The organism is Burkholderia sp. Ac-20345 (genome assembly GCF_017104825.1).
Lineage (GTDB): Bacteria > Pseudomonadota > Gammaproteobacteria > Burkholderiales > Burkholderiaceae > Burkholderia > Burkholderia lata_B.
The window spans coordinates 1-55,397 of sequence record NZ_JAAGPO010000020.1 but is presented as its reverse complement, the minus strand read 5'-3'; the positions used below and the strand labels follow the sequence as shown (position 1 = coordinate 55,397).

Genomic DNA, 55,397 nt, shown 5'->3' with positions numbered 1-55,397 from the left:
TAGCCGACGCCCTGCACGACCGCGACCTGTCCGTCGCGCCACAGCGGCATCAGCGGCGCGAGCGACGGATGCAGCCCCGTGTGCGCGTCGAGTTGCAGCACCTGCTCGCGCTTGATGCCGATGCTGCGCCGGAACTGGTAGTACAGCGGGTCCGCGTACGGCACCACCGTGTTGAGGCCGTCGTTGCCGCCCTTCAGCTCGACGAGGATCAGCACGTTCGCATACCCGGCCGCCGGCTGCCGTCCCGTCGCGGCCGCGGCCATCGCGGGCGCCTGCCACATCGACACGCCAGCCGCGGCTGCAGCGCCTGTCAGCGTCAGAAAATCACGTCGGTTCATCGTGCATCCTTTGGTTCGCCGCCCGGTATCTTTGCCGCACCGGCTCCCCGCTTCATCGTCGTTCGAATCATTTCAGTTGATAGGCCGGATCCATCAGCAGCGCCTCGAGATACGCGCTGCCGGTCGAATCCGTGTCGATCGCCGCGACCGGCGAAAGTTGCAGCACCGCGTGCTGCAACTGAAGCTCGGTCGACAGCCCCGCGATCGCCTGCGGCCGCGCGCGATATTGCGCAAGCCAGCGTTCGAGGTCGAAACGCAGACCGGCGCGCGCGGGCTTGGCGGGCGTGCCGCGCATGCCGACAGCGGACGCCGTATCGGCCACCGGCATCACGTGCGCGCGGCCATTCGGCGGCGGCGCCATGGCATGCGCCGGCGGATGCATGCCGGCCGTCTCCGTCGCGCGGAACAGTTGCTCGACGAACTGCTTGCGCGCGAGCAGCGTCGTGCTGTTGATCCACAGCCCACCGCCCGGCCAGCCCTTCACGTTCGGCGGGTAGAACAGGTTCTGCCCGAGCGTGCGCACGGTGTTCGCAAGCATCTGCGGATCGCCGTATGAAACGTCGAACAGCCGCACCGACCCGACGACGAATTCCGCCGGCGACTTGACGAGCACGCCGCGGTTGCGCGGATCCCAGAAGGCATCGGTCGACCACAGCGCGGCGAGCGCCGCGCGAATGTCGTAGCCGCTCGAACGAAACCGCTCGGCCACCGCATCGAGCGCACCGGGATCGGGCGTATCCGACACGAACTCGCGCCACAGCTTGCCCGCGATGAAGCGCGCGGTGCCGGGCCGCTTCAGCAGGATGTCGAGAAAGCCGTCGCCATCGAACGGCCCCGTTTCGCCAAGGATCGTCTTGTCGCCCGCGTCGTGCAAATCCGGCCGAACCTCGAAGCGATAAGTATCGGGATCGACCGTCCAGCCCGTCATCGCGCGCGCAGCTTCGGTCACGTCGTTTTGCGTGTAATGCCCTTCGCCGAGCGTGAACAGTTCCATCACCTCGCGCGCGAAATTCTCGTTCGGGCGCCCCTTGCGATTGCTCGCCCCGTCGAGGTACTGCAGCATCGCCGGATCCTTCGCGACCGCGTGCAGCAGCACGCCGAAGTTGCCGAGCGCCTCGCGGCGAAACAGCGCGTTCTGCGCGGCCATCGTCTGCGGGTAAGGCACCTTGTCCTGCCCTGACGTGAAGTGCCCGTGCCAGAACAGCGTCATGCGCTCGGTGAGCGGCGACGGCGTGACGATCATCTCGTTGACCCACGCCGCGCGCAGCGCATCGTACCGAACGTTGCGCTCGCGCTGCTCGTCGCGCCGCATGTCGGGGGTCAGCGCCTGGCGCTGCGCGCGCGTCGGCGGCAGCTCGGCGATCCAGTCGGGCCATGTCGTGACGGGGTCGCGACGAACATTGCCAAGCGTGTCGGCCACGACCTGCGCGCGCGTCATGCCGACGATGCGAGCAACATCGGCAGGCGCGGGAGAAAAACCGGTACGGCTCAGGAAAAACAATGCATCGTCGGCATCGAGCGGCGACTGCATCGCGGGCGACGGCGCCGGTGCGGCAGCGTTCGCTTTCATCGTCATGGACTCCCGGAGCGCACCGGCGGTGCGGATGCCGGTACAACGGCATTCGGCGGGTGAAAGTTGACGGAAAAAGTGCTACGAATTTTTTCTGCGCGGAGATTTCCACGCAGCGCGAAAGACGGCGAGCGTCAGCGCTTGTACAACTCGCGAACGGCGTCTTCGATGTGCTGGCGCAGCAGGTGCCGCTCCTCGGGCGTCATGTGCCCGTCGCGGCGGTGCTGCTCGAGATCGGGAGGCACGGCGGAACGAACCGGCATCTCGGCGGCACGATCGGGCTGCGCCTTGCTGCGCGGCAGCTTGCGCGACGGTGCGCCCTGTTCGGGGCGCTGCGCATACGCGAAGTTCGACGCATACGGACCGGCAAGCGCGATCGTCAGCATCAGTGCAATCCGGAAAGATCGCATGACCGTCCTCGCTTCTTTGGTCGATTTGTTCCCTTCGTCACGCGGCAACCGGCTACCTCTGGTACTTGAAAAACCCTGCGGAATTCGGGTGTGCAAAGATGAAAGATGGAGTGCAGGGGAGTATCTACCGAATTTCGGCTTCGAGTAAAGGAATCTCTATAGCCTGCCTTTACTCTGCGCGACACTACGGGTAAATTTTGTAACCGACTGTAACGCACGAAAATACGCGGCCGTGCGTCAATTCCCATTCGCGATAAGATGCCGATCATGGAAACGAAAAACCCCTCCAAGATTCTCGTCGTCGACGACGACCCGCGCCTGCGCGATCTGCTGCGCCGCTATCTCGGCGAGCAGGGTTTCAATGTCTACGTCGCCGAAAACGCGACAGCCATGAACAAGCTCTGGGTACGCGAGCGTTTCGACCTGCTCGTGCTCGACCTGATGCTCCCGGGCGAGGACGGCCTGTCGATCTGCCGCCGCCTGCGCGGCAGCAACGACCGCACGCCGATCATCATGCTCACCGCGAAGGGCGAGGATGTGGATCGCATCGTCGGCCTCGAGATGGGCGCCGACGATTACCTGCCGAAGCCGTTCAACCCGCGCGAACTCGTGGCACGCATTCACGCGGTGCTGCGCCGCCAGGCGCCGGCCGAACTGCCGGGCGCGCCGTCGGAAACCACCGAGGTGTTCGAGTTCGGCGAGTTCTCGCTGAACCTCGCGACGCGCACGCTGACGAAGTCCGGCCAGGAAATTCCGCTCACCACCGGCGAATTCTCGGTGCTGAAGGTGTTCGCGCGCCATCCGCGCCAGCCGCTGTCGCGCGAGAAGCTGATGGAACTCGCGCGCGGCCGTGAATACGAAGTGTTCGACCGCAGCCTCGACGTGCAGATCTCGCGCCTGCGCAAGCTGATCGAACCGGATCCGGGCAGCCCGCGCTTCATCCAGACCGTCTGGGGCCTCGGCTACGTGTTCATCCCGGACGGCGCCGCCTGATCTTTTCCTTTCCGGTTTCGCCCGCCCACGGCCCGTCCCATGCGTATTGACCGGCGCCTCCTGCAGCTCGCGTTCGGCGGGCTGTTCTGGCGCACCTTCCTGCTGATCGCGCTGCTGATCTCGGTCAGTCTCGCCGCGTGGTTCCAGAGCTTTCGCGTGATCGAGCGCGAGCCGCGTGCGCAGCGCGTCGCGCTGCAGCTCGTCGCGATCGTGAAGCTCACGCGCACCGCCCTGCTCTATTCCGATCCCGATCTGCGGCGCGCGCTGCTGCAGGATCTCGAGAGCAACGAGGGCGTGCGCGTTTACCCGCGCGAGAAAACCGACAAGTTCAAGCTGCAGCCCGATGAATCGCTGAACCGCCTGATCGAACACGACATCCGCAGCCGCCTCGGCGACGATACCGTGATCGCGCAGTCGGTCAACGACATTCCCGGCGTGTGGATCAGCTTCAAGATCGACGACGACGATTACTGGGTCGCGCTCGACCGCGACCAGCTCGACAGCGTCACGGGCCTGCAGTGGGCCGGCTGGGGGCTATTCGCGCTCGCGTTGTCGCTATTCGGCTCCGCGTTCATCACCAGCCTCGTGAACCGGCCGTTCTCGCGGCTCGCACTCGCCGCGCGCCAGGTCGGTTCGGGCCAGGCGCCCGAGCCGCTGCCCGAGCGCGGGATGGGTGTCGCGGCCGATACCAATCGCAGTTTCAACCAGATGGTGCGCGACCTCGAACAGCTCGAGGCCGACCGCGCGCTGATGCTCGCGGGCATCTCGCACGACCTGCGCACACCGCTCGCGCGGCTGCGGCTCGAAACCGAGATGAGCCCGTCCGACCAGGCGACCAAGGACGCGATGGTCGACGACATCGAACAGATGGACCGCATCATCGCGGCCTTCATCGACTACGCGCGCCCGTCGCAACGCAAACCGGAGCCCGTCGACCTGTCGTCGATCGCGCAGGAAGTCGCCGCGCGCGTGTCAGGCGAGGACGGTGTCGAGATCCGCACGCGGCTCGCGCCGAGCGCGGTGATCGAAGCCGACGAGACCGACATGCGCCGCGTGATCGGCAACCTCGTCGAGAACGCGCGCAAGTATGGCCAGAGCAAGCAGGACGGCGTGTCGCGCATCACGCTCGAGACGCGCGTATCGCACGCGCGCGTCGAGCTGTCGGTGAGCGACGAAGGCCCCGGCATCCCCGAGGATCAACTGCCGCTCGTGATGCGGCCGTTCTACCGCGTCGACACCGCACGCACCAAGGCGGACGGCACGGGCCTCGGGATGGCGATCGTGCTGCGCCTCGTCGGCCGCTATCGCGGCGCACTGCGCCTGCGCAACCGCAACCCCGAGGCGGGCCTCGAAGTCACGCTCGAATTCCCCGGCGCCGGCAAGGCGCGTGCGACTGCGTGACGCGCTCGCGCGCGCTTCTTGCACTGCACACTATCGATCCGGTTGAAAAAAACTATGAAGATCGTTAGTTAAAATCTATTGAAGCACTTTACTAATAGTGTTATAGTTTTACCCATGCTGTCACATCATCGTTGCAGCACCGAGGTAGCTTGACTCAGTCTTCTTCCCAACTCATACAGGAGTATCCGCATGAAAACCGTGGGCGATAAACTCGAAGCTTTCACCGTCGTAGCCGCGAAGCCGGGCTTCAACAATCACGAGGAAAACGGCCAGTCGGCATTCGAGACCGTCACCGAAGCGTCGTTCCCGGGCAAGTGGAAGATCATCTACTTCTATCCGAAGGATTTCACGTTCGTGTGCCCGACGGAAATCGTCGAATTCGCGAAGCTCACGAAGCAGTTCGAAGAGCGCGATGCCATCCTGCTGGGCGGCAGCTCGGACAACGAATTCGTCAAGCTCGCATGGCGCCGTGAGCACAAGGACCTGAACAAGCTGAACCACTACTCGTTCGGCGACGTCAAGGGCGAGCTGATCGACCAGCTCGGCGTGCGCGACAAGGAAGCCGGCGTGGCCCTGCGTGCAACGTTCATCGTCGATCCGGACAACACGATCCAGCACGTTTCGGTGAACAACCTGAACGTCGGCCGCAGCCCGGAAGAAGTCCTGCGGATTCTGGACGGCCTGCAAACGGACGAACTGTGCCCGTGCAACCGTGCAGTCGGCGGCGCAACGCTGTAAGCGCATCGATGCACGAAGCCCGCGGCGCACGTCCTGCCTGCGGGCTTTTTTAACGGCCAACCCATAGGAGATATCAATGGAATTCATCGATTCGATTAAGGCGCGTATTCCCGACTACGCGAAGGACATTCGCCTGAACCTCGACGGCACGATCTCGCGCTCGTCGCTCGAAGGCACCGACGCGGTCGGCGTCGCGCTGGCGGCGGCGATCGCGGCGAAGAGCACGGTGCTCATCAAGACGATCCGCGAAGCCGGCGTCCTGTCGCCCGAAGAGACGAACGCCGTGCTGACGGCGGCCGCGCTGATGGGGATGAACAACACCTGGTATCCGTATGTCGAGATGGCCGACGACGCCGACCTGAAGACGCAACGCGCCGAGCTGCGGATGGGCGCGTATGCGACGCACGGCGGCGTCGACAAGCGCAAGTTCGAGATGTACGCGCTCGCCGCGTCGATCGTCGGCAAGTGCCACTTCTGCGTGAAGTCGCACTATGCGCTGCTGAAGAACGAGCAAGGGATGACCGTCACGCAGCTGCGCGACGTCGGCCGCATTGCATCGGTGATCAACGCCGCCGCGCAAGTCATCGCCGCAGAAGGCGAATAAGCGGTACGCCACTCGGCCGGCCGCCGCGCCAGCCCAGTGGTCGCTCCAGACGAAAATGCCACGCATCTGCGTGGCATTTTTCATTTCCGCGGCGCGGCGCGCCGGGCAACCCGCGCGCCGCCGCCGGGCGTCAGCCGCCCTGCTTCACCAGCAGCGCGGCGGCCTGCGCCTCGATCCCCTCGCCGCGGCCGAGATAGCCGAGCTTCTCGTTGGTCTTCGCCTTCACGTTCACGCGATCGAGCGGCAGCCCGAGATCGGCCGCGATGTTCGCGCGCATCCCGTCGATATGCGGTGCCAGCTTCGGCGCCTGGGCGATCACGGTGCTGTCGACGTTCTGGATCGTGAAGCCGGCCGCCTTGATGCGGACGGCGCACTCGCGCAGCAGCACGCGGCTGTCGGCGCCCTTGAATGCCGCGTCCGTGTCGGAGAAATGGCGGCCGATGTCGCCGAGCGCCGCCGCGCCGAACAGCGCGTCGGTGATCGCGTGCAGCAGCACGTCGGCGTCCGAGTGGCCGAGCAGGCCGCGTTCGTACGGAATCGTCACGCCGCCGATGATGAGGGGGCGCCCCTCGACGAGCTGGTGCACGTCGTAGCCTTGTCCGATTCTGAAATCCATGCGTATTCCGATTGTGAGGGGGTGAAAGTCAGGAAGCGTTCGTGGAACGCGCGAGAATCGCTTCCGCGAGCGCGAAATCTTCCGGGTACGTGACCTTGAAATTGCGCAGGCTGCCCTGCACGACGCGCGGCGTATGGCCGGCCCATTCGATCGCGCTCGCTTCGTCGGTCAGGTCATGCCCTTCGCGCTGCGCGCGCAGGATCGCCTCGCGCAGCATGCCGATGCGGAACATCTGCGGCGTCTGCGCCTGCCACAGCGCGTCGCGCGACTCGGTGCGCGCGATCGCGTCGCCGCCGGCCGGCACGCGCTTGAGCGTATCGGCCACCGGCAGCGCGACGATGCCGCCGACCGGATCGTCCTTCAGCGTCGCGACCAGCGTGCGGATCAGCTCCGGCGTGATGCCCGGGCGCGCGGCGTCGTGCACCAGCACCCAGTCGTGGTCGGTCGCGCCGAATTCGGCCAGCTCGAGCAAACCGTTCAGCACCGACGCCTGGCGCGAGCCGCCGCCGCAGCGGCGCACCGCGAAGCGCAGGCCCGCGAAGCGGCGCGCGTCGAAGTGGGAATCGTCGGGCGCGAGGACGACGAGCGTCTGCGCGAATTCGCTGCACGCGTCGAACGCGGCGAGCGTGTAGTGCAGCAGCGCGCGGCCGGCCAGCGTGCGGTATTGCTTCGGCACGGCCGAACCGGAGCGGCTGCCCGTGCCGGCACAGGGAATCAGGGCGAAAAGTCGGGGAGTCACGAAATGGAACGCCGGAAAGATGAAATCGAGAAGCGGATTTTATAATAGGTCTTTCGTCTCGACCGGCGCACCGCGATGCGCCCGTGCACGCCACCCCTGTCGTCCCTATGCCAGATAACGCTTCCACCCCGTCCGCCTCGCCCGTTGCCCGCGTCAAGCCCGGCCAGCGCTTCGCCTTCGACGGCGCGCATGGTTCCGCCGACGCGCTCGCCATCGCCCGTTATCTCGCCGACAACCGCGGGGAGGTGCCGCTCCTCGCGGTGATCTGTGCGAACGCGGTCGACGCGCAGCGGCTCTCGCAGGAAATCCGCTATTTCTCGCCCGACGCGCGCGTGCGCCTGCTGCCGGACTGGGAAACGCTGCCTTACGACACGTTCTCGCCGCACCAGGATCTCGTATCCGAGCGTCTCGCGACGCTGCACGACCTCGGCGAGGGCCGCTGCGACATCCTGCTCGTGCCCGCGACCACCGCGCTGTACCGGATGCCGCCCGCGTCGTTCATGGCCGCGTACACGTTCGCATTCGCCCAGGGCGAGCGGCTCGACGAGGCGAAACTGAAGGCGCAGCTCACGCTGGCCGGCTACGAGCACGTGAGCCAGGTCGTGCGGCCCGGCGAATACTGCGTGCGCGGCTCGCTGATCGACCTGTACCCGATGGGCTCGCCGCTGCCGTACCGGATCGACCTGTTCGACGACCAGGTCGACTCGATCCGCGCGTTCGACCCCGACACGCAGCGCAGCCTCTACCCGGTGCGCGACGTGCGCCTCCTGCCCGGCCGCGAGTTCCCGTTCGACGAAGCCGCGCGCACGGCCTTCCGCAGCCGCTGGCGCGAGACCTTCGAAGGCGACCCGAGCCGCGCGCCGATCTACAAGGACATCGGCAACGGCGTGCCGTCGGCCGGCATCGAGTATTACCTGCCGCTGTTCTTCGACGAAACCGCCACGCTGTTCCACTACCTGCCGCAGGATGCGCACCTCGTGTTCACCGGCGATCTCGAGGCATCGATCCGGCGCTTCACGGCCGATACGAAGCAGCGCCATGCGTTCCTCGCGCACGATCGCGAGCGGCCGATCCTCGAACCGCAGCGCCTGTTCCTGTCCGACGAGGATTTCTTCGCGTTCGCGAAGCCGTTCGCGCGTGTCGTGCTGCCCGCGCAGCCGGCCGGCGGCTGGGCGACGGCGCTGCCCGAGCTCACCGTCGATCGCCATGCCGACGATCCGCTCGCGTCGCTGCGCACGTTCGTCGAATCGTCAGGCAAGCGCGTGCTGCTGACCGTCGAATCGGCCGGCCGGCGCGAGACGATCCTGCAACTGCTCGCCGAACACCATCTGCGCCCCGCGTCGAACGACCACTTCGCGGGCTGGCTCGAGAGCGACGAACGCTTCGCGCTCGGCGTCGCGCCGCTCGCGAACGGCTTCGCGGTGCCGGGCGAAGGCTATGCGGTCGTCACCGAGACCGAGCTGTACGGCGCGCTCGGCCGCCGCGCGGGCCGCCGCCGTCAGGAACAGGCCAGCAACGTCGACGCGATGGTGCGCGACCTGTCGGAGCTGAAGGTCGGCGACCCGGTCGTCCACGCGCAGCACGGCATCGGCCGCTACATGGGCCTCGTGTCGATGGATCTCGGTGAAGGCGAAACCGAATTCCTGCATCTCGAATACTCGGGCGACAGCAAGCTCTACGTGCCCGTCGCGCAATTGCACGTGATCTCGCGCTACAGCGGCGCCGATCCCGACAGCGCGCCGCTGCACGCGCTCGGCTCCGGCCAGTGGGAGCGCGCGAAGCGCAAGGCCGCGCAGCAGATCCGCGATACGGCCGCCGAGCTGCTGAACCTGTACGCGCGCCGCGCGGCCCGCGAAGGCCACGCGTTCTCGCTCGATCCGCGCGACTACGTGAAGTTCGCCGAAAGCTTCGGCTTCGAGGAAACGCCCGACCAGGCGGCCGCCATCGCGGCCGTGATCGGCGACATGACGAGCGGCAAGCCGATGGACCGCCTCGTGTGCGGCGACGTCGGCTTCGGCAAGACCGAGGTCGCGCTGCGCGCCGCGTTCATCGCGGTGCTGGGCGGCAAGCAGGTCGCGCTGCTGTCGCCGACCACGCTGCTCGCCGAGCAGCACACGCAGACATTCGCCGACCGCTTCGCCGACTGGCCGGTGCGGATCGTCGAGCTGTCGCGCTTCAAGACCGCGAAGGAAGTCAACGCGGCGATCGCGCAGATCAACGAAGGCAGCGTCGACATCGTGATCGGCACGCACAAGCTGCTGTCGTCGGACGTGCAGTTCAAGCGCCTCGGCCTCGTGATCATCGACGAGGAACACCGCTTCGGCGTGCGCCAGAAGGAAGCGCTGAAGGCGCTGCGCGCGGAAGTCGACGTGCTGACGCTCACCGCGACGCCGATCCCGCGTACGCTCGGGATGGCGCTCGAAGGGCTGCGCGATTTCTCGGTCATTGCAACCGCGCCGCAGAAGCGGCTCGCGATCAAGACCTTCGTGCGCCGCGAGGAAGAAAGCGTGATCCGCGAGGCGATGCTGCGCGAGCTGAAGCGCGGCGGCCAGGTGTACTTCCTGCACAACGAGGTCGAGACGATCGAGAACCGCAAGACGATGCTCGAGGCGCTCGTGCCGGAAGCACGCATCGTGATCGCGCACGGCCAGATGCACGAACGCGAGCTCGAACGGGTGATGCGCGATTTCGTCGCGCAGCGCGCGAACGTGCTGCTGTGCACGACCATCATCGAGACCGGCATCGACGTGCCGAGCGCGAACACGATCATCATGCATCGCTCGGACAAGTTCGGCCTCGCGCAGCTTCACCAGCTGCGCGGCCGCGTCGGCCGTTCGCATCACCAGGCGTATGCGTACCTGCTGGTCCACGATCCGCAGGCGCTGACCAAGCAGGCCCAGCGCCGGCTCGAAGCGATCCAGCAGATGGAGGAGCTCGGTTCGGGCTTCTATCTCGCGATGCACGACCTCGAGATCCGCGGCACCGGCGAAGTGCTCGGCGACAAGCAGTCGGGCGAAATCCACGAGATCGGCTTCCAGCTCTATACGGACATGCTGAACGACGCGGTGAAGGCCCTGAAGAACGGCAAGGAGCCCGACCTCACCGCCCCGCTCGCCGCGACGACGGAAATCAACCTGCATGCGCCGGCGATCCTGCCGGCCGACTACTGCGCGGACGTGCAGGAGCGGCTGTCGTTGTACAAGCGTCTCGCGAACTGCGAACACGGCGACGCGATCGACGGCATCCAGGAAGAGCTGATCGACCGCTTCGGCAAGCTGCCGCCGCAGGCGCACGCGCTCGTCGAGACGCACCGGCTGCGGATCGCCGCGAAGCCGCTCGGCATCGTGAAGATCGACGCGAGCGAGGTGGCGATCGGGCTGCAGTTCGAGCCGAATCCGCCGATCGACCCGATGCGGATCATCGAGATGGTGCAGAAGCACCGGCACATCAAGCTCGCGGGCCAGGACAAGCTGCGCATCGAGACGCGCTCGCCCGATCTCGCGATCCGCGTGTCGACGATCAAGGAAACGCTGCGCGCGCTCGGCCCCAAGCAGGGAGCGGCAACCGCGGCGCGCTGACGCAATACTGACGGGTGCGGCGTTGCTGCACCGCATCGCGTCCGGCGAAGGCGGGCCGACGCGTTTTTGAGTATGATTTTCCCATTCATCAGACGGAGTTTTGCCATGTCCACTCTCGACGCGACGGCGCCGTCCGCCGCCGACCAAGGCGATGCGTCGCTCGTCAGCCTGCCCTGGATCAAGCAACTGGTGTCGATGGACACGACGAGCCGCGTGCCGAACCTCGGCCTGATCGAAACGGTGCGCGACGCGCTCGCCGCGAAGGGCATTGCATCGACGATCACGCACGATCCGCGCGAAGGCTGGGCGAACCTGTTCGCGACCGTGCCCGCTCATGACGGCTCGACGAACGGCGGCATCGTGCTGTCGGGGCATACCGACGTCGTGCCGGTCGACGGCCAGCAATGGGACAGCAATCCGTTCGCGCCGGAAATCCGCGACGGCCGCCTGTACGGCCGCGGCACCTGCGACATGAAGGGCTTCATCGGCGCGGCGCTCGCGCTGCTGCCCGAAATGCAGGCGACCAAGCTCGCGAAGCCGATCCATTTCGCACTGTCCTACGACGAGGAAATCGGCTGCGCGGGCGCGCCGCTGATGATCGCCGACCTCGTCAAGCGCGGCGTGCAGCCGTCCGGCTGCATCGTCGGCGAGCCGACCAGCATGCGGCCGATCATCGCGCACAAGGGCATCAACGCATACCGCTGCTGCGTGCGCGGCCACGCGGCGCATTCGTCGCTGACGCCGAAGGGGCTGAACGCGATCGAGTATGCGGCGCGCCTCATCTGCCACATCCGCGACATCGCCGACCGCTTCCGTGCCGAAGGCCCGTTCGACGCGCTGTACGACGTGCCGTTCACGACCGCGCAGACGAGCACGATCCAGGGCGGCAACGCGATCAACACAGTGCCGGCCGAATGCCGGTTCGACTTCGAGTTCCGCAACCTGCCGACGCTCGACCCCGAGCAGATCTTCACGCGCATCGAAGCGTATGCACGCGACACGCTGCTGCCGCAGATGCTCCGCGAGCATCCGAATGCCGCGATCGAATTCTCGAAGATCGCCGCGGCGCCCGGCCTCGACGCCACCGAACAGGCCGCGATCACGCAGCTCGTGCGTGCGCTGACGGCCGACCAGGACAAGCGCAAGGTCGCCTACGGCACCGAGGCCGGCCTGTTCGAACGCGCGGGCATCCCGAGCGTCGTATGCGGGCCCGGCAACATCGAGCAGGCCCACAAGCCGAACGAATATGTCGAGCTCGCGCAGCTCGCCGGCTGCGAGCAGTTCCTGCGCAAGTTCATCCGCAGCATGTCGGTCGACGCGCACTGACTGCCTCCCGTCACGCCGGCCCGCGTGTGCGGGCCGGCCCACTCCGCCACCCGCCCCCCGCCACGTCATGTCGACTGAACAACACGGCACCGCCCATACGACGATCGACGGCGAGCCGATCCCGACGCTCGACGAAATCGCCGCGCAGCATTTCGCGTTGTCGCCGTGGGTCGCACGCACGCCCGTGTTCGAACGCGCCGACCTGCCGTCCCTCGAGGGCACGCACGTCAACTTCAAGTTCGAGTTGCTGCAGGTCAGCGGCAGCTTCAAGGCGCGCGGCGCCTTCACGCACCTGCTCGCGCTCGACGAGGCGCGCAGGAATGCCGGCGTCACCTGCGTGTCGGCGGGCAATCACGCGGCGGCCGTCGCGTATGCGGCAATGCGGCTCGGCAGCAGCGCCAAGGTCGTGATGTTCCACACCGCGAGCCCGTCGCGCATCGCACAGTGCAAGCAGTACCGCGCGGAAGTCGTGCTGGCGGGCAGCGCGTCGCAGGCGTTCGATCTGGTCCGGCGGATCGAGGCCGAGGAAGGCCGCTTCTTCATCCATCCGTTCAACGGCTACCACACGATCCTCGGCACCGCGACGCTCGGCTACGAATGGGCGACGCAGACCCCCGACCTCGACGCGGTGATCGTGCCGATCGGCGGCGGCGGGCTCGCGGCCGGCATGGCGACCGCGCTGCGGCTCGCGAATCCGCGCGTGCACGTGTACGGCGTCGAGCCGGAAGGCGCCGACGCGATGAGCCGCAGCTTCGCGGCGAATCACACGATCAAGATGAGCGCGATGCAGACGATCGCCGATTCGCTGATGGCGCCGCATACCGAGGAATACAGCTACCAGCTGTGCCGGCGCCACGTCGACCGCATCGTCACCGTGTCCGACGACGCGCTGCGTGCCGCGATGCTGTTCCTGTTCTCGCAACTGAAACTGTCGGTCGAACCGGCGTGCGCGGCCGCGCTCGCCGCGCTGCTCGGCCCGCTGCGCGAAACGCTGCAGGGCAAGCGCGTCGGCGTGCTGCTGTCCGGCACCAATACGGATCCCGGCACGCTCGGCATGCATCTCGCGCACGCGAAATTGCAGCCCTGACCCCGCATCGGGCACACGAGGACAAACCTAGGGTTATCCCCAGATTATGTTGACAGCCCTGTTGATAACCCGCCGGACAAGCACGCAAGTGGTTGAGCGCGCAGCGTTTTGCACGCGCGGAGGTCGATCGTCACGAAATGGGCAGATGCGGCCGCCAGCCGCGTGCGCCACGGCCTGGCAGCGCCGCGCGGCGCCAGTGATCGGCGCCGTCGCGATCGCGCTGCTCGCCGGTTGCGCGGCACCGCCCTCGCCCGTCGTCGGCGCGCCGTCGGCCTGCACGCAGCCCGGCGAGAGCCGCATGCTGCAGGCCGACCTGCTGTTCGGGCGCGACATGACCGGGCGCGGCCCCGTCACCGATGCGGAACGCGCGGCGTTCCTCGCCGACACGGTCACGCCGCGGTTCCCCGACGGCCTCACCTACTGGGACACGCACGGCCAGTGGCGCGACCGGGCAAGCGGCGGGATCACCCGCGAAGACAGCTTCGTGATCCGTATCATCGGCGACGATACGCCCGACACGCGCGCCAGGCTCACCGCGATCCGGCAAGCGTACATCCAGCGATTCCACCAGCAATCGGTCGGCATGACGGTCGTGCCGGCCTGCGCGGCGTTCTGACTCCCCTTCTCTCCGCCGACGATTCGCGCAAAAAAAACGGGCGCCCGAAGGCGCCCGTCTCGTGCCGGAACAGCGGCGTGCCGCTTACTTGTTCTCGAACATGTCCATGATCTGCTGCTTCTCCTGCGCCGTGACAGGCGGCGGCGCAAGGCCCGCCGCACCGGCCGAGCCGAGTGCGTCGTTCGCGCTGATCGCATTCTCGGCCGGGTTGATGTCGACGTTCGCGACGAAGCCGTTGCCCGGCGTGCGATCGGCGTAGAACAGCTCGCCATCGATCGAAGTCAGGCCGTCCGGCATCGGCATCTGCTGCTCGGGCACACCGTTCAGCGCGGTGCGCATGTAGTTCACCCAGATCGGCAACGCGAGCTGCGCGCCGAATTCGCGGCTGCCGAGGCTCTTCGGCTGGTCGAAGCCCATCCACGCAACTGCGACGAGCGACTGCTGGTAGCCGGCGAACCAGCCGTCCTTCGCGTCGTTCGTCGTACCCGTCTTGCCCTGCAGGTCGCCTCGGCCCAGTGCGTTGGTGCCCGCGCCCGTGCCGGCCGTCGCGACCGAATGCAGCAGGCTGTTCATCACGTACGCGTTGCGGCCTTCGATCGTGCGCGGCGCCGTGCTGCCCGCGAGCACCGGCTGCGACTTCTGCAGCGGCTGGCCGCGGGCGTCGTCGACCTCGGCGATCAGGTACGGATCGACCTTGTAGCCGCCGTTCGCGAACACCGCATAACCGGTCGCGAGCTGCAGCGGCGTCACGAGGCCCGCACCGAGCGCCATCGGCAGGTAAGGCGGCGTCTTCGCGGGATCGAAGCCGAAGCGCTGCGTCACGTACTGCTGCGCGTACTGCGTGCCGATCGACGCGAGAATCCGGATCGACACGAGGTTCTTCGAACGCTGCAGGCCGGTGCGCATCGTCATCGGGCCGTCCGGCTGGTCGTCGTCCTTCGGCTCCCATGCGGTGCCGCCCGGCACGCTCGGCGGGAAGTACAGCGGCGCGTCGTTGATCATCGTCGCCGGCCCCATGCCCTTGTCGAGCGATGCCGAGTAGATGAACGGCTTGAACGACGAGCCCGGCTGCCGCCATGCCTGCGTCACGTGGTTGAACTTGCTCTTGTTGAAGTCGAAGCCGCCGACCAGCGAGCGGATCGCGCCATCCTGCGGCGCGATCGCGACGAGCGCGCCTTCGACCTGCGGCAGCTGCACGACCTGCCAGCCCGTCTTGCCGTCCTTCAGCACGCGCACGACCGAGCCCGGCTTGATGCGCATCGTGTCGTTCGCGCGGGGGCCGAGCGCGGCCGCGACGAAGCGCAGCCCGGCCGGGCCGATCGTCGTGGTCGCGCCACCGACAAACTGCACCTCGACCGCGTTCGGCGACGCCGACAGCACGACCGCCGACTGCAGGTCGCCATTGTCCGGATGATCGGCGAGCGCATCGTCGATCGCCTCGTCGCGGTCGTCGCCGGCCGCGGGCAGCTTGATCGACGCTTCCGGCCCGCGATAGCCGTGGCGGCGCTCGTAGTCGAGAATGCCGCGACGCACGGCCTGGTACGCGGCTTCCTGGTCGGACGAGTTGATCGTCGTCGTGACGGTCAGCCCGCGCGTATAGGTTTCGTCCTTGTACTGCTGGTACATCATCTGCCGCACCATCTCGGCGACGTATTCGCCGTGCACCGCGTACTGGTTGCCCGGCGTGCGCACGTGGATCTCTTCCTTCACTGCCTCGTCGTACTGCGGCTGCGTGATGTAGCCGACCTCGAGCATGCGTTTCAGGATGTATTCCTGGCGCACCTTCGCGCGCTTCGGATTGACCACCGGGTTATACGCGGACGGCGCCTTCGGCAGCCCCGCGAGCATCGCCGCTTCCGCGACCGTGATGTCCTTCAGGTCCTTGCCGAAGTACACGCGCGCGGCGGCCGCGAAGCCGTACGAGCGCTGGCCGAGATAGATCTGGTTCATGTACAGCTCGAGGATCTGGTCCTTCGTCAGGGCCTTCTCGATCTTGTACGCGAGCAGCATTTCGTAGATCTTGCGCGTGTAGGTCTTCTCGCTCGACAGGAAGAAGTTGCGCGCGACCTGCATCGTGATCGTGCTCGCGCCCTGGCGCGCGCCGCCGTGCATCAGGTCGGCCACACCCGCGCGCAGGATGCCGACGAAGTCGACGCCGCCGTGTTCGTAGAAGCGGTAGTCCTCGATCGCGAGTACGGCCTTCTTCATCACGTCGGGAATGTCCTGGAAGCGCACGAGGCTGCGGCGCTCTTCGCCGAATTCGCCGATCAGCACGTGATCGGCCGTGAACACGCGCAGCGGCACCTTCGGCTGGTAGTTGGTCAGCGCATCGAGCGACGGCAGTTGCGGCGCCATCACGACCAGCGCGTAGCCGACGATCAGCGCGCCGACGATCGCCAGCGTCACGAACAGGCCGGCGAACCACAGCACGACGCGCGAGCCGAACGAGCGACGGTGCCCGCCGCCGCCGCTGCGCTGGGTGCGGCGGTCGTCGTCGCGATCGTCGTCATCGGGGTAATAGGCTCCGGACGGCGAACGGCGCAGCGTGTAGTGGGGTTCGTTCCTGTCGGAAGAAGAAGGCGGTCGTTTGATAATTGGCATGTCGGAATGGCGGGCGTACGTGGCGCCCTCGGACGCATGCGGAAATGCAGGCGAATGAATCAGAGCGGATACAGCGTGATGCGGCTGTCACGTCGACAGACCCCGCCGCGCGGCGATCCGTTCCCGCGACGTGACAGCGCATTTTAATGAAATCGACCGGGTGCCTTCGCGATTTTTTGTAAAAATTCCCGCAATGCCGTGATTTAAGGAACGTATTGTCGGCATCCTCTGCCTATCATGGACACGCAATATGGCGCGCACGGCCGATTTTCTTTCAATCGCGAAAGGTTCGACATCCTGATGCGCAAGCCGCTTGAACTCGCGCGTTTAAGCCGTATTTAAGTGAACCGGTGGTGTAATATCCGCCGGCTCATGCGGGTCGGAACCGGCTCGCAACGGGCACTGCCGCTCTCACGCGGCGCCTTTCAACCACGGAGGATTTCATGTCGCTTTTCGACTCTGTTTCGCGCACGATCAAAGGCCTGCTGAACGATGCGGCCGATTCGGTACAGGATCCGTCGCGCGACGCACGGCAGATCGTGCGGGAGCTCGACGACAGCATCGGCCGTGCCGAGAATTCGCTGATCGAGATCGAGGCACAGGTCGCAACCCAGCGCAGCAAGCGCGATGCGGCCGACGACAAGGTGAAGAAGTACGAGGACGGCGCGAAGCGCGCGCTGCAGTCCGGCGACGAGGCACTCGCTCGTGAGGCGCTCGGCGCGCAGTCGAACGCGGAAGCCGAGCGTGACGCGCTCGCGGCCGAGCTGTCGACGCTCGAGCCGTCGGTCGACAAGCTGAAGGGGCAGATCGCCGACATGCGTCAGCGCCGCAATGACCTGAACGCACGCTCGAACATCCTGCAGGCCAAGCAGGAAATCGCGCAGGCGAAGGACGTCGCGGCAAGCGCCTTGGGCGGCATCGGCGGCAAGAACCTGTCCGAGGACTTCCAGAAGCTCGAGGACAAGGTCGCGCTGCAGAATGCGCGTTCGGACGCACGCCTGAATTCGGCCGACACGTCGAGCGGCAAGGCGCTCGACGACAAGCTCGCCGCGCTGAACAAGGGCCCGTCGGTCGAGGATCGCCTCGCCGCACTGAAGAAGCAGCTCGACACGCCCGCGCAGTAACGGCAACTGCGGGCAACCGCGCCGCCGCCCGCCCCGGGCGCGCGGCGCGAACCGATTGTCAGGAGACGGGCGCCTGCGCCCGGTTCGACCATGAAGAAATCTCTCGCCGCACTCGGCCTCTCGCTGATGTTGCTGTCGTCCGCCGCGTTTGCGGTCCCGTCGCTGCAGCAAGTCGAGCAGTCGATCGCGCAACGCAACTGGCAGCAAGCCGACACGCAGCTGTCGCAAGTCATCGGCGCCCATCCGAACAACGCGCACGCGCGCTACCTGTACGCGCAGGTGCTGGACCGCGAGGGCCGCGCGTCCGACGCACTCGAGCAGCTGCAGCGCGCGAAGTCGCTCGATCCGCAACTGAAGTTCACCGACGCGTCGCGCTTCGCGCAGACGGAGTCGCGCATCCGCGCCGACGCCGCGCGCGTGAGCGGCAACGTGCCGTCGGCCACGCAGGCCGGCACGCTGCAATCGTCGCTCGCGCCCGCCGTCGCGCCGGCCGAAAAACACGGCCCGTCAACCGGCATGTGGATCGGCCTCGGGCTGATCGTCGCGGTCATTGCGCTGGTGCTGCGCTGGACGCTGCGGCGCGCGCGCACGGCCGACAACAGCCGCGCCGACGACGAACGCCGCACGCAGCTCAAGCGCGCCACCGACGTGCTGAACGACATCCGCCCGCTGAAGCTCGACGCGAAGCTGTCGACGGCGCCCGGCGCCGCGGCGCTCACGGGCGAACTCGAAGCGATCGAGACCGACGCGCGCACGCTCGTCGAAACGCTGGCAAACGGCAAGAATCCGGTGCCGCCGTATCGCGTCGATGAACTCGAACAGCGCCATGCGAGCGTGAAGGCACGCGTCGAAGGCCGCCCCGACCCGGCCGCGCAACCGGCTGCACCGGCGAACGGCAGCGGCTCCGTGTACGCGCAGGAAGCCGATCGCATGACGGGCGCGCAAGGTCAGCCGTATCCGCAGCAGCCGTACCCGCAACAGCAACCGCCGGTGGTGATCCAGCAAGGCGGCGGCGGTTTCGGCGGCGGCATGGGCGGGCTGCTGACCGGCGTATTGCTCGGCGAGGCGATGTCGGGCGGCCGCGAGCGCGTGGTCGAACGCGACGTGATCGTCGACGGCGAGCGCCGCCGGCAGGAGAACGACCCGGGCTTCGACCTCGGCCGCGGCGATGCGTCGAACTGGAGCGACGGCAACGGCGGCGGCATGGATCTCGGCAGCAACGACGACGGCTGGACCGACGACAACACCTGAAGTTGCGCAGCGCGTCGACGCACCCGCGACGCGCTGCCTCGCACGCCACGCTCCCCTGCATGGCCGGCCGCGCCGCCGCGCGGATTTGTCAATCATTTCAAGATGGGCTACCGGCAATGGGGAGCGTTCGCTATCATGCGGCCATCGGCGTGCCACCGACCCTCATTCGACGCTCTGCATCCTTGCGCGTCGCGGCACGTCTCCCCTCGCCCCAACCAGGAGAAAGCCGCTCATGAGCATCATCAAGGAATTCAAGGAGTTCGCCGTCAAGGGCAACGTCATGGATCTCGCCGTCGGCGTGATCATCGGCGGCGCGTTCTCGAAGATCGTCGATTCAATCGTGAAAGACCTCATCATGCCGGTCATCGGCGTGCTGACCGGCGGTCTGGATTTCTCGAACAAGTTCGTTCTGCTCGGCACCATCCCCCCGACGTTCAAGGGTAATCCCGATTCGTTCAAGGACCTGCAGGCCGCGGGTGTCGCCGCGTTCGGCTACGGCTCGTTCATCACCGTCGCGATCAATTTCGTCATCCTCGCGTTCATCATTTTCCTGATGGTGAAATTCATCAACAAGCTGCGCAAGCCGGAAGAAGCCGCGGCGGCCGCGACGCCGGAAGACACCGTGCTGCTGCGTGAAATCCGCGATTCGCTGAAGCAACGCTGATCGCCGAGCGCCCCGCCAGCCAGGCCCGCCCCGTGCGGGCCTTTTTATTGCGCGCGCGATGCACCGCCGCATGCTGCCTATCTCACTTTTTTGTGACGGGCGAATGCACGCGCGGGGAAAGCAGGTCTATGATGGAGACTAAACGACAGTACGGGCGCCAAGACGCTGGCTGTGTCGATCATGGCGAGCAGGTCGACGGGAGACATTGATCGTCGTACTGCACGAAGGCAGCATTTTCGTGTGCTATAAAGGATCGACATGCGGCGTACATAGCCGGGAGTGGGTCGCATGAAAGTGCCGCATTTCTTGCAATTGTTTTTGAGGCGAGTGTTTATGTCCTTCCCGAAAAAACGTCGGCGTGCCCAGCAGGATGGCCAGGAGTCATTCCTCGCGGTATTGCGCCACTCGAAACCGTTTGCCCAGCTCGACACCAAGATTGCCCGCGCCCGTGCGCAGGACGAACCCGTCCTGTACGCGCATGTGCTGCCCGGTCTCGACGTGCTCCTGTGCAGCGTGCGCGGCGCCCAGCCGCCTTATCCGGCTATCGCCGAGCTGCGCAAGCGCTGCATCGAATCGATCGCCAACGCGCTCGAGCAGCCGCTGGACGGCCTCGAGAACGGCGGATACTGGTATGAAGCAAACGGCTTCGGCTTCCTCGTATTTGCCAGCCGTGCGCGTGCGCGCATCCTGCCCGAGTTTGGTGCAGGCACGAAAGCGAGCCTGCGCGGCGGGCTCGGCCGCCAGAACGCCGGCGACACGACACCACGCTCCCTCGGCTGATCCGCCTGCCATTCGATGGGCCGCCTCCAGGCGGCCCATCTGCCATTCACGCGCCCCGCTTGCCCGTCACGACACCTGCTGACGCCCGTTGCCGGGCCGCACGATGTCGATGAACGCGGCGAAATCGGCGCCGGCGAGCCCTTGCGCGGCACCGAGCCGCAATACCTGCTGCACGGTGGCCGACACGGGCATCACCGCGCCCGTGTCGCGCGCCGCGTCGGCGATCGCATCGACGTCCTTCTGAAATGTGCTGAGCGCGCCGATCGGTACGTGACCGCCCGACGTCATGCGCGGCACGAACGTCTGCAGCAGCACCGAATCGGCCCAGCCGCCGGCCAGCGCTTCGGCCAGCCGCGCGGCATCGATGCCGCTCGCCTGCGCCAGACCGACGGCCTCGGCGATCGCGGTCACCGTCGCGGTGACGATTGCCTGGTTGCACAGCTTCGCCGTCTGCCCCGCGCCCGCGTCGCCCATGTGCGTGATGCGCGACGCGTACGTGTCGATCAGCGGCCGCACCGCATCGAGATCGTCCGCGCGGCCGCCGGCCATCACCGCGAGCGTGCCGGCCTGCGCGCCGGGCACGCCGCCCGATACGGGCGCATCGACCCAGCCGACACCGAGTGCGGCTGCGCGCGCCGCGTACTCACGCGTCGCGGCAGGCGGGATGCTCGAATGATCGACGATGCGCTGCAGGCGACGCGCAGCGGCGTCGCCGGAGAGCAGCCCATGCTCGCCGAATACGACGTCGCCCACCGCGCGGCCGTCGAGCACGCACACGAATACCGTATCGACGCGCTCCGCCAGTTCGCGCGGCGTGCCGACCACCTGCGCGCCGTCCTTCACGAGCGCCTCGGCCTTGTCGCGCGAGCGATTCCACACGCTGACGCGATGCCCGGCCGCCAGCAAATGCCGAATCATCGGCGCGCCCATCAATCCCGGTCCGCAAAATCCGACTTCCACGATGTTCCTCGTCTCCGATATGGGTTGAACTTGCCGCCCATCATACCTATCACTCAAGAAGCCGGGCACGCGCGGCGCCGCTTCGGGACCACGGCTTGCACCGGCCATCCATACCGATATCCCAGGGAGCGCATCATGAGCGACCACGTGTACAAGATGATCGAGCTGACCGGTTCGTCGCAGCAATCGAGCGACGACGCCATCCGCAACGCGATCTCGAAAGCCGGCAAGACGCTGCACAACCTGCACTGGTTCCAGGTGACCGAAACGCGTGGCCACATCGAAGGCGACCAGGTCGTGCACTGGCAGGTCACGCTGAAGGTCGGCATGCGCATCGACGACTGACGCGCACGCCGCATCACCCGTCGCGCCGCGATCCGGACTCGCGCAACGCGCGTCCGCGCGGCGCCGCGCGCTTCACATCGCCCCCCGTTCGGGCCCCTTGTCGCGGCCCGGCCGGCGGGTGCCTGCGGGTATCCATCTCTTGACGCTGGCCCAGCTTCATATTAAAAACGATATACCCCAATACCCCATCGATCAGCCCAGACATATAACCCGGAGATATCATGAGTCAGCAACGCGAGGCGATCGACACGTACCTCTTGCGCGTCTTGCACACCTTGTTGATGGAGCGCAGCGTCACGCGCGCGGCCGTCAAACTGAACCAGTCGCAACCGGCGATCAGCGCCGCGCTGCGGCGCCTGCGCGACATCACCGGCGATCCGCTGCTGGTGCGCGGCAAATCCGGCATGGTGCCGACCGAGTACGGGCTACGCCTGCTCGAGCCCGTGCAGAACGCGCTGCGTGAAATCGAGCGCATCAAGTTCCAGCAGCACAACTTCGACCCGGCCACGTCGATCCGCTGCTACCGGATCGGCTGCCCCGACTACCTGAACGTGCTGTTCGTACCAACCGTCGTCGAGCGCTTCCGCCAGGCCGCGCCGAACGCGACGCTCGAATTCCATTCGCTCGGCCCCGCGTTCGACTACGAGCTCGCGCTGGAAGACGGCAAGCTCGACATCGTCGTCGGCAACTGGCCCGAACCGCCCGAGCAACTGCACCTGTCGAACCTGTTCGTCGACGAAATCGTCTGCCTGATGAGCAACACGCACCCGTTCGCGAAGCGCGGCGGGCTCACGCTCGACCAGTACCTGAACGCGCCGCATCTCGCGCCGACGCCGTACTCGGTCGGCCAGCGCGGCGCGATCGACGTGCATCTCGCGCGCGAACGGCTCAAGCGCCACGTGGTCGTCACGCTGCCGTACTTCAACCTCGCGCCTTATGTGCTCGTGAAGTCCGACCTGATCTTCACGACGACGCGCCTGTTCGCCGATCACTACGCGAAGTTCCTGCCGCTGTCGGTCGTGCCGGCACCGCTCGACTTCCCGCCGATGCAGTACTACCAGCTGTGGCACGAGCGCTGCCACTACTCGGACGAAGTGCGCTGGCTGCGCAGCCTCGTCGCCGAAGCCACCCGCACGCTGATCGAGGCGTAACGGCCCGCGTCGCACGCGCCGTCCCGGCGCGGCGACAGCTAGCGGCACGCCCGGCGGCAACGCAGCCGCCGGATGGCCTCGGCCTTTCTTCAGCGCGATGCCTCGACCAGCGCCTGTGCGAGCGCGTTGTGACGCGCGATGACGGGCGGCAGATCGAGCGTCGCCAGCCGCCCTTCCCGCACCACCACCTTCCCGTTCACCACCGTGTACGCCGTCTGCGACGGTGCGCAGAACACCAGCGCCGCGACCGGATCGTGCAGCGCACCCGCGAACAGCGGCTGGCGCAGGTCGAACGCGGCGAAATCCGCGGCCATGCCGGGCTTCAGCGCACCGATATCGTCGCGGTTCAGCACCTTCGCGCCGCCGAGCGTCGCGATCTCGAGCGCTTCGCGCGCGGTCATCGCATCGGGCCCGAAACCGACCCGCTGCAGCAGCAGCGCCTGCCGCACTTCCGCGACCATCTGCGCGCCGTCGTTCGATGCGGAGCCGTCGACGCCGAGGCCGACCGGCACGCCCGCGAGACGCATCTTCTTCACCGGCGCGATACCCGACGCGAGCCGCATATTGGAGCACGGACAGTGCGCGACGCCCGTGCCGGTGCGCGCGAACAGGCCGATACCCGCATCGTCGAGCTGCACGCAGTGCGCATGCCACACGTCGTGGCCGACCCAGCCGAGATCTTCCGCGTATTCGGCGGGCGTCATCCCGAACTTTTCGCGGCTGTACGCAATGTCGTTGACGTTCTCCGCGAGGTGCGTGTGCAGCGACACGCCGTATTCGCGCGCGAGCACGGCCGCGTCGCGCATCAGGTCGCGGCTCACCGAGAACGGCGAGCACGGCGCGACGACCACGCGCAGCATCGCGTAGCGGCCTTCGTCGTGATAGGTCTCGATCAAGCGCTGCGTGTCGCGCAGGATGTCGGGCTCGCGCTCGACGACCGAATCGGGCGGCAGCCCGCCATCGCGCTGGCCGACGCTCATCGCGCCGCGGCTCGCGTGAAAACGCATGCCGATCCGCTGCGCGGCGCCGATGCTGTCGTCGAGGCGGCTGCCGTTCGGGTAGATGTACAGATGATCGCTCGACGTCGTGCAGCCCGACTGCAGCAGCTCGGCCATCGCGGTAAGCGTCGACACCTCGATCATCTCGGGCGTCAGGTGCGCCCAGATCTTGTACAGGTTCGTAAGCCAGCCGAACAGCTCGGCGTTCTGCGCCGCAGGCACCGCGCGCGTCAGGCTCTGGTACATGTGGTGGTGCGTGTTCACGAGCCCCGGGATCACGAGATGGCCGCGCAGGTCGAGCACTTCGTCGGCCGTGTCGGGCAGCTCGGCGGTCGGGCCGACCGCGACGATCCGGTTGTCTTCGATGTAGAGGCCCGCGTCGCGCAGCTCGCGGCGCGTGTCGTCCATGGTCACGAGCACGTCGGCGTGCTTGACCAGCAGGGTTTTCGGGCGGGATGAGGAAGGGTTCGGCGCGCGTGCGCCAGCGTGCTGCTCGAGGTTCATGCGTTCTCCGCGTCGGTCTGCCCCCAGGGGCGGATCCTGGGGACGGTCACACAGCCGTTCGAACGCTGAATCGCGGCACGCTCCGGTGCCTGCGTCCGTTCGAACGCCCTGGCCCGGTTACCCGGCGTGCTCGCCGTCTTCGGGGTACGCGCGGGCCACAGGCCGACGCGCACGGCGGGAGGATCGCCCAAGCGCGCGCCGCACACAATGCGCGATCCGGAATACCGCGTTTCACGGATTCGATATGGTACGCCGCGCAGCGCCCCGCCGAGCGCCCGAAACGCCCGCCGGAAGCCGTATCCGGCGTACCGTCGACAGCCGCTCATGCGCGGCGCATTATCTTTGATATCGCGCCCGTATTTGCGCAGGGAACCTTTTTACAATGCCTGCACGGCGCTCGCTTCAATCTCGCCGACGGGTATGTAGCCACGTGACGTGGAGCCTCGATCCGCCGCACAGTCAATGGATCGAGTCGCCGCCGAACCTCGCATTCACACAAGGACAATTGCGAATGGGAAAGCTCACTACCCACGTACTCGATACGGCGCACGGCCGTCCCGGCGCTGCAATCAAGGTGGACCTCTACGCGCTGGACGGCGAATCGCGCCGCGCGATCAAGACCGTGCTGACCAATAGCGACGGCCGCTGCGACGAACCCCTGCTCGAAGGCGCCGCGCTCGCCGCCGGCGAATACGAACTCGTGTTCCACGCCGGCGACTACTTCGCGTCGCTCGGCGTGAAGGTGCCCGAACCCCGTTTCGTCGACCGCGTCGTGCTCCGCTTCGGCATCGCCGACACCGGCTCGCACTACCACGTGCCGCTGCTCGTGTCGCCGTGGTCGTACAGCACCTATCGCGGCAGCTGACATACGCATCGGCGCCCGCATCAATACAAAATCTGAGTCTGGAGGAGTTTCATGGAAGGCTTCATCACCGACTGGCTGAACCTCGCGCTGCGATGGCTGCACGTCATCGTCGCCATTGCGTGGATCGGCGAGTCGTTCTATTTCGTCGCGCTCGACAACAGCCTGAAACCGCCGACCGACCCGAACCAGCGCAAGCGCGGTGTGTTCGGCGAGCTGTGGCACGTCCACGGTGGCGGTTTCTACAACATGCAGAAGTACACGGTCGCTCCGCCGGAAATGCCGGATGACCTGCACTGGTCGAAGTGGCCGTCGTACACGACCTGGCTGTCGGGCTTCTCGCTGTTCTTCGTGCTGTACCTGCTCGCGCCGAACACGTACCTGATCGACAAGAGCGTGCTCGACATGGGCCCGGTGGTCGCCGTCGCATCCGCACTCGGCTTCCTCGCCGCCGGCTGGATCGTCTACGACTCGCTGTGCCGCCTCCTCGGCACCAACGATCGCGTGCTCGGCATCTGCGTCGGCATCTACGTGGTCGCCGCCGCCTACCTCGCGTGCCATATCTTCGCGGGTCGTGCCGCGTACCTGATCGTCGGCGCGATGCTCGCGACGATCATGTCGGCGAACGTGTTCTTCGTGATCATCCCCGGCCAGCGCAAGATGGTCGACAAGATGCTCAAGGGCGAAGAGCCGAATCCGATCTACGGCAAGCGCGGCAAGCAACGCTCGGTGCACAACACGTACTTCACGCTGCCGGTCGTGTTCGCGATGCTGTCGAACCACTACGCGATGACCTACACGAACAAGTTCAACTGGGTCGTGCTCGTGCTGATCATGCTGGCCGGCGCGCTGATCCGCCAGTTCTTCGTGATGCGCCACCGCGGCAAGCAGCTGTGGTACCTGCCGATCGGCGGCGTCGCACTGCTGGCAGGCGCACTCGTGTGGACGACGCCGAAGCCGGTCGCACCGGAAGCGCAGGCCGCCAACGCGCCGAAGGTCGTGATCAACGACATCATGCCGATCCTGCAACAACGCTGTGTGGAGTGCCACTCGTCGAAGCCGACGCTGATGGGCAGCGCCCCCGCAGGCGTGATGTTCGACACGCCGGACGAAGTGTCGAAGAACGCGCAGCGTATCTACGAACAGGCCGTGCGCCTGAAGGCGATGCCGATCGGCAACGTCACGCACATGACCGACGACGAGCGGACGAAGCTCGCCGCGTGGTTCGAGGGTGGCGCGAACAAGTAAGCCGCCGCGCGCCCGGGGTCGCCCGGGGTCGTTTCCCGGCGCAATCCTTTCCGTTCGCGGGCCCGTTACGGGCCCGTTTTTTTTGCGTGTTACGGATGCCCTGCGCGCTTCAGCCGCGCATCGCGTCGCGCTGGAGTGCCACGAGCGCATCGAGCGCGCGCGGGCCGTCGTCGAACGGCACGAAGATGTGATCGTGGTATGCGGCCGCCATCACGTTGCAGCTGATGCCTGCCGCGCCGAGCGCCCGCGCGAACGCCGCCGTGAGGCCGACCGCCGCGAGGTCGGAATGCACGGTCAGCGTGATCCAGGCCGCACGAAACAGCACGGGCCAGCCGTGACGCGCTGCCACCTCCTCGCCGACGACGACCGTCAGCCCTTCCGCTTCGCGAAACGTTGCAATCGCTTCGGATAGCGATACGACTGCATCGAGCGGCAGCGATACGAAGGCGAACGCACCCGGATGCAGTTCGGGCTGCATCGTGCCCAGCAGGATCGCGAGGTTGTTTTCAGGTTGGCTCATCGAGGGAACACGCCCGGAATCGGGCATCGTGCGGTGGAGATGCGGGCACGATAGCACGTGCAGACGCCACCGCTACGCGCACATCGTCGCGACTTCGTCCGCGAGCCAGTCGCGCAATGCGACGATGCGCGGATCGTCCTGCGTGCGCTCCGGATACACGACGTAATACGCGAGGCCGGGCGCCACCTCGACGCTCACGTCGAACAGCTGCACGACGCGCCCTTCCGCGAGATCGCGCGCGATCATGTGCGGCTCCGCCAGACCGACCGCCGTGCCGTCCGTCACGGCCTGCACGACGTGGCTTGAATCCGGAAACGCTACACACCGGCTGTCGTCGAAACCGTCGACGCCGGCAGCGGCCATCCACGCCGACCAGCGCGGCCAGGTCACGCCGTCGACTTCGCAGTCCGCGTGGCAAAGCGTGTGGCGCAGCAGCTCGCGCGGCTTGCGCAACGGCGGCCCTTCCGACAACAGCGCCGGGCTGCAGATCGCGACGACCGACGTATCGAACAGGCGCTGCGCGCACGCGTCGCGATAACGCCCGGTGCCGAAGCGGATCGCAACATCGACATCATCGTCATCAAAGTCGCGCAACCGGTCGGTGATATCGAACGACAGCTCGAACGCCGGATGCGCGGCCCTGAACCGCGGCAGGCGCGGCAGCAGCCAGTGCGTCGCGAAGCGCGCGCCGACCGACACGCGCAGCTCCGTCTGCTCCCGCGCGATGCGCCGTGCCCGGACAGTCGCGCGCTGCAGCCCCGCCAGCGCATCGGCGGCCGCAGCCGCCAGCACGACACCGGCCGGCGTCAGCCGGATGCTGCGGCTCGTGCGGACGAACAGCGCCATGCCGAGCTGCGCCTCGATTTCCTTGATCTGGTGACTGACGGCCGCCGGGGTCAGCCCGACCTCGTCGGCCGCCCGCGAGAAATTCAGGTGCCGCGCCGCCGCATCGAACGTCCTCAGCGCGCGCGTACCGGGCCACATGCGTTCCATCGATCTTCAAACCGGATTTGATGATCGTTCCAAAACTACTCGTTTTTCAAGACGTGATCAATCGGCAAACAATAGGCTTTCTTGAAGATGTCGCGAGCCGCCCCGCACTCGCGACCGAACCCGGAGATCCATCGATGACCGTTGCCCCGTTCCCGTCCGTCGCCCAGCTCAACGGCGTCGCCGCCACCCCGGACGCGCTCGCCGTGCTCGCGTTCGCGGGCCATGCGCATTTCACCGCGATGCAGGTGCGCAACGGCCACGTGCGCGGCCTCGACCTGCATCTCGCGCGGCTGCGCGATGCGTCGAACACGCTGTTCGGCCAGGCACTGCCCGACGCCCGGATCCGCGCGCTCCTGCGCACTGCGCTCGATCACGCGCCGGCGGCGCTGTCGCTAACCGCCACCGTGCATGCGACGACGGGCGAATTCGTCGCGCCGCGCAAGGACGAAACGCTCGACGTGCTGGTCCGCACCGCCGCGCCGTCGTCGGGGCCGGCGGGCCCGCTCGATCTCGCGCTGTTCGAATACGAGCGCGTGCTGCCGGACATCAAGCACGTCGGCGAAGTCGCGAAGACGCACTTCCTGCGCCGCGCGCTCGCGCAGGGCTTCGACGATGCGGCCTTCGTCGATCGCCACGGACGCATCAGCGAAGGCTCGATCTGGAATCTCGCGTTCTGGACCGGCGACGCGGTCGTGTGGCCGGTGGCCGGCATGCTCGGCGGCGTCACGATGCGCATCGTGCGCCGGCAACTGGCGCGCCTGGGCGTCGCGCAGCACGATCGTGAACTGACGACGGCCGACCTGCCGTCGATGGCCGGCGCCGTCGTGATGAATTCGTGGACGCCCGGGATCGCCGTGCGCCGCTTCGGCACGACAACGCTGCCCGACGCATCGTCGTTCGTCGCGCTGCTGCATCGCGCGTACGAACAGGAGCCGCCCGTCGCGCCGTGACGCGCACCCCCACGAACCGCGGGCGCCCTGCTCACCCGCCAACCGCCTCCGGCAGCCGCGCGATCACCTTGATTTCGAACTGGAACCCATACAGCCAGGTCACGCCGACGGCAGTCAGCGTCGGATGCGGCGCATCGCCCCAGTATTCGGGGACAATCTCCCAGATCCGCTCGAACGTCGCTTCGGGATCGACGAGGAACACCGTCACATCGACGACGTCGTCGAACGTGCAGCCGGCCGCGTGCAGCACCGCATTCAGGTTGTCGAACGCGCGGCGGACCTGCGCACCGAGTTCCGGCTCGGGCGAGCCGTCCTCGCGGCTGCCGACCTGCCCGGACACGAACAGGAAGCCGTTCGAGCGCACTGCCGGCGAATAGCGGTTGCGGTCGTACAGTGCCTGGCGACCGGGCGGAAAAACCACGCTACGCTTTACCATCCCATACCTCCTTCGGTTTGTGGGGCGAAGCCGCCCCTGCATCAACGATGAAGGCACTTTAAGGACCGTTGCGCGGCGGATAAACCGGCAACCCTGTCCAACACTGTTTGCACGCACCAAACAATTTCCGACCGACGCGGAGCCCTGACCCGATGGATCGATTCGACGCAATGCAGGCGTTCGCCCGCGTGGTGGAAGCCGGCAGTTTCACGAAGGCGGCCGAGACGCTGCACATGAGCCGCACCACCGTCACGCAACTGGTGCAGCAGCTCGAAGCGCGGCTGCGCGTGAAGCTGTTCAACCGCACGACGCGCAAGGTCGTCGTCACCGCGGACGGCGCCGCGTACTACGACCGCGTCGTGCGGCTGCTGGCCGACATGGACGATGCCGAAACGAGCCTGTCCGCCGCCTCCGCTTCACCCCGGGGGCGGCTGCGCGTGGACGTGCCGAGCCCGTTCGCGCGCCTGATCCTGATCCCCGCGCTGCCCGCGTTCCATGCGCGCTATCCGGACATCCAGCTCGACATGGGCGTAAGCGACCGCGTGGTGGACGTGATCGGCGAGAACGTCGACTGCGTCGTGCGCGGCGGCGAGCCGACCGACCGCGCGCTGGTCGCGCGCCACGTCGGCGACCTGCGGCTCGGCGTGTACGCGTCGCCGGCCTATCTCGCACGCGCCGGCACGCCGACTCATCCGGACGAGCTGGAGGACACGCATCACCGGATCGTCGGCTTTCTGTGGGCGCGCACCGGCAAGGCATTGCCGTTTGCGATGGCACGCGACGGCGAACAGGTCACCGTGCGCGGACGCTACGTGCTCGCGGTCGACGACGGCAATGCGTACCTCGAGGCCGGCCTCGCCGGGCTGGGCATTCTGTGGCTGCCCGACTACATGGCCGGCGCGCATCGCGCCCGTGGCGAACTGGTGCCGCTGTTCGAACAATGGCAGCTCGAACCGATGCCGATGTACGTCGCGTTCCCGCCGAACCGGCACGTCAGCGCGAAGCTGCGCGTGTTCATCGACTGGGTCGCCGAATTGACGGCGCAGCATGCGCCGATCGTGAACCGGCGTCGCGGCGCCGGCCGCTCGCGCGACACGCGCAAGACCGCGGCATCCTGAATCGCGCAAAACCGGCAGCGCATAAAAAAACCCGCGCATCATGCGCGGGTTTCGTCAGACGTTGGCAAAAACGCCGGCGACTCAGGCCGTCAGCGCGTGCAGCGCCTCGTCGGTCAGCCACAGCGATTCCTGCAGGTCCTGCTCGTTCAGGTTCAGGCCGTCACCGCCGCGATCGACGACGATGAAGTCGCTGACGCCGCCGAGCGCGATCAGCGGGTGATGCCACACGCCCTTCGCATAGTTGACGCCCTGCCACCCGCTCGTCACGAACGCGCGGATCTTCGCCGGATCGAGATCGCCCGCGGGCGCCACGACCACGAGATACGGCTGGTCGTTCAGCGGCACGAAGGCCTGGCTGCCGAGCGGGTGCCGCTCCAGCATCTTCACTTCGAACGGCAGCGTACGCGGCTGGCCGCGGAACAGGTTGACGAGCGTGCGGCCGTCTTCATCGGTCACGTCGACTTTCGCGAGATCGTGAAAGCGGATCGTCGTGCCGAGGTTGATCGGGATCTGCTTCGCCCCTTCCGTTTCGATCACGTCGCCGAACGGCGCGAACGCTTCCTTGGTCAGCGGTTCGATGGCAAGCGTCTTCATTTGTCGAGCGTCCCCCACAGACGCAGGCGCGACACGCCGCCGTCAGGAATGATGTTCAGTCGCACGTGCGTGACCGGGCCGAGCGATGCGATGTCCTTTTCGAAGTAGTGCTGCTTGTCCATCTGCAGCTTCTGTTCGCCGAGCAGCACCGGCCAGAACATCGACTGCGTGATCAGCGAGCTGTCCGTGCCGCCCGACACGTATGCTGCCTGGATCGAGCAGCGGTCCGGGAAGTTGCCCTTGAAGAACGCGGTATCGACTTCGATCTTGCGGATCACGCCCGGCTGCGCGAGCGCGATGATCGCCCAGTCGTTGCCCGGTTCGCGGCGGCGGCGGGTTTCCCAGCCGTCGCCCATGTTCACGCCGCGGCCCGGCAGCAGCAGGTTCGACGCGACGCCGAAGTGCTGGTTGTTCGCGGCCACCACGTAACCGCCGTTTTCCATCGCCGCGAGATCGAACTGCTCGGTCGCGCTCGCGCCGGCCCAGTCGAGCTGCGGCTGGCCGTACACGCGCAGGCGTGCAATGCCGCCATCCGGGTAGATGTTCACGCGCAGGTGCGTGAACGCGCGCGCATCGCTCGCTTCGACGTAATGATGGCTGTTGCCCTGCAGCGTCGTCGACGGCACGATCTCGACCCACTCGGTCGCATGCGTCGGCGCGCCCTCGGCCACGAACGCGGCCTCGATCGACGCGGCCGGCGGGAAGTTGCCGGTGAAGTGGCTCGTGTCGATGTCGAAGCCCTTGATCACGCCCGGGCGCGCGAGCTTGACGATGCACCAGTCGTAGCCCGTCGTGCGCTTGCGGCGCGTTTCCCAGCCGTCCATCCACTTGCCGTGGTCGTCGTACTTGCCGGGGATGAAGACGGCCGGCTCGGGGTTCAGCATCCGGTCCTTCGGCGCGAAGAAATCGTCGCTGGCTTCGAGCGCCTGCGCACCGAGACGCGGGTCGGCAAGATTCACGTAGCGCCGCGTGAAGTCGGGAGCGTTGGGATCGAGAAGCGGAACAGCCATGATGTTTCCTTGGTTCAGTGATGCGATCAGGCCGCTGCGACGCGGCAGGCCCTGTTGCGGTGTCAGGCGTCGATCAGGTCGTCGAGGCGGAAGCGCGCGATCCGGTAAATCTGGTCGAGGCTCGCCCGCAGTTCCTCGGTGCGCGAATGATTCACGCGCGACTCGAAGTTCGCGATGATGCCGTGCCGGTCATAGCCGCGCACCGCGAGGATGAACGGGAAGCCGAACTTCTCGCGATACGTGCGGTTCAGCGTCAGCAGCTTGTCGAATTCTTCCTGCGTGCACTGGTCGAGGCCCGCGCCGCTCTGCTCGCGCGTCGACTCGGCGGTCAGCTCGCCGCGCACGGCGGCCTTGCCTGCCAACTCCGGGTGAGCGTTGATCAGCGCGAGCTGGCGCACTTCGCCGCCCGTTTCCACCGCACCCGACATCGTCTTGTGCAGCGCGTCGATGCTCGCGAACGGCCGCTCGCCCGCGGCGACTTCGGCCACCCACGGCGAATGTTCGAAAATCCCCGACAATGCCGCGACAAATGCGCTCGGCGCCATCGTGTTCAGTTGTTCCAACGTGTAGCGCATCGCCTTCATGCTTTCCCTTCGTTTCGATGATTGGGCTGATACGGATGATGTTCACGCCAGTGACGCGCGATATCGACACGGCGCGTCACCCATACGCGATCGTGCTTCTCGATGTGATCGAGGAAACGCTGCAGCCCGCGGAACCGGCCCGGCCGGCCGAGCAACCGGCAGTGCATGCCGATCGACAACATCTTCGGCGCCTCGTCGCCCTCCGCGTACAGCACGTCGAATGCATCACGCAGGTAGTCGAAGAAGTGATCGCCGGTGTTGAAGCCCTGCGGCGTCGCGAAGCGCATGTCGTTCGTGTCGAGCGTGTACGGCACGATCAGTTGCGGCGATTGCTTGCCGCCCGATACTTCAACGTCCATCCAGAACGGCAGGTCGTCGCCGTAGTTGTCGGAGTCGTACAGGAAGCCGCCGTATTCCGCGACCAGGCGGTGCGTATTGGGGCTATCGCGGCCGGTGTACCAGCCGAGCGGGCGCTCGCCCGTCACGCGCTCGATCGCTTCCATCCCGAGGCGCATGTGCTCGGCCTCGAGCTCCGGCGTCATGCTCTGGTAGTGAATCCAGCGCCAGCCGTGGCACGCGATTTCATGGCCGAGCTCGACGAATGCGCGCGCAAGCTCCGGGTGGCGTTCGATCGCCATGCCGACGCCGAATACCGTCAGCGGCATCCCGCGCTTCTCGAATTCGCGCAGGATGCGCCATACGCCGGCCCGCGAACCGTATTCGTAGATCGACTCCATGCTCATGTGGCGGTCGGGATACGCGGCCGCGCCGACGATTTCGGACAGGAACTGCTCGGAGCCCGGATCGCCGTGCAGCACGCAGTTCTCGCCGCCCTCCTCGTAGTTCAGCACGAATTGCACGGCAACGCGGGCGCGCCCCGGCCAGTTCGCCTGAACGGGATGGCGGCCGTAGCCGATCAGGTCGCGAGGATAGTTGGGATCGAGTGACATGGTTCGAGGTGCGGCGATAGCTCGCTGAAATAATGGGTTCGCATCGACTGCGCGGGTGCCGGAGACCGGCTGCGCAAGCCGATGCGATGACGGCCCAGTGTAGCGAAAACGCCCATACGCGCCCATACAGCGGCGCAGATAGTGCGTGTCAGACGGTGTGTATGTGCGGTTGCGGCAAATTCGGCGCCGGTTCCGCCTGATCCCCGTCCGGCGGGCTGAAGCGGGCGAACGCGCCGTCGTAGCGCTTCGGCAGCGGCCGCGCGTAGTCGCCGCGCTTCGCGGTCGCGAGGCGCAGCGCGACGAGCGCCTCGGCCCACTTGACGGCCGCCGTGACGCCCTCGACCACCGGTGCGCCGATCTGCTGCTCGATCTCGTGCGCGAACTCGGCCATCCCCGCGCAACCGAGCACGATCGCGTCGGCGCCGTCCTCGTCGAGCGCACGCCGGCATTCGTCGACGATGATCCGGCGCGCGGCCGAGCCCGGACGGTCGAGTTCGAGCACCGCGACGTCGGTCGCGCGCACGTTGCGGCAGAACCGCTTCATCCCGTAGCGCTCGGCCAGGTGCCACGCCATTCCGCAGGTGCGCGCGAGCGTCGTGACGACCGAGAAGCCCGGCGCAAGCACGCTCGCCGCATGCATCGCGGCCTCGGCAATGCCGATCACCGGCCCGCGCGCCAGCTCGCGCGCCGCGTAGAGGCCCGGATCGCCGAAACATGCGATCACGTATGCGTCGCAGCCCTCGCGCTCGCCCTGCGCGATCTCGGCGAGCAGCCCCGGTGTCGCGAGCGCCTCGTCGTAATACCCTTCGATCGACGGCGGCCCCATCGGCGGGCTCACCGCGACGATTTCCGTGCCGGCGGCGGCGACCTCGCGCGCGCAGCGGCCCATCGCATCGGTCATCCGCTGCGTCGTATTCGGATTGATCAGTCGGATCTTCATCGCACGCTCCTCAGGCCTTCGCGCTCACGAGCAGCCGGTAGAACACGAAGCCGAGCCCCGCACCGATGAACCACGAGAAGTTCGCGATGCCCTGCCAGCCCGGCACCATCACGCAGACGACCGCGATCACCGCGGCCGGCAGGAGCGCTGCGAGCGCGCGGCGGTTCACGCCGCCCGTGTACCAGTACGTGCCGCTTTCCGACATCGTGTACAGATCGTCGCGCACGAGCCGGCCGCGCTTGACGAGGTAGAAGTCGGCGATCAGCACGCCGTACAGCGGGCCGATGAACGCGCCGAGCACGTCGAGCGTGTAGTGGATCACGGCCGGGTTGTTGAACAGGTTCCACGGCGTGATGAAGATCGACGCGACGGCCGCGAGCATCCCGCCCGCGCGCCAGCTGATCAGGCGCGGCGCGACGTTCGAGAAGTCGAACGCGGGCGACACGAAGTTCGCGACAATGTTGATGCCGATCGTCGCGATCGTGAACGTCAGCGCGCCGAGGATCACCGCGGTCGGATGGTCGATGCGGCCGACCGTCTCGACGGGGTCGGTGATCAGTTCACCGAACACCGGCAGCGTCGCGGCCGTCGTGATCACCGTGACGAGCGAGAACGCGAGGAAGTTGACGGGCAGCCCCCAGAAATTGCCGCGCTTCACTTCGCCGAACGAACGGCAGTAGCGCGAGAAATCGCCGAAGTTCAGCATCGGCCCGGAGAAGTACGACACGACCAGCGACACGGCCGTGATCATCACGGGAATCACTTCCGCGCCGTGGTACTTCACGCCGCCGAGGTTGATGCCGATGTTGCGCCAGCCCGCGCGCCACACCATGTAGCCGGCGAGGATGAACATCACGATGTAGACGGCCGGCCCCGCGAAGTCGATGAACTTCTTGATCGTCTCCATCCCGTTCCAGAACACCAACGCCTGGAGCACCCACAGCAGCATGAAGCCGGCCCAGCCGACCGCCGAGAGCCCGAGGAAGCCGTAGCGATGCACGTCCGCGTAAGGCAGCCATTGCGGGAAGAATTTCAGCACGACGATCACGAGCGCGCTCGATGCGAGATAGGTCTGGATGCCGTACCACGCGATCGCGATCAGCCCGCGGATCACGGCCGGCACGTTCGCGCCGAGCACGCCGAACGTCGCGCGGCACGCGACCGGATACGGCACGCCGATCTGCTGGCTCGGCCGCGCGATCAGGTTGCACAGCACGTTCACGATGCCGATCCCGACGATCAGCGCGATCAGCACCTGCCAGCTCGTCAGCCCGAGCGCGAACAGGCTGCCCGCGAACACGTAGCCGCCGACGCTGTGCACGTCCGACATCCAGAACGCGAAGATATTGTATGAACCCCATGTCTGATTTTTCAGGGGTGCCAAATCTTCGTTGTACAGACGTTCGCTGTAACCGTTCGGCAGTGTCGGGTCGCCGCCCTCGCCGCCTTCTTCTGCCGGATAGGCGCTGTCGTGCGCCACACTGAACTGAGCCATGACTTCTCCTTGACGCGGCCGGGAGGCCGCTCCACCGTCATCGATATCGCTCCGGATCGACGCCCGGAGTCGGACCAGCGGCCCGCGGCAAACGCCGCAGGCCTGCATTTCGCTCGTTCTTGTGGCGCGCGGCCGGGTTCGCGTCGCCGCTCAGGCGCCGCCGAACACTTCGCGCAAATCGACCTGCCCTTGTGCGGGCCGGTCCAGCATCTTCAGTTCGACATGCTGCAGGTGGTGCGCCATCAGCGTCACCGCCCGCTTCGGATCGCCCGCCTCCAGCGCGCCGAGGATCTCGTCGTGGTCGTCGCACGAGCACGGGCTGCGTCCGTGCGATTCGTACAGCGCCGACATCAGCGTCGAGCGTGCGACGAGCCCTTCGAGGCACTCGCTGAGCGTCGCATTCCCCATCAGCGTGGCGAGCGTCGTATGGAATTCGCCCGACAGGCGGATCCAGGCCGCGAAGTCGTGCCGCTCGAACGCCTTGCGTTCCTTCTCGATCAGCGCGGCGACTCCCTTCAGCCGCTTCGCGCCGGGCCCGGTCGCGAGCCGCTCGACCACGGCGAGCTCGATGATCCGGCGCATCTCGAACACCTCGTGCACGTCCTGCAGCGTCGGGCTCGCGACGAACGCGCCGCGGTTCGGCTCGAGATCGACCAGCTTGTCCGTCGCGAGCTGCGCGAGCGCCTGACGGATCGCCCCGCGCTTCACGTTGAACACGTCGCAGAGCTGCGCCTCCGTCAACTTCGCGCCGGGCGCGAGCCGATGCTCGAGGATCGCCGTGCGGATTCGCTCGGCGATCGCTTCGGGACTGGCTGCACCGGACGGGTGGGATTCGGGCTCGTTCATGATCGGCATCGCGTGATGATCCTCATCCTAGGGCGGACATAAATATTGTCAACAATTCTTTTCCGGTATTGCGCACAATCGGCGTGCATCGATGCAATCCCATTCGGTGCACAATGCATCAAATCCAGGCACAGCAAGGCTGAGATGTACGACAGAGGCGCTTTTCGTCGTATACCCTCGCGGTCATTTTGTTGACAAAATTGGTGCAATACACGGCACCGACCCTGTTGGCGTCGACGAAAAATATAGACCGTTAGTTGCGCACTTAAATAAAGAAAAAGGCGGGAAACCCGCCTTTCAATCGATCGCTCCCGCCTCAGCCAAGGTGCGGATAGTCGGACAGCGTGAGCCGGAAACCGTGCGCATTCGCGACCAGTTGAGCCTGCGCGCCGAACGGGAGCGTCAGCAGGTCGGGAACGTGGCCGAACTGGAGCCCCGTGACGACCGGGATCCCCACCACCTCACGCACCTGGTCGATCATCGCCTGCATGTCGTAGCCGTTGTCGTACTCGAACGGCCGCGCGCCGGTGAACTGGCCGAGCACGAGCGCCTGCTGGCGCGCGAGCAGCCCCGACAGGTGCAGTTGATAGATCATCCGTTCGATCCGGAACGGCTGCTCGTTCACGTCCTCGATGAACAGGATGCCGCCTTCGATGTCGGGCATGTACGGCGTGCCGACGAGCGACGTGAGGATCGCGAGGTTGCCGCCCCACAGCGTGCCCGTCACGTTCACGCTCTGCACCTGCGGCGCTTCGGCGATGATCGTCGTGCTCGGCTGCGTCAGCGTCTGCCAGAAGTGCTGCATCGTGAAATCGCTCGGCGTTTCCGCGCCGAAGTCGGCGGACAGCATCGGGCCGCCGAACGTCTTGATGCGGGCCTTCGCGTACAGCGCGAGCTGGAGCGCCGTGAAGTCGCTGTGGCCGACGAGCGCGACCGGCTGGTCGCGCAGCCTGCGTTCGAGCCCGCGATAGTCGAGCCCGTGCAGGATCCGCGCGGCGCCATAGCCGCCGCGCACCGCGAGCGCGATGTCCGGCAGCGGCCGCTCGGGATCGGCAAGACGATTCAGGTCGCCCGCCCGCTCGCCGTCGGTGCCGCCGAACCGCTGGAAGCGCCGCTGCGTCGCCTCGATGTTCTCGATGCGGTGCTGCGCGGTGCTGAGGCGCTCGAGCGCGCGATTGATCGCATCGGGGTCGTGCGGATAACCGGACGGCGCAAGCAAGCGGATGGTGTAGGACGCGGCGGGCTGGAAGGACATGGCGAAGAAAAGTGTCGGGTCGTCAAACCTGCTTAGAGGGTCCGGACCGTCTCCGGTTCACGGAGCCGTGCACGCCCGGCTCGCGCCGGGCGACGGGCGCGGTGGGCGCGCCTATGACGCGCCGGATTCGGCGTCGCGGGCCAGCCGTGCTTCGCGCAACGCGCGACGGCGCTCGGCGAAGAACGACTTCAGCGCGGCGCCACACTCGTCGGCGAGCACACCGCCGGTCACTTCGGTGTGGTGATTGAGCTGCGGGTTCGCGAACGCGTCGATCACGCTGCCGCACGCGCCGGTCTTCGGATCGGCGGCGCCGAAGACGACCCGCGCGATGCGCGCATGCATGATCGCACCCGCGCACATCAGGCACGGCTCGAGCGTCACGTACAGCTCGCAGCCGGGCATCCGGTAATTCTGCAGATGCTGCGCGGCCATGCGCAGCGCGGCCATTTCCGCATGGGCCGACGGGTCGTGCCCGCCGATCGGATGGTTGAAGCCGCGCGCGATCACTTCGTCGCCACGCACGAGCACCGCACCGACCGGCACTTCGCCGGCTGCGCGCGCCTCTTCGGCGGCAGCCTGCGCCAGACGCATGAAATGCAGGTCGCGCGCCGATACGGGCACCAATACGGGCGCCGATTCGGGCATGGCTTCGGGAACGGGAGAATCGGCGGCGGGTTCGGCCGCCGGGGCGGCTGCCGACCGGGCTGCGTCGTGCAGCGCGTCGGACGTCACATCGGCCCCGCTTCGGCGGACGCTTCGTCGAGCCCGCGCTCGCACAGGCGCTCCGCGATGCGCCGGCAGTAGTCGCGCGGCATCACCATCGGGCCGCCGCGCAGCGATTCGAGCGCCATGTCGAGCGCGAGGATCTTCGCCTGCAGCCGGCATCGCGCGGCACGGTCGCTGACCGCCTGCACTTCGTCATGCAGGTTGCGCAGCGCGCGCAATTGCTCGACGGCCGGCGGCACGAAGCCCGCATTCTTCAGGATACGGTTGGCCACCCGCACCTCCTCGGGCACGAGCAGGTCGTCATCCAGCGCCTGCGGCGCGCCGGTACCCGGCAAATCGTCGAACTCGCCCCGCGCGGCGGCGGCGGCAATACGTTGTTCGACCAGGGCGTCAAGCAATCTCATCAGTCAATCGGAACAATGCGGCAGGCCGAATTCTAGCAGGGTGACGCGGGTATGACAGGCACTTCGAATATATGCTCGATATTGCTTTTTTAGGGGCCGAATCGTGGCGCATGCGTGCGGATCGGCATCATTTGCCGCTCTGCTGCGCTGCAGCGGGCTGCGGGCCGTCCGGGCACCCTCAAACGCACACGGTGTCGGGCCCTGTTTTTTCTCCGGCGCCGCAGGCCGGGCCGGGCCGATTGGGTGAAACGGAAGCCGTCCCGCCTCCGTCGCCGGGTCACGCGGCCACAGTTTCCTGCCGCGCTTTCGCGAACGGGCGGAACATCATCGCCATCAGGAACGCGCCGACACCGATCGCGAACGAACCGACGTACAGCCAGCCATAGCTGCCGAACGTATCGACGATCAGGCCGCCGGCCACGGGGCCCGCGGCCATCCCGAGGCTGCCGGCCATCGCGCAGCCGCCGATCACGGTGCCCATCATCCGCAGCGGGAAGTTCTCGCGCGCGAGCACCGAATACAGCGGCATCACGCCCGCGTAGATGAAGCCGAACAAGGTCGCAACCGCGTAGAACCCGTCGAGCGTGCGCACGAAGTCGTACCCGAGCGCGCCGAGCGCCTGCGCGAGCAGCCCGGCCACCAGCATGCGCTTCGCACCGATGCGGTCGCCCAGGATCCCGAATGCGATCCGGCCGCCCATGCCGGCGAGCCCTTCGACGCTGTAGATCGACACCGCGACGATCAGCGGGATCCCGCACGTCACCGCGTAGCTGACCGTATGGAAGATCGGGCCCGAGTGCGTCGCGCAACAGAAGAAGTTGGTCAGCAGCAGCACGATGAACTGCGGCGAACGCAGCGCATCCGCGACCGACATCGCCGCAGGTTCGCCGGCAGGCGCTGACGCGGCTAGCGCCGCATGCGCGCCGTCGAGCGCGGGTGCCCGGCGCACCAGCAGCGACACCGGAATCATCACGGCGGCCGCCAGCGCCGCAATCAGCAGCATCGACGTGCGCCAGTCGCGCACCGACACGAGCCATGCGGCGAGCGGGGCCATCGTCATCGGCGCCATCCCCATGCCGGCCGACACGAGCGACACCGCGAGGCTGCGGTGCGTGTCGAACCAGCCCGTCACGCACGCCATCATCGGCGCGAATATCGCGGCCGTCGCACCGCCGACGGCAAGACCGAAAGTGAGCTGGAACGCGAGCAGCGACGGCGCGCGGCTCGCCAGTGCCAGGCTCGCCGACAGCAGCGCGGCGCCCGTGATGACGACCGGGCGCGTGCCGATGCGGTCCGACAGGCTGCCCCACCCCATGCTCGCGAAAGCCATTGCGATGAAGCCGAGCGTCATCGCGCCGGAAATGCCGGTCATCGACCAGCCCGTGTCGCGCGCGATCGCGCGCAGGAACACCGGCAGCGAAAACATCGCGCCGATCGCGATGCAGCCCATCAGGCCGCCCGCGGCGACGATGACCCAGCGGTATCGGGAATCCGGCATGGGGTGCCTCCTTTTCGTGACGGCGGTCCTCGGGAACCGGGCGCCACCTGCGTGGCGCAATACCCGGTCGAACATGGATACGACGGGCGACGCATCGGGAAATCGACATGCTCGGCACACGCGTCCGCGATTTTTTTGATTGTCCGCCGATCCGCTCCGCCCGCAACGGGCGGAACGGGCCGACCCCACATGCCGAATCGTCCGTTCGGTCTGCCCCTTGCCGCCGCGCTTTTCCGGAATCGGAAAGTCGAAATCAGAAATAGTTGGTTGGGGCGTGCGATCGCGCTGGCTACACTCGGCTCATCTTGTCATAACAAGTCGATCGATGACCTCCCCCAACGTCGTGCCGCTGTCGGCGGCCCCGCTCTACGTGCAGATCAAGGACACGCTGCGCGCGCGCATTCTCGACGGCACCTATGCGCCGCACAGCCGGATGCCTTCCGAGCACGAACTCTGCGCGATGTTCGACGTCAGCCGCATCACGGTGCGCCAGGCGCTCGGCGATCTGCAGAAGGAAGGACTGCTGTTCAAGCTGCACGGCAAGGGCACCTTCGTGTCGAAGCCGAAGGCGTTCCAGAACGTGACGTCGCTGCAGGGCTTCGCCGAGGCGATGTCGTCGATGGGCTACGAGATCGTCAACCAGGTGCGCAGTTTCCGCACCGTCAAGGCCGACCGTCATCTCGCGACGAAGCTGAACGTGCCCGAGGGCGCGCCGCTCATCGAGATTCATCGCGTGCGGCTGCTGAATCGCGAGCCCGTGTCGCTCGAACAGACATGGGTGCCCGAAGCACTCGGCAAGCGCCTCGCGGGCGCCGATCTCGCGACCCGCGACATTTTCCTCGTCCTGGAAAACGACTGCGGCATCCCGCTCGGCCATGCCGACGTGTCGATCGACGCGATCCTCGCCGACGACGAGATCGTCGATGCGCTCCATGTCGAGGAAAGCAGCCCCGTGCTGCGCATCGAGCGCCTCACGCATGACGCGTCGGGCGCACCGATCGACTACGAATACCTCTACTTCCGCGGCGACGCCTTCCAGTACCGGCTGCGCGTCGACCGGCAGAAACCGCGCAAACCTGCAAGGAAACAGCGATGACTACCCATGTGCTCGAATACGACATCGTCGTGGTCGGCGGCGGCACGGCCGGCCCGATGGCGGCGATCAAGGCAAAGGAACGCGACCCGTCCCTGCGCGTGCTGCTGCTCGAAAAAGCCAACGTGAAGCGCAGCGGCGCGATCTCGATGGGAATGGACGGCCTGAACAACGCGGTGATCCCCGGGCATGCGACACCCGAGCAGTACACGCGCGAGATCACGATCGCCAACGACGGGATTGTCGACCAGGAAGCCGTGTATGCATATGCGACGCACAGCTTCGCGACGATCGAGCAGCTCGACCGCTGGGGCGTGAAGTTCGAGAAGGACGGCACCGGCGACTACGCAGTGAAGAAGGTCCATCACATGGGCTCGTACGTGCTGCCGATGCCGGAAGGACACGACATCAAGAAGGTGCTGTACCGGCAGTTGAAGCGCGCGCGTATCGCGATCACGAACCGGATCGTCGCGACGCGCGTGCTGACCGACGCGCAGGGCCGCGCGAGCGGCGTGCTCGGCTTCGACTGCCGCACCGCCGAGTTCCACGTGATCCGCGCGAAGGCCGTGATCCTCTGCTGCGGCGCGGCCGGCCGCCTCGGGCTGCCGTCCTCGGGCTACCTGATGGGCACGTACGAGAACCCGACCAACGCAGGCGACGGCTATGCGATGGCCTATCACGCCGGTGCCGCGCTCGCGAATCTCGAGTGTTTCCAGATCAATCCGCTGATCAAGGACTACAACGGTCCCGCGTGTGCGTACGTGACCGGCCCGCTCGGCGGTTTCACCGCGAACGGCAACGGCGAACGCTTCATCGAATGCGATTACTGGAGCGGCCAGATGATGTGGGAGTTCTACCAGGAACTGCAAAGCGGCAACGGCCCCGTGTTCCTGAAGCTAGACCATCTCGCGGAAGAAACGATCCAGACCATCGAGCAGATCCTGCATACGAACGAGCGGCCGAGCCGCGGCCGCTTCCATGCGGGGCGCGGCACCGATTACCGCAGCCAGATGGTCGAGATGCACATCTCCGAGATCGGTTTCTGCAGTGGCCACAGCGCATCCGGCGTGTACGTGAACGCCCGCGCGGAGACGACCGTGCCCGGGCTCTACGCGGCCGGCGACATGGCAGCCGTTCCGCACAACTACATGCTGGGCGCCTTTACGTACGGCTGGTTTGCCGGGCAGAACGCGGCCGACTACGTGGCCGGCCGCGCGCATGCACCGGTGGACGACGAACAGGTCGCCGCCGAGCGCACCCGCGTGCTTGCCCCGCTGCTGCGCGAGCGCGGCCTGGCGCCGGCGCAGGTCGAATACAAGCTGCGCCGCATGGTGAACGACTACCTGCAACCACCGAAGGTGACGCGCAAGATGGAAATCGGGCTGCAACGCTTTGACGCCATTACTGAGGATATCGAAGAGATCAAGGCGAACCATCCGCATGAACTGATGCGCGCCGCCGAGGTGCGCGCGATTCGCGACTGCGCGGAAATGGCCGCGCGCGCGTCGCTGTTCCGCACCGAGAGCCGCTGGGGGCTGTACCACCATCGCGTCGACTTTCCGCATCGCAACGACGCCGAATGGTTCTGCCATACCTGGCTGCGCAAGGACGCCGACGGTGTGATGCGCAGCGAGAAGCGGCCGGTCGAACCGTACGTCGTGCCGCTTGCCGACGACGATCGCACCGCCTATACGAATCTGCGCATCCGCGAACCGGCCGCGCTCGCGGCTGCCCTCTGAGGAACCTGCCATGCCCCATACCCCGCACGACATCTTCCAGCGCAGCAGCGCACCTGTGACGATCGACGAGGCCCTGTGCATTGCCGACAAGGGCTGCACCGTCTGCGTCGACGTGTGCCCGCTCGACCTGCTCGCGATCGACGTGACCAAGGGCAAGGCGTACATGCAGTTCGACGAATGCTGGTACTGCATGCCATGCGAGCGCGACTGCCCGACCGGCGCGGTCAAGGTCGACATTCCTTACCTGCTGCGCTGACCGTACCCCTCAACGCTCTTTCCCGCCGCTCATGACCGACTCCACCTTCGCTGCCGCGTTGCCCGGCGCACACGCCCCCGACGAAGCCGCGCTCGTCGCCCGCCTCGCCGCACCCGATGCGTCCGTGCGCCGCGTCGCATTGTTCGAACTCGCCGATCTCGAGGAACCGGCGTTCGTGCCCGCCTTCATCGCCGCGCTGCGCGACGATCCGTCGGCCGACGTGCGCGGCGAAGCCGCCCGCGTGCTCGGTGCGTGGGAGCAGCCCGATGTCGTCGACGCACTGTGCGCTGCACTGCTCGATCCGGACGACGACGTGCGCGCCGCCGCGGCGCAGAGCCTGTCCGAACTGAAGGACACGGCATCGGGCGCCGTGCTGTGTCGATGGGCCGCCCGGCCCGAGCCGTTCGTGCGTCGTGCCGTGCTGCGCGGATTGCGCGAGTTGCGCGATCCCGACGCGTTCGCCCCCGCACTGCACGCGCTCGATGCCGAACACGCTGCCGTGCGCGCCGAAGCCGTGACGGTACTCGGCTGGCTCAAGGATCCGCGTGCGCTGCCGCCGCTCGCGCACATCGCGACGACCGATGCCGCAGCGGACGTGCGGCGCGGCGCGGTCGGCGCGATCGGGTTCGCGGCGCCCGACGATGCGTCCACCATCCACGCACTGTTCGCTGCGCTGCGCGACCGCGAATGGCAGGTGCGCGAGGAAGCGGCCACGACGCTCGGCAAGCTGCGCGTCGCGACCGCGCGCGAGCCGCTCGTCGCCGCGCTCGACGACGACTACTGGCAGGTGCGCCTGCGTGCCGCGCGTGCGCTCGGGCAACTGCGCGATGCAGCCGCGGCGCCGGCCGTCGTCGCGCTGCTCTCGCATGCGATCAGCAACCTGCGCAAGGAAGCCGCGCTTGCGCTCGGTGAATTGCGCGACCGCGCGACGTTGCCTGCGCTGACCCACGCGCTGGAGGATCACGATCCGGAAGTCCGCAAGGCCGTGCGGATCGCGATCCGGCAAATCGACGAGGCGTCGCAATGATCTCTCCGACCGAAATCGCACTCGATCATCAGGCGCGCACGTTGACACTCCACTGGCCCGACGGTCACACGCAACGCATCGGCTATGCACAGCTGCGCGGCGATTGTCCGTGTGCGGAATGCCGAAGGATCCGGCGCGACGGCGGTCGTGTCGATGCGCGGCCCGACCTGATGCTGGACGGCGTCGAAGCAGCCGGCTACGGCATCCGCGCGGTGTTCGGCGACGGTCATGCGCGCGGCATCTATCCGTGGCCGTATCTGGCGGAGATGACGGCGCGACCATGACGTGGCTCCCACGGGGGCGTGGACGAAATAGCGGGCGGGCGGAAACGCTGCGATACTGACGCCCACGATCGTCTCCACCCACCGTGGGAGCCAGAACATGCAAACCGCAGTCGGATTCATCGGTCTCGGCGTGATGGGTACGCCGATGGCGCTCAATCTTGCGCGGGCCGGCACGCCGCTCGTCGTATGGAGCCGGTCGCACGGCAGCGACGATGTACTGCGCGACGCCGGCGCACGCGTCGCCGAGCACATCGACGACGTGTTCGCGACCTGCGGCACCGTGATCCTGATGCTCGCGAACGACGCGGCGATCGACACCGTCCTCGCACGCGGCACGCCCGGTTTCGCCGCCCGTGTCGGCGGGCACACCATCGTGAACATGGGCACGAACGCACCCGAGTATTCGCGCGCACTGGCCGATGACATCGCTGCCGCATCGGGCCGCTACGTCGAAGCGCCGGTGTCGGGGTCGCGCAAGCCGGCCGAAGCCGGGCAACTCGTCGTGATGCTCGCCGGCGCGCCGGACGACGTCGACGCCGCCCGCGCGCTCGTGAAGCCGCTGTGCCGCGACAGCTTCGTGTGCGGCGACGTACCGTCGGCGCTGACGATGAAGCTCGCCGTGAACCTGTTCCTGATCACGATGGTCACCGGCCTGACCGAAGCCACGCATTTCGCGCAACGCCACGGCATCGATCTCGCCCGCTTCGCCGACGTGCTGAACGCGGGCCCGATGGCGAGCGACGTATCGCGCGTGAAGCTCGGCAAGCTCGTCGCGGCGGATTTCTCGGTGCAGGCCGCGATCACCGACGTGCTGAAGAATGCGCGCCTCGTCGCCGAATCCGCGCGCGGCATCGGCATCGCGTCGCCGCTGCTCGACATCTGCCATGCGCTGTACGGCGAGACCGAACGGGCCGGACATGGCGCGGACGACATGGTCGCCGTGATCCGTGCGATCGAGCAGCGCACCGACGACGCACGATGAATCGTCGCCGGCCGCCACACATACTCGAACGCTTCTACACGTAGAAACTCATGTCCGATTCACCCCGCTCCTCGACCGGCGTCACCGCTTCCGTCCGCCCTGTTCCCGCCGTGATCGGCATCGTGCTGCGGGAACGCGACGTGCTGCTGGTACGCCGCGCCAACCCGCCCGATGCAGGCTGCTGGGGCTTTCCTGGCGGCAAGATCGAAACGGGGGAATCGATTGCGAACGCGATCGTGCGCGAGATCGCCGAAGAGACGACCGTCGACGTCGACGCACTCGACACCTTTACCGCGCTGGATGCGTTCGATTACGATGCCGGCGGCGAAGTGCGTCAGCACTTCGTCATGGTCGCGGTGCTGTGCAGATGGTTGCGCGGCACGCCTGCCGCCGGCGACGACGCACTCGACGCGCGCTGGTTCGATCTCGCCGAGCTCGACCGTGATGATTTGCCGATGAGCGCGGGTGTACGCGACGTTGCGCGCCGCGCGATCGAGCGCGCGGCGGCTCTTGGCAACGCGCAGCGTCCGGCTAATACCTGAATACCTGAAGCCCTTTCAGGCGGCCCGACCGGGACTATGACGGGATCGGCTACCCGCCGAACTTCCAACTACAAATCAAAGATGGGCCAAACCATGATCAGAATTCGCAAGTCCACTCAAGCCGACGGCGCACGCGTGCTGGATATCTGGCGCGATGCGGTCGACGCCACGCATCACTTCCTGAGCGACGACGACCGTCGCACGATCGAATCCGAAGTCATCGCGTTCCTGCCCGGTGCCACGCTCGATCTCGCCGTCGACGATGCCGACCGCGCGATCGGCTTCATGCTGCTCGACGGCAGTCACATGGAAGCACTGTTCGTCGATCCCGCTCACCATGGCGCGGGTGTCGGGCGCCTGCTCGTGGAAGATGCACTCAAGCGTCATCCCGACCTGTCGACCGACGTCAACGAGCAGAACGAAGCGGCAGCGGGATTCTATGAACGGCTCGGCTTCGAGCGCACCGGGCGATCGGCGCTCGATGGACAGGCGCGCGCCTATCCGCTGATTCACCTGCGCTATCGCGCGGCACCGCTGTCCTCGCCGCAGCACGAATAACCGTGGCGGGCGAGGAATATCGCGCCGCCCTCGACGTCATGCGCACCAGGCACGCGAGCACGGCTGCCCGACACCGGGTCTGCTCCACGCGTGCAACCCACGGCCACGTGACGCGTCATGCACGACGCGTCGGCAGCACGCGTTCGACCATTGCAACCGCGCGCTGCATGAACCCGTTGAACCGGTCGGCATCGCGCCGCAGCCCGGCCTGCTGTCCGCCGATCAGGCACAAGTGCACGGCCTGCCCGACGATCTCGGCCTCGCCCGACGTGCGCACCAGCCTGCGCGACGTCTCGATCGCAAACGCGAGTCGCGCCGCATCGACGCGCTGCTGGAATTCCGCGACCAGCGGATCGTGCAGCGCCCACGCGCGGATCGCGATTTCACGCCCGGGCCGCTTCTTGGCGGCAATGCGCAGATAGCGCGCCAGCGTGTCGCCGGCACCGCGGCCATCCGCCGCATACGCCAGCATCCGCGCGGTGTAGTCGTCCTCCCATGCGGTCAGCAGCGTCCTGACGAAATCCTCGCGATTGCGGAAGTGGTGATAGAACGATCCACGGGTCACGTTCAGCCGTCGCGCGAGGCTTTCGGCCGAAATGCCCGCATACCCTTCCCCGTCGAGGGCGTCGAAGCCCGCTGAAATCCAGTCGTTACGCGTCAGTGTGCTCATCGTCATCGCCATACAGGCTGTGTATGGTGCGGCATGGACAGATAGGCTGCGAACTCTATCACGGCCGCCGCCGCTTCCGGCGTCGCGCCATTACTCATGGAGTTCGCCTTGAAAGACATCGCGCTCATCGCATTCGACCGGTTCACCGACATCGACCTGTTCCTGATGTGGGACATTCTCGGCCGCAACAACAGGGACTGGCGCGTGCGGATTCTGGGCGCGCAGCCGGTGCTGCAGTCCGCGCATGGCCTGGCCATCCCGACGCACGGCCCGCTCGCCGACGCCAATCACGCCGACGCGGTCCTGTTTTCGAGCGGCAAGGAAGGCGTGCCGGCCGCACTCGCCCATCCGGATTTCCTGCCGTCGTTCGATCTCGACCCCGAACGCCAGCTGGTCGGGTCGATCTGCGGCGGTGCCTTCATTCTCGAACGACTCGGGCTGCTGCCGGAGCGCCGCGCCACGACGCACCCCGACGCACGGAAGGGTTTGCAGGCACTCGGGCTGGACGTGCCGGAGCAACCGCTGGTGTGCCACGGCAACGTCGCGACCGCGGGCGGGTGCCTGGCGTCGCTCTATCTGACGGGATGGCTGGTGGAATCGCTGTTCGATGCGGACAAGCGGCGCGAGACGCTGCTGCCCGTGCTGCCTGCCGGGCAACGGGAGATTTACGAGGACCTGATCGCGTTCAGCATCAGGCTGGGTGCGGGACAAACCACGGGCCCGATCCGGATGGTTGAGGGCGAAAACGGGCTGGCGGCGTGACCCACGGATCGATGGGCTGCCGATAGTCGGCGGCCGGCACCCTGTTGCATCGTCGTGCGTCCTGCCGAGCCACCGGCGGACCGGGACGCATCGCCGTCGATCCGGATCATCGATCGGGTCGGCGTTTGCCGCACGAATGGTCTTTTCCCGGGCTGAACGAGCCTGTCGCGGGCCTGGAGATGCTAACCTCTCGGCCACTCTAACGACACCGCGTGAAGCAACAGGATTCGACCATGCAAACCGTTGCGGTACTGGACTTCGAAACAACCGGACTTTCGCCGAACATGGGCGACCGAGCGACCGAAATCGCCGTCATCCTGCTCCGGGACGGACAAGTCGTCGACCGTTTCCAGAGCCTGATGAATGCAGGCAGACGCATACCGTCGGATGTCGTCGCGCTGACCGGCATCACGAACGAGATGATTGCATCGGCTCCCCCGGCGTCGACAGTCATGAAGGAAGCGGCTGCGTTCGTCGGCAAGCATGCGGTCGTCGCCCACAACGCCGGCTTCGACAAACGGTTCTGGCAGTCGGAGCTCGGGATTCTCGGCATGTCGGCCGAGCATGCCTTTGCGTGCACGATGCTCGTGGCACGACGTATCTATCCGGATGCCCAGAGTCACCGCTTGTCGAGCCTGGTGGATATGCTGCGGTTGCCCAAATCGGGCCGTGCGCACCGGGCGATGGTCGATGCCGAGATGGCCGGTCACCTGTGGTGCCGGTTGCAGCACGACATTTCGCGGACTTACGGACTGAATCGCATCGATCACGCGCTCATGACACGTGTGCAGGCAACGGCGAAGGCGAAGGTGCCGACGTACCTGCGTTCGCTCGTGGGCGCGCACGCGTGAGCATCCGACGCGTGACGGCGCTGACTTGCGCAATCCGTCAATGAAAAACGGCCTGGCAACCTGCCAGGCCGCTTTCTTGTCGCAACAGTCTTCCGGTTGATTCCGAATACAAAGCAACGGCAGGACGGCCATTTTGCGGCCGTCCACGACGCTGACCGACTGAGCGGCGCCTTGCTTTCGTATTATGCGACACCGACAAGGAGCACTTTGAGGGTACCGCCGTGGCTGAGGTCTCCCAGATAGGCCACGACCTTCTGCTTCTGTCCAAGCGCGGCAATTGCGCTTCCGATCTGGATCAGCAACGCCGTGTTCGTCGCATTCACCTCAAACGAATTCGCCCCCTCGTTATTGAGCATAAAGGGAACGGTATCGTGATTGTCCCAATAGCCCAACTGGATTGACTCGACGTCTACGCGCTTCAAATCCGCCTGCTCCGCGAACTTCTGGATTTCGCTGAAATTTCCGTTCGACATGACAATTTCTCCTGCTGTGAGTTGAAAAGCCGAGAACCAGGGGGGGCCGTATAGGCCGAATCTGGCTTGCGCGAGTCACGCATCGATAACGCTCATCACAAGCTTCGTGGTGGCTTGAGCCGGCCATCCGCGAAGCGCACCTGCCGGGAAGAAATTAGGCTGAGCGCGCGGAGCAATCAATTACACTCGATTACAGTCGCGGCGAAATTGGGAGGGGTATGAGCGGAGCCGCTGGTTGAACGAGAGCGGAAATAAAGGCATCCGCGACGCGTCATGGCACACGAATGTTCTCGGTGTGTTCTAGTCGACGAAACACGAAATCCGCGCGGCGCGCCAATCGGGCCATGGCGCCAGTCGGGCCAAAAAACAAAAAAGCCCGCTGTGAAGCGGGCTTTGATGTGTCCTGCTGTCAGGTCGTCCGGCACGTGCCGGACGTCCAGTTACTCCCACTCGATCGTCGCCGGCGGCTTGCCCGAGATGTCATACACCACACGGTTGATCCCGCGCACCTCGTTGATGATCCGGTTCGACGCGCGGCCGAGCAGCGCGTACGGCAGGTGCGCCCAGTGTGCTGTCATGAAGTCGGTCGTCTGCACTGCGCGCAGCGACGTCACGTAGTCGTACGTGCGGCCATCGCCCATCACGCCCACCGACTTGACCGGCAGGAACACCGCGAACGCCTGGCTCGTCAGGTCGTACCAGCTCTTGCCGACATCGGCTTCGCCGCACAGGCCGGCAGCCGCATCGTGCGCGGTCGCGGTCGTGTTGCGCAGTTCCTCGATGAAGATCGCGTCCGCGCGGCGCAGCAGGTCCGCGTACTCGCGCTTCACTTCGCCGAGAATCCGCACGCCGAGGCCCGGGCCCGGGAACGGATGGCGGTACACCATCTCCGGCGGCAGGCCGAGCGCGACGCCCAGCTCGCGCACTTCGTCCTTGAACAGGTCGCGCAGCGGCTCGAGCAGCTTCAGGCCGAGCGTTTCCGGCAGGCCGCCGACGTTGTGGTGGCTCTTGATCGTCGTTGCCTTCTTCGTCTTCGTGCCGCCCGATTCGACCACGTCCGGGTAGATCGTGCCCTGCGCGAGCCACTTCGCCTTCGACAGATTCTTCGCTTCGGCCTGGAACACCTCGACGAACTCGCGGCCGATGATCTTGCGCTTCGCTTCCGGATCGGTCACGCCGGCCAGGTGGCCGAGGAACTGTTCGGACGCGTCGACGTGGACGACCTTCGCATGCAGGCGGCCCTCGAACATGTCGAGCACCATCTTGCCTTCGTTCAGGCGCAGCAGGCCGTGGTCGACGAACACGCAGGTGAGCTGGTCGCCGATCGCGCGATGGATCAGCGCGGCCGCGACGCTCGAATCGACCCCACCCGACAGGCCGAGAATCACTTCCTCGTCACCGACCTGCTCGCGGATCTTCGCGACGGCTTCCTCGATGTGGTTTTTCATGATCCAGTCGGGCTTCGCGCCGGCGATCTGCAGCACGAAGCGTTCGATGATCTGGCGGCCCTTCACCGTGTGCGTGACTTCCGGGTGGAACTGCACCGCGTAGTAGCCGCGTGCCTCGTCGGCCATGCCGGCGATCGGGCAGCTCGGCGTCGACGCCATCAGCGCAAAGCCCGGCGGCAGCTCGGCAACCTTGTCGCCGTGGCTCATCCAGACCTTCAGCATCCCGTGGCCTTCGTCCGTCTTGAAATCCTCGATGCCGTCGAGCAGGCGCGTATGGCCATGCGCACGCATTTCCGCATAGCCGAATTCGCGGTGGTCGCTCCACTCGACCTTGCCGCCGAGCTGCACGGCCATCGTCTGCATGCCGTAGCAGATGCCGAGCACCGGCACGCCGAGGTCCCACACGGCCTGCGGCGCGCGCAGCTGATGGTCTTCGTACGTGCTCGCGTGGCTACCCGACAGGATCACCGCCTTCGGCGCGAACTCGCGGACGAAGTCGTCGGACACATCGTTCGGATGGATTTCGCAGTAGACGTGCGCTTCGCGCACGCGTCGCGCAATCAGTTGGGTGACTTGCGAACCGAAGTCGAGAATCAGGATTTTGTCGTGCATGGCTGCGGACGGGATGAAGAGAATAAGAAAAGCAGCGCATCATGTGCATCATGCGCTGCGTCAATAGCATGGACAGCGGCGTCGGGCGGAAGGCAGCACGCGCGACGCATGGCCGGTCAATCCTGCATCGGCGGGCGCTCGTCGAGTGCGACGCCGCCTGACGATCGACTGGAGCCGGATGAAGCCGGTGACGGTGCAGCAGGTGCTGCGGGACGGCTGACGACGGGTTCGACACGCTGCGGTGCGGACGACGACGCGGGCGCCATCGCCGGCTCGGCCGGACGCTCCGCCGGCGCGCGCGCCTCGAGCGCCTGCGTCTTTTCGCGCCGGCGTACGGCCGATGCGAGCCGCACGCCGCCGAGGCCCAGCACGATCAGCGCGACACCGGCCACGACCGACAGCACCCTGCCGGCGGCTGCGAGCGCGGGACCGCTGCCGGTGCCCATCGACCAGACGATCGTCAGCGCGCCGGTCAGCCAGACCACATGGCCGACCGACCGCGCGACGGGCGCCGTGAGGTCCCCGTTGAACGCTGCATGAAACGCGAGCCACGCGAGCCCGAGCAACGCGATGCCGAACGCCTGACCGAGCATGGCCGGCTGGACGTTCGCGAGCTGCAGCGCGTTGAAGAGCGACTGCCAGGGCGTCAGCACGAACAGCACGCCGAACGCCAGCAGCAGCACGGCATCGATAATCAGCACGGCTCGCAGCAGCGGTTTCATCGGCGATCAGTCCACGTGGTAGTTCGGCGCTTCCTTCGTGATCTGCACGTCGTGCACGTGCGACTCGCGCATGCCCGCCGCGGTGATCTGGACGAATTCGGCCTTGTCGTGCAGCTCGTCGATCGTCTTGCAGCCGCAGTAGCCCATGCTCGCGCGCACACCGCCGACCAGCTGGAACAGGATCGCGTTGACCGAACCCTTGTACGCGACACGGCCTTCGATGCCTTCCGGCACGAGCTTGTCGATGTTCGCCGAGTTGTCCTGGAAGTAGCGGTCTGCCGCGCCGTCCTTCATCGCACCGACGGAACCCATGCCGCGATACGACTTGTACTGGCGGCCCTGGTACAGGAACACGTCGCCCGGCGCCTCTTCGGTGCCCGCGAACATGCTGCCCATCATCACCGCGTTCGCGCCGGCCGCGAGGGCCTTCGACACGTCGCCCGAGAAGCGCACGCCGCCGTCGGCGATGCACGGCACGCCCGTGCCCTTCAGCGCTTCCGCGACGTTCGCGATCGCGCTGATCTGCGGTACGCCGACACCGGCGACGATCCGCGTCGTGCAGATCGAGCCCGGGCCGATACCGACCTTGACTGCATCCGCGCCGTATTCGACGAGCGCCTTCGCGGCGGCGGCCGTCGCGATGTTGCCGCCGATCACTTCGACGTGCGGGAAGTTCTGCTTGACCCAGCGAACGCGCTCGAGCACGCCCTTGCTGTGGCCGTGCGCGGTATCGACGACGATCACGTCGACACCGGCCTGCACCAGCAGCTCGACGCGCTCTTCGTTGTCGGGACCGACGCCGACCGCCGCGCCTGCGCGCAGCTTGCCGTGTTCGTCCTTGCACGCGTCCGGGTGCTCGGTCTGCTTCGTGATGTCCTTGACGGTCATCAGGCCGCGCAGTTCGAACGCGTCGTTGACGACCAGCACGCGCTCGAGGCGGTGGCTGTGCATCAGCGCCTTCGCTTCGGCGAGCGGCGTGCCTTCCTTGACCGTGACGAGGCGCTCGCGCGGCGTCATGATCGACTTGACCGGCTCGTCGAGGCGGGTTTCGAAACGCAGGTCGCGGTTCGTGACGATGCCGACGAGTTGCGGGCCTTCGACGACCGGGAAGCCCGAGATGCCATGCTGGCGCGACAGCGCGATCACGTCGCGCACCTTCATTTGCGGCGGCACCGTGATCGGATCGCGAACGACGCCCGATTCGAAACGCTTGACCTTCGCGACTTCGCGAGCCTGTTCGGCCGGCGTCAGGTTCTTGTGGACGATACCGACGCCACCCTGCTGTGCCATCGCGATCGCAAGGCGACCTTCGGTGACCGTGTCCATCGCGGCGGACACGAGCGGCATGTTCAGGGAGATGTTGCGGGTCAGCTTGGTCTTGAGGCTGGTGTCGCGCGGGAGAACGTCGGAGAAGGCGGGAACGAGGAGCACGTCATCGAAAGTGAGTGCTTTTTGGATCAGACGCATGGCAAATCCTATGGGCGCAAAAGCGAATTATACGCGAAGCGCTGCGAATTTTCACAACACGAACAACGGCTTAGCCGCTTTCCTCCGTTCGGGGGCCGAATCGTTCGGTTCGCAGTTCGGTTCGTTTTCGATCGCCTTTCGTTTCACCGCCGCATCGAGCCATTCGCGCAACCGGCGGCCAAGCGGCCGATCCGCCTGTCGCGAACGGGTCACGCGACGGTAACGGCCACGGTGAAGCAAGGCCCGGCAACGTGTCGAATCGGCCTGCCTACCCTCTGTTATAGCAGCCCGGCCGCGCGGGCGATCATCGTGATGCCTGCGCCGACCGCCACGCAGCCGGCGATCCGCGCAACACGCCCGCCGAACGGCGCGAGGCGCTCGGCGGCAATCGCGATCGTCACGGCGGCCATCACGCGCAGGTCCATCATGCCGGCCACGAGCGCGATCGCCATCAGGTTCCCGCAACAAGCACTGCAATGCATGGCGGCCCGCACGCCGTGCTGCCATGCCGCGCCGGCAACCGCCCGCAACCGGGGGGCGCCGCCTGCCGCATGCCGGCAGCACGCCAGCCGCCGCGCCTTCCACGCGGAAAATTGCAGCACGCCCGCGGCCGACACGACCGCACCGGCCGCAAACGGCAGCGCGCGTGCGAGCGCCGGCAGCCGGGCAGCGGCGGCCGTCAGCGCGGCGCCAGCCGGAAACACGAGCACCCCGAGCGCCATCCACACGGCGAAATACCCGGCACCCGCGACGACGACGAGCCATGCCGCACGGGTTGCGGTCAGCGGACCGACGCGCCGCCGGTATCGCCAGAGCACCGGCGCCAGCACGGGCAGCATCATCGTCGCCGTCATCGCGCCCCACATTCCGGCGAACGCCGCGAATGCGCGGCCCGCGCCCCGGCCGCACGGTCGCAGCCATGCAGCCGAGGCCATCCAGCCGCCGGGCATCGGCTCGCCGCCCATCGCGGCCATCGACGCGTGCTGCGCCACGGTCGCGATCGTAGCAACGGCGAACACGGCCACGAGCGCCACCGCGAAGGCCCGCGGATCGGGGCCCGCGGCGCCGGCCGCCGGCCGTGTCATCGA

General features: G+C 66.8%; 56 protein-coding genes (1 of these 56 running past the window's edge). 28 read left to right on the top strand and 28 right to left on the bottom strand.

Features of this window, described 5'->3' with window-relative positions; translation table 11 throughout:
• The 3 genes from G3O06_RS10355 to G3O06_RS10345 all read right to left on the bottom strand — a co-directional run.
• Positions 1–338: the start of a DUF1501 domain-containing protein gene (locus tag G3O06_RS10355; protein ID WP_205815931.1), read on the bottom strand. It extends 877 nt beyond the left edge of the window; only the first 338 of its 1,215 coding nucleotides appear in the window; its start codon is at positions 336–338; the stop codon falls past the left edge of the window.
• A gap of 67 nt (positions 339–405) precedes the next feature.
• A complete protein-coding gene (locus G3O06_RS10350) occupies positions 406–1,908 on the bottom strand; it encodes a DUF1800 domain-containing protein (protein WP_205815930.1) in 1,503 nt (500 codons plus the stop codon).
• Between the two features lie 134 nt (positions 1,909–2,042).
• Positions 2,043–2,318 carry a hypothetical protein gene (locus G3O06_RS10345; RefSeq protein ID WP_174997965.1) on the bottom strand — a complete coding sequence of 92 codons (276 nt, stop codon included), beginning with the start codon at positions 2,316–2,318 and terminating at the stop codon, positions 2,043–2,045.
• A gap of 267 nt (positions 2,319–2,585) precedes the next feature.
• Between G3O06_RS10345 and ompR the strand changes: the two genes are divergently transcribed.
• The 4 genes from ompR to G3O06_RS10325 all read left to right on the top strand — a co-directional run bounded on the left by ompR (position 2,586) and on the right by G3O06_RS10325 (position 6,054).
• On the top strand, positions 2,586–3,311 hold the full coding sequence (gene ompR, locus G3O06_RS10340; protein ID WP_004199523.1) for a two-component system response regulator OmpR: 726 nt from the start codon (positions 2,586–2,588) through the stop codon (positions 3,309–3,311).
• A gap of 39 nt (positions 3,312–3,350) precedes the next feature.
• The gene (locus G3O06_RS10335) at positions 3,351–4,712 is read left to right on the top strand and encodes an ATP-binding protein (protein ID WP_174997966.1); all 1,362 of its coding nucleotides are present in this window, start codon (positions 3,351–3,353) and stop codon (positions 4,710–4,712) included.
• 189 nt (positions 4,713–4,901) lie between these two features.
• Positions 4,902–5,450, top strand: a complete 549-nt coding sequence (locus tag G3O06_RS10330; RefSeq protein ID WP_043188036.1) for a peroxiredoxin — start codon at positions 4,902–4,904, stop codon at positions 5,448–5,450.
• A gap of 76 nt (positions 5,451–5,526) precedes the next feature.
• Positions 5,527–6,054, top strand: a complete 528-nt coding sequence (locus G3O06_RS10325) for a carboxymuconolactone decarboxylase family protein (RefSeq protein ID WP_011352388.1) — start codon at positions 5,527–5,529, stop codon at positions 6,052–6,054.
• Between the two features lie 130 nt (positions 6,055–6,184).
• On the opposite strand, the gene ispF is transcribed toward G3O06_RS10325, so the two are convergent.
• The gene (gene ispF / locus G3O06_RS10320) at positions 6,185–6,670 is read right to left on the bottom strand and encodes a 2-C-methyl-D-erythritol 2,4-cyclodiphosphate synthase (RefSeq protein WP_174914614.1); all 486 of its coding nucleotides are present in this window, start codon (positions 6,668–6,670) and stop codon (positions 6,185–6,187) included.
• A 28-nt stretch (positions 6,671–6,698) separates the two neighbouring features.
• Entirely contained in the window at positions 6,699–7,409 is a 711-nt protein-coding gene (gene ispD, locus G3O06_RS10315; protein WP_011352390.1) for a 2-C-methyl-D-erythritol 4-phosphate cytidylyltransferase, read from the bottom strand.
• Positions 7,410–7,516: 107 nt separating this feature from the next.
• On the opposite strand from ispD, the gene mfd reads away from it, so the two are divergent.
• The 4 genes from mfd to G3O06_RS10295 all read left to right on the top strand — a co-directional run bounded on the left by mfd (position 7,517) and on the right by G3O06_RS10295 (position 14,016).
• The gene (gene mfd / locus G3O06_RS10310) at positions 7,517–10,987 is read left to right on the top strand and encodes a transcription-repair coupling factor (RefSeq protein WP_205815929.1); all 3,471 of its coding nucleotides are present in this window, start codon (positions 7,517–7,519) and stop codon (positions 10,985–10,987) included.
• 105 nt (positions 10,988–11,092) lie between these two features.
• Positions 11,093–12,313, top strand: a complete 1,221-nt coding sequence (gene argE, locus G3O06_RS10305; RefSeq protein ID WP_174967403.1) for an acetylornithine deacetylase — start codon at positions 11,093–11,095, stop codon at positions 12,311–12,313.
• Positions 12,314–12,380: 67 nt separating this feature from the next.
• Positions 12,381–13,400: a threonine/serine dehydratase gene (locus G3O06_RS10300; protein WP_174914608.1), complete on the top strand. Its 1,020-nt coding sequence runs from the start codon at positions 12,381–12,383 to the stop codon at positions 13,398–13,400.
• Between the two features lie 145 nt (positions 13,401–13,545).
• Positions 13,546–14,016: a DUF3574 domain-containing protein gene (locus G3O06_RS10295; RefSeq protein ID WP_241019725.1), complete on the top strand. Its 471-nt coding sequence runs from the start codon at positions 13,546–13,548 to the stop codon at positions 14,014–14,016.
• An 84-nt stretch (positions 14,017–14,100) separates the two neighbouring features.
• Here the strand turns inward: G3O06_RS10295 and G3O06_RS10290 are convergent, their stop codons facing one another.
• On the bottom strand, positions 14,101–16,617 hold the full coding sequence (locus tag G3O06_RS10290) for a penicillin-binding protein 1A (protein ID WP_174979708.1): 2,517 nt from the start codon (positions 16,615–16,617) through the stop codon (positions 14,101–14,103).
• A gap of 443 nt (positions 16,618–17,060) precedes the next feature.
• On the opposite strand from G3O06_RS10290, the gene G3O06_RS10285 reads away from it, so the two are divergent.
• The 4 genes from G3O06_RS10285 to G3O06_RS10270 all read left to right on the top strand — a co-directional run bounded on the left by G3O06_RS10285 (position 17,061) and on the right by G3O06_RS10270 (position 20,436).
• Positions 17,061–17,741: a PspA/IM30 family protein gene (locus G3O06_RS10285; RefSeq protein ID WP_011352396.1), complete on the top strand. Its 681-nt coding sequence runs from the start codon at positions 17,061–17,063 to the stop codon at positions 17,739–17,741.
• A 90-nt stretch (positions 17,742–17,831) separates the two neighbouring features.
• Positions 17,832–18,992 carry a tetratricopeptide repeat protein gene (locus G3O06_RS10280; RefSeq protein ID WP_205815928.1) on the top strand — a complete coding sequence of 387 codons (1,161 nt, stop codon included), beginning with the start codon at positions 17,832–17,834 and terminating at the stop codon, positions 18,990–18,992.
• Positions 18,993–19,224: 232 nt separating this feature from the next.
• On the top strand, positions 19,225–19,656 hold the full coding sequence (mscL, locus tag G3O06_RS10275; protein ID WP_174914599.1) for a large conductance mechanosensitive channel protein MscL: 432 nt from the start codon (positions 19,225–19,227) through the stop codon (positions 19,654–19,656).
• 333 nt (positions 19,657–19,989) lie between these two features.
• Positions 19,990–20,436 (top strand): hypothetical protein, encoded by a 447-nt coding sequence (locus tag G3O06_RS10270; protein WP_027784713.1) that lies wholly within the window; start codon positions 19,990–19,992, stop codon positions 20,434–20,436.
• 66 nt (positions 20,437–20,502) lie between these two features.
• Here G3O06_RS10270 and G3O06_RS10265 read toward each other — a convergent pair whose 3' ends face one another.
• The gene (locus G3O06_RS10265) at positions 20,503–21,396 is read right to left on the bottom strand and encodes an NAD(P)-dependent oxidoreductase (protein ID WP_205815927.1); all 894 of its coding nucleotides are present in this window, start codon (positions 21,394–21,396) and stop codon (positions 20,503–20,505) included.
• Between the two features lie 135 nt (positions 21,397–21,531).
• Here G3O06_RS10265 and G3O06_RS10260 point away from each other — a divergent pair, with 135 nt between their 5' ends.
• Positions 21,532–21,741 carry a dodecin gene (locus G3O06_RS10260; protein ID WP_021160372.1) on the top strand — a complete coding sequence of 70 codons (210 nt, stop codon included), beginning with the start codon at positions 21,532–21,534 and terminating at the stop codon, positions 21,739–21,741.
• A 221-nt stretch (positions 21,742–21,962) separates the two neighbouring features.
• The gene (locus tag G3O06_RS10255) at positions 21,963–22,892 is read left to right on the top strand and encodes a LysR substrate-binding domain-containing protein (protein ID WP_006762467.1); all 930 of its coding nucleotides are present in this window, start codon (positions 21,963–21,965) and stop codon (positions 22,890–22,892) included.
• Positions 22,893–22,981: 89 nt separating this feature from the next.
• Here the strand turns inward: G3O06_RS10255 and G3O06_RS10250 are convergent, their stop codons facing one another.
• A complete protein-coding gene (locus tag G3O06_RS10250) occupies positions 22,982–24,394 on the bottom strand; it encodes an 8-oxoguanine deaminase (RefSeq protein WP_122945657.1) in 1,413 nt (470 codons plus the stop codon).
• Positions 24,395–24,905: 511 nt separating this feature from the next.
• Between G3O06_RS10250 and uraH the strand changes: the two genes are divergently transcribed.
• Complete coding sequence (gene uraH / locus G3O06_RS10245; RefSeq protein ID WP_011352401.1) at positions 24,906–25,259, top strand: hydroxyisourate hydrolase; 354 nt, start codon at positions 24,906–24,908, stop codon at positions 25,257–25,259.
• A gap of 51 nt (positions 25,260–25,310) precedes the next feature.
• On the top strand, positions 25,311–26,504 hold the full coding sequence (locus G3O06_RS10240; protein ID WP_174967398.1) for a urate hydroxylase PuuD: 1,194 nt from the start codon (positions 25,311–25,313) through the stop codon (positions 26,502–26,504).
• 109 nt (positions 26,505–26,613) lie between these two features.
• On the opposite strand, the gene G3O06_RS10235 is transcribed toward G3O06_RS10240, so the two are convergent.
• Complete coding sequence (locus G3O06_RS10235) at positions 26,614–27,024, bottom strand: ACT domain-containing protein (RefSeq protein ID WP_205815926.1); 411 nt, start codon at positions 27,022–27,024, stop codon at positions 26,614–26,616.
• A gap of 72 nt (positions 27,025–27,096) precedes the next feature.
• Positions 27,097–28,017 carry a LysR substrate-binding domain-containing protein gene (locus G3O06_RS10230; RefSeq protein ID WP_205815925.1) on the bottom strand — a complete coding sequence of 307 codons (921 nt, stop codon included), beginning with the start codon at positions 28,015–28,017 and terminating at the stop codon, positions 27,097–27,099.
• 134 nt (positions 28,018–28,151) lie between these two features.
• Between G3O06_RS10230 and G3O06_RS10225 the strand changes: the two genes are divergently transcribed.
• Positions 28,152–28,967 (top strand): aminotransferase class IV family protein, encoded by an 816-nt coding sequence (locus G3O06_RS10225; protein ID WP_205815924.1) that lies wholly within the window; start codon positions 28,152–28,154, stop codon positions 28,965–28,967.
• A 31-nt stretch (positions 28,968–28,998) separates the two neighbouring features.
• Here the strand turns inward: G3O06_RS10225 and G3O06_RS10220 are convergent, their stop codons facing one another.
• Complete coding sequence (locus tag G3O06_RS10220) at positions 28,999–29,403, bottom strand: RidA family protein (RefSeq protein ID WP_205815923.1); 405 nt, start codon at positions 29,401–29,403, stop codon at positions 28,999–29,001.
• A 152-nt stretch (positions 29,404–29,555) separates the two neighbouring features.
• Between G3O06_RS10220 and G3O06_RS10215 the strand changes: the two genes are divergently transcribed.
• Positions 29,556–30,521, top strand: coding sequence for a LysR family transcriptional regulator (locus G3O06_RS10215; protein WP_205815922.1), 966 nt, complete (start codon positions 29,556–29,558; stop codon positions 30,519–30,521).
• A gap of 81 nt (positions 30,522–30,602) precedes the next feature.
• Here the strand turns inward: G3O06_RS10215 and G3O06_RS10210 are convergent, their stop codons facing one another.
• From G3O06_RS10210 to G3O06_RS10160, 11 genes are all read right to left on the bottom strand, one after another.
• Positions 30,603–31,115 (bottom strand): ureidoglycolate lyase, encoded by a 513-nt coding sequence (locus G3O06_RS10210; protein ID WP_043187989.1) that lies wholly within the window; start codon positions 31,113–31,115, stop codon positions 30,603–30,605.
• Positions 31,112–32,125, bottom strand: a complete 1,014-nt coding sequence (alc, locus tag G3O06_RS10205; protein WP_174979693.1) for an allantoicase — start codon at positions 32,123–32,125, stop codon at positions 31,112–31,114. Before alc ends, G3O06_RS10210 begins: the two co-directional genes overlap by 4 nt.
• Positions 32,126–32,187: 62 nt before the next feature.
• Complete coding sequence (uraD, locus tag G3O06_RS10200) at positions 32,188–32,709, bottom strand: 2-oxo-4-hydroxy-4-carboxy-5-ureidoimidazoline decarboxylase (protein WP_011352410.1); 522 nt, start codon at positions 32,707–32,709, stop codon at positions 32,188–32,190.
• Complete coding sequence (puuE, locus tag G3O06_RS10195; RefSeq protein WP_174914577.1) at positions 32,706–33,659, bottom strand: allantoinase PuuE; 954 nt, start codon at positions 33,657–33,659, stop codon at positions 32,706–32,708. Before puuE ends, uraD begins: the two co-directional genes overlap by 4 nt.
• A 148-nt stretch (positions 33,660–33,807) precedes the next feature.
• Positions 33,808–34,599 carry an aspartate/glutamate racemase family protein gene (locus G3O06_RS10190; protein WP_205815921.1) on the bottom strand — a complete coding sequence of 264 codons (792 nt, stop codon included), beginning with the start codon at positions 34,597–34,599 and terminating at the stop codon, positions 33,808–33,810.
• Between the two features lie 10 nt (positions 34,600–34,609).
• Positions 34,610–36,094, bottom strand: coding sequence for an NCS1 family nucleobase:cation symporter-1 (locus G3O06_RS10185; RefSeq protein WP_205815920.1), 1,485 nt, complete (start codon positions 36,092–36,094; stop codon positions 34,610–34,612).
• Positions 36,095–36,244: 150 nt separating this feature from the next.
• Positions 36,245–36,949 carry a GntR family transcriptional regulator gene (locus G3O06_RS10180; RefSeq protein WP_174967387.1) on the bottom strand — a complete coding sequence of 235 codons (705 nt, stop codon included), beginning with the start codon at positions 36,947–36,949 and terminating at the stop codon, positions 36,245–36,247.
• Positions 36,950–37,256: 307 nt separating this feature from the next.
• A complete protein-coding gene (gene ldcA, locus G3O06_RS10175) occupies positions 37,257–38,195 on the bottom strand; it encodes a muramoyltetrapeptide carboxypeptidase (protein ID WP_011352415.1) in 939 nt (312 codons plus the stop codon).
• Between the two features lie 111 nt (positions 38,196–38,306).
• On the bottom strand, positions 38,307–38,927 hold the full coding sequence (gene tadA / locus G3O06_RS10170) for a tRNA adenosine(34) deaminase TadA (protein WP_174997983.1): 621 nt from the start codon (positions 38,925–38,927) through the stop codon (positions 38,307–38,309).
• Positions 38,924–39,325, bottom strand: coding sequence for a DnaJ family domain-containing protein (locus tag G3O06_RS10165; protein ID WP_006478536.1), 402 nt, complete (start codon positions 39,323–39,325; stop codon positions 38,924–38,926). The genes tadA and G3O06_RS10165 overlap by 4 nt, the downstream gene beginning before the upstream one ends.
• A 277-nt stretch (positions 39,326–39,602) precedes the next feature.
• A complete protein-coding gene (locus G3O06_RS10160) occupies positions 39,603–40,823 on the bottom strand; it encodes an MFS transporter (RefSeq protein WP_205815919.1) in 1,221 nt (406 codons plus the stop codon).
• A 325-nt stretch (positions 40,824–41,148) separates the two neighbouring features.
• Here G3O06_RS10160 and G3O06_RS10155 point away from each other — a divergent pair, with 325 nt between their 5' ends.
• From G3O06_RS10155 to G3O06_RS10120, 8 genes are all read left to right on the top strand, one after another.
• Entirely contained in the window at positions 41,149–41,919 is a 771-nt protein-coding gene (locus tag G3O06_RS10155; protein ID WP_205815918.1) for a GntR family transcriptional regulator, read from the top strand.
• A complete protein-coding gene (locus G3O06_RS10150) occupies positions 41,916–43,655 on the top strand; it encodes a fumarate reductase/succinate dehydrogenase flavoprotein subunit (protein WP_205815917.1) in 1,740 nt (579 codons plus the stop codon). Before G3O06_RS10155 ends, G3O06_RS10150 begins: the two co-directional genes overlap by 4 nt.
• 10 nt (positions 43,656–43,665) lie before the next feature.
• Positions 43,666–43,911 carry a ferredoxin family protein gene (locus G3O06_RS10145; RefSeq protein WP_047900978.1) on the top strand — a complete coding sequence of 82 codons (246 nt, stop codon included), beginning with the start codon at positions 43,666–43,668 and terminating at the stop codon, positions 43,909–43,911.
• 31 nt (positions 43,912–43,942) lie between these two features.
• Positions 43,943–44,938 carry a HEAT repeat domain-containing protein gene (locus G3O06_RS10140; RefSeq protein WP_205815916.1) on the top strand — a complete coding sequence of 332 codons (996 nt, stop codon included), beginning with the start codon at positions 43,943–43,945 and terminating at the stop codon, positions 44,936–44,938.
• Positions 44,935–45,222: a DUF971 domain-containing protein gene (locus G3O06_RS10135; protein ID WP_205815915.1), complete on the top strand. Its 288-nt coding sequence runs from the start codon at positions 44,935–44,937 to the stop codon at positions 45,220–45,222. Before G3O06_RS10140 ends, G3O06_RS10135 begins: the two co-directional genes overlap by 4 nt.
• A gap of 97 nt (positions 45,223–45,319) precedes the next feature.
• Complete coding sequence (locus G3O06_RS10130; protein WP_174914556.1) at positions 45,320–46,204, top strand: NAD(P)-dependent oxidoreductase; 885 nt, start codon at positions 45,320–45,322, stop codon at positions 46,202–46,204.
• 50 nt (positions 46,205–46,254) lie between these two features.
• A complete protein-coding gene (locus G3O06_RS10125) occupies positions 46,255–46,746 on the top strand; it encodes an NUDIX hydrolase (protein ID WP_205815914.1) in 492 nt (163 codons plus the stop codon).
• Between the two features lie 93 nt (positions 46,747–46,839).
• Positions 46,840–47,304 carry an acetyltransferase gene (locus G3O06_RS10120; protein WP_205815913.1) on the top strand — a complete coding sequence of 155 codons (465 nt, stop codon included), beginning with the start codon at positions 46,840–46,842 and terminating at the stop codon, positions 47,302–47,304.
• A 115-nt stretch (positions 47,305–47,419) separates the two neighbouring features.
• Here the strand turns inward: G3O06_RS10120 and G3O06_RS10115 are convergent, their stop codons facing one another.
• Positions 47,420–47,974 carry a TetR/AcrR family transcriptional regulator gene (locus G3O06_RS10115; protein WP_241019723.1) on the bottom strand — a complete coding sequence of 185 codons (555 nt, stop codon included), beginning with the start codon at positions 47,972–47,974 and terminating at the stop codon, positions 47,420–47,422.
• A gap of 96 nt (positions 47,975–48,070) precedes the next feature.
• On the opposite strand from G3O06_RS10115, the gene G3O06_RS10110 reads away from it, so the two are divergent.
• A complete protein-coding gene (locus tag G3O06_RS10110; protein ID WP_205815911.1) occupies positions 48,071–48,736 on the top strand; it encodes a DJ-1/PfpI family protein in 666 nt (221 codons plus the stop codon).
• Between the two features lie 233 nt (positions 48,737–48,969).
• Positions 48,970–49,587 (top strand): 3'-5' exonuclease, encoded by a 618-nt coding sequence (locus G3O06_RS10105; RefSeq protein ID WP_205815910.1) that lies wholly within the window; start codon positions 48,970–48,972, stop codon positions 49,585–49,587.
• A 182-nt stretch (positions 49,588–49,769) separates the two neighbouring features.
• Here G3O06_RS10105 and G3O06_RS10100 read toward each other — a convergent pair whose 3' ends face one another.
• From G3O06_RS10100 to G3O06_RS10080, 5 genes are all read right to left on the bottom strand, one after another.
• Positions 49,770–50,060: a hypothetical protein gene (locus tag G3O06_RS10100; RefSeq protein ID WP_174967376.1), complete on the bottom strand. Its 291-nt coding sequence runs from the start codon at positions 50,058–50,060 to the stop codon at positions 49,770–49,772.
• Positions 50,061–50,500: 440 nt separating this feature from the next.
• Complete coding sequence (guaA, locus tag G3O06_RS10095; RefSeq protein WP_174967375.1) at positions 50,501–52,120, bottom strand: glutamine-hydrolyzing GMP synthase; 1,620 nt, start codon at positions 52,118–52,120, stop codon at positions 50,501–50,503.
• Between the two features lie 116 nt (positions 52,121–52,236).
• Positions 52,237–52,842: a hypothetical protein gene (locus tag G3O06_RS10090; protein ID WP_205815909.1), complete on the bottom strand. Its 606-nt coding sequence runs from the start codon at positions 52,840–52,842 to the stop codon at positions 52,237–52,239.
• Between the two features lie 6 nt (positions 52,843–52,848).
• Positions 52,849–54,309, bottom strand: a complete 1,461-nt coding sequence (gene guaB, locus G3O06_RS10085) for an IMP dehydrogenase (RefSeq protein ID WP_011352433.1) — start codon at positions 54,307–54,309, stop codon at positions 52,849–52,851.
• 278 nt (positions 54,310–54,587) lie between these two features.
• Complete coding sequence (locus G3O06_RS10080) at positions 54,588–55,394, bottom strand: DUF2182 domain-containing protein (protein WP_205815958.1); 807 nt, start codon at positions 55,392–55,394, stop codon at positions 54,588–54,590.
• Positions 55,395–55,397: the final 3 nt, after the last annotated feature.

Excerpts from the sequence above, each read along its gene's own strand:
- uraH (WP_011352401.1), top strand. The coding sequence starts at position 24,906 with ATGGGAAAGCTCACTACCCACGTACTCGATACGGCGCACGGCCGTCCC.
- G3O06_RS10145 (WP_047900978.1), top strand. The coding sequence starts at position 43,666 with ATGCCCCATACCCCGCACGACATCTTCCAGCGCAGCAGCGCACCTGTG.
- G3O06_RS10185 (WP_205815920.1), bottom strand. The coding sequence starts at position 36,094 with ATGGCTCAGTTCAGTGTGGCGCACGACAGCGCCTATCCGGCAGAAGAA.
- uraD (WP_011352410.1), bottom strand. The coding sequence starts at position 32,709 with ATGAAGGCGATGCGCTACACGTTGGAACAACTGAACACGATGGCGCCG.
- G3O06_RS10125 (WP_205815914.1), top strand. The coding sequence starts at position 46,255 with ATGTCCGATTCACCCCGCTCCTCGACCGGCGTCACCGCTTCCGTCCGC.
- G3O06_RS10110 (WP_205815911.1), top strand. The coding sequence starts at position 48,071 with ATGGAGTTCGCCTTGAAAGACATCGCGCTCATCGCATTCGACCGGTTC.
- G3O06_RS10220 (WP_205815923.1), bottom strand. The coding sequence starts at position 29,403 with ATGGTAAAGCGTAGCGTGGTTTTTCCGCCCGGTCGCCAGGCACTGTAC.
- G3O06_RS10350 (WP_205815930.1), bottom strand. The coding sequence starts at position 1,908 with ATGAAAGCGAACGCTGCCGCACCGGCGCCGTCGCCCGCGATGCAGTCG.
- G3O06_RS10280 (WP_205815928.1), top strand. The coding sequence starts at position 17,832 with ATGAAGAAATCTCTCGCCGCACTCGGCCTCTCGCTGATGTTGCTGTCG.
- G3O06_RS10090 (WP_205815909.1), bottom strand. The coding sequence starts at position 52,842 with ATGAAACCGCTGCTGCGAGCCGTGCTGATTATCGATGCCGTGCTGCTG.
- G3O06_RS10120 (WP_205815913.1), top strand. The coding sequence starts at position 46,840 with ATGATCAGAATTCGCAAGTCCACTCAAGCCGACGGCGCACGCGTGCTG.
- G3O06_RS10155 (WP_205815918.1), top strand. The coding sequence starts at position 41,149 with ATGACCTCCCCCAACGTCGTGCCGCTGTCGGCGGCCCCGCTCTACGTG.
- puuE (WP_174914577.1), bottom strand. The coding sequence starts at position 33,659 with ATGTCACTCGATCCCAACTATCCTCGCGACCTGATCGGCTACGGCCGC.
- G3O06_RS10250 (WP_122945657.1), bottom strand. The coding sequence starts at position 24,394 with ATGAACCTCGAGCAGCACGCTGGCGCACGCGCGCCGAACCCTTCCTCA.
- guaB (WP_011352433.1), bottom strand. The coding sequence starts at position 54,309 with ATGCGTCTGATCCAAAAAGCACTCACTTTCGATGACGTGCTCCTCGTT.
- G3O06_RS10210 (WP_043187989.1), bottom strand. The coding sequence starts at position 31,115 with ATGAAGACGCTTGCCATCGAACCGCTGACCAAGGAAGCGTTCGCGCCG.
- G3O06_RS10235 (WP_205815926.1), bottom strand. The coding sequence starts at position 27,024 with ATGAGCCAACCTGAAAACAACCTCGCGATCCTGCTGGGCACGATGCAG.
- G3O06_RS10290 (WP_174979708.1), bottom strand. The coding sequence starts at position 16,617 with ATGCCAATTATCAAACGACCGCCTTCTTCTTCCGACAGGAACGAACCC.
- G3O06_RS10115 (WP_241019723.1), bottom strand. The coding sequence starts at position 47,974 with ATGAGCACACTGACGCGTAACGACTGGATTTCAGCGGGCTTCGACGCC.
- argE (WP_174967403.1), top strand. The coding sequence starts at position 11,093 with ATGTCCACTCTCGACGCGACGGCGCCGTCCGCCGCCGACCAAGGCGAT.
- G3O06_RS10100 (WP_174967376.1), bottom strand. The coding sequence starts at position 50,060 with ATGTCGAACGGAAATTTCAGCGAAATCCAGAAGTTCGCGGAGCAGGCG.
- G3O06_RS10270 (WP_027784713.1), top strand. The coding sequence starts at position 19,990 with ATGTCCTTCCCGAAAAAACGTCGGCGTGCCCAGCAGGATGGCCAGGAG.
- G3O06_RS10255 (WP_006762467.1), top strand. The coding sequence starts at position 21,963 with ATGAGTCAGCAACGCGAGGCGATCGACACGTACCTCTTGCGCGTCTTG.
- G3O06_RS10160 (WP_205815919.1), bottom strand. The coding sequence starts at position 40,823 with ATGCCGGATTCCCGATACCGCTGGGTCATCGTCGCCGCGGGCGGCCTG.
- G3O06_RS10215 (WP_205815922.1), top strand. The coding sequence starts at position 29,556 with ATGGATCGATTCGACGCAATGCAGGCGTTCGCCCGCGTGGTGGAAGCC.
- G3O06_RS10225 (WP_205815924.1), top strand. The coding sequence starts at position 28,152 with ATGACCGTTGCCCCGTTCCCGTCCGTCGCCCAGCTCAACGGCGTCGCC.
- G3O06_RS10285 (WP_011352396.1), top strand. The coding sequence starts at position 17,061 with ATGTCGCTTTTCGACTCTGTTTCGCGCACGATCAAAGGCCTGCTGAAC.
- G3O06_RS10140 (WP_205815916.1), top strand. The coding sequence starts at position 43,943 with ATGACCGACTCCACCTTCGCTGCCGCGTTGCCCGGCGCACACGCCCCC.
- G3O06_RS10335 (WP_174997966.1), top strand. The coding sequence starts at position 3,351 with ATGCGTATTGACCGGCGCCTCCTGCAGCTCGCGTTCGGCGGGCTGTTC.
- ompR (WP_004199523.1), top strand. The coding sequence starts at position 2,586 with ATGGAAACGAAAAACCCCTCCAAGATTCTCGTCGTCGACGACGACCCG.
- G3O06_RS10105 (WP_205815910.1), top strand. The coding sequence starts at position 48,970 with ATGCAAACCGTTGCGGTACTGGACTTCGAAACAACCGGACTTTCGCCG.
- G3O06_RS10325 (WP_011352388.1), top strand. The coding sequence starts at position 5,527 with ATGGAATTCATCGATTCGATTAAGGCGCGTATTCCCGACTACGCGAAG.
- G3O06_RS10180 (WP_174967387.1), bottom strand. The coding sequence starts at position 36,949 with ATGCCGATCATGAACGAGCCCGAATCCCACCCGTCCGGTGCAGCCAGT.
- G3O06_RS10295 (WP_241019725.1), top strand. The coding sequence starts at position 13,546 with ATGCGGCCGCCAGCCGCGTGCGCCACGGCCTGGCAGCGCCGCGCGGCG.
- G3O06_RS10345 (WP_174997965.1), bottom strand. The coding sequence starts at position 2,318 with ATGCGATCTTTCCGGATTGCACTGATGCTGACGATCGCGCTTGCCGGT.
- G3O06_RS10300 (WP_174914608.1), top strand. The coding sequence starts at position 12,381 with ATGTCGACTGAACAACACGGCACCGCCCATACGACGATCGACGGCGAG.
- alc (WP_174979693.1), bottom strand. The coding sequence starts at position 32,125 with ATGGCTGTTCCGCTTCTCGATCCCAACGCTCCCGACTTCACGCGGCGC.
- G3O06_RS10190 (WP_205815921.1), bottom strand. The coding sequence starts at position 34,599 with ATGAAGATCCGACTGATCAATCCGAATACGACGCAGCGGATGACCGAT.
- G3O06_RS10330 (WP_043188036.1), top strand. The coding sequence starts at position 4,902 with ATGAAAACCGTGGGCGATAAACTCGAAGCTTTCACCGTCGTAGCCGCG.
- G3O06_RS10080 (WP_205815958.1), bottom strand. The coding sequence starts at position 55,394 with ATGACACGGCCGGCGGCCGGCGCCGCGGGCCCCGATCCGCGGGCCTTC.
- G3O06_RS10240 (WP_174967398.1), top strand. The coding sequence starts at position 25,311 with ATGGAAGGCTTCATCACCGACTGGCTGAACCTCGCGCTGCGATGGCTG.
- mscL (WP_174914599.1), top strand. The coding sequence starts at position 19,225 with ATGAGCATCATCAAGGAATTCAAGGAGTTCGCCGTCAAGGGCAACGTC.
- ispF (WP_174914614.1), bottom strand. The coding sequence starts at position 6,670 with ATGGATTTCAGAATCGGACAAGGCTACGACGTGCACCAGCTCGTCGAG.
- guaA (WP_174967375.1), bottom strand. The coding sequence starts at position 52,120 with ATGCACGACAAAATCCTGATTCTCGACTTCGGTTCGCAAGTCACCCAA.
- G3O06_RS10260 (WP_021160372.1), top strand. The coding sequence starts at position 21,532 with ATGAGCGACCACGTGTACAAGATGATCGAGCTGACCGGTTCGTCGCAG.
- G3O06_RS10150 (WP_205815917.1), top strand. The coding sequence starts at position 41,916 with ATGACTACCCATGTGCTCGAATACGACATCGTCGTGGTCGGCGGCGGC.
- mfd (WP_205815929.1), top strand. The coding sequence starts at position 7,517 with ATGCCAGATAACGCTTCCACCCCGTCCGCCTCGCCCGTTGCCCGCGTC.
- G3O06_RS10230 (WP_205815925.1), bottom strand. The coding sequence starts at position 28,017 with ATGGAACGCATGTGGCCCGGTACGCGCGCGCTGAGGACGTTCGATGCG.
- G3O06_RS10130 (WP_174914556.1), top strand. The coding sequence starts at position 45,320 with ATGCAAACCGCAGTCGGATTCATCGGTCTCGGCGTGATGGGTACGCCG.
- ldcA (WP_011352415.1), bottom strand. The coding sequence starts at position 38,195 with ATGTCCTTCCAGCCCGCCGCGTCCTACACCATCCGCTTGCTTGCGCCG.
- G3O06_RS10135 (WP_205815915.1), top strand. The coding sequence starts at position 44,935 with ATGATCTCTCCGACCGAAATCGCACTCGATCATCAGGCGCGCACGTTG.
- G3O06_RS10165 (WP_006478536.1), bottom strand. The coding sequence starts at position 39,325 with ATGAGATTGCTTGACGCCCTGGTCGAACAACGTATTGCCGCCGCCGCC.